Consider the following 57,671-nt stretch of genomic DNA (forward strand, 5'->3'; position numbering starts at 1 on the left):
ATCTCATGCGTAACTCTCTGGGGTACAACAGATGAGAGAAGCTGGAGAAAGAGCGAGAACGGCGGAGATCCTCTCCCATTCAGCAACTACCAGCCAAAGAGCTTCTACAACGACATCATCGGTCTTACAAAGACAATTGCAGCTCCTTCATATGAGGAGGAGGTAGTTACAACAACTCAGCCTACAACAACAAAGCCAATAGTTGTAACAACTACAACTGCTTCTCCCGAACCTGCTAAGGACCTTAAAGAAGTACTCAATGAAAAGGTTTCTTTATGGGGCGACTCTAACAAGGATTCAGGCGTAGACATGAGTGACGTTGTACTTATCATGCAGTCTCTTGCTAACCCGAATAAATATGAGCTCAAGGATACAGCTCTTTACAACGCAGACGTAGCCGAAGCAGGCAACGGCATCACAGCTCAGGACGCTCTTATTTTACAGCGCTATCTCTTAGGACTTGTAAAGTCACTTCCTGACAGCTACGCTGATAATATCAAGACTGTAACTACAGAGAAAGCTAACAGCGCTGAAGTTCAGACAACAAAGGAAACTACAACCACTAAGGCTACAACTACTACAACAAAGGCAACTACTACAACTACAACAACTCAGCCAAAGTCAAACTTCAATTACAACGGCAACGTACAGTACAAGGAAGCTCCCGGCAACTACTTCAACGGCTGCCAGCAGCAGGGCAAGGTTACAAAGGAGAGCTATAACGGTATAAACGGTTATAACAACTGCAATGTTTATACTCCTTATAACTATGATCCGAACAAGAAGTACAACATATTCTATCTCATGCACGGCGGCAGCGAGAACGAGAACACTTTGATCTCCCAGAACGATACAATGATCCAGAATATGCTGGACAACATGATCATGAACGGAGAGCTTGAACCTCTTATCGTTGTATTCCCGACATTCAACAAGACAGAAGCTGGCAAGTTCTACAGCGAGTTCCGTCAGAGCTTAGTTCCTTTCATTGAGGGTAAGTACTCAACATACGCAAATAAGGACACTTCTGCTGAGTCACTCAAGGCTTCAAGAATGCACAGAGCATACGGTGGCTTCTCAATGGGTTCAGTATCAACATGGGCTGTATTCGAGAACTGCCTCGACATCGTTGGCTACTTCATGCCTCTCAGCGGCGACCACTGGAACGGCAACTCCGCATATGACAAGGCTAAGAGTCTGGCAAACGCTGTTGACAAATCAGGCTACAAGACAAACGAGTACTTCATCTTCGCTTCAACAGGCTCAGATGATATCGCTTATCCTAACGTAAATCCTCAGGTCGAGGAAATGAAGAAGATGAGCCAGTTCGTATTCACATCAGACTTCTCCAAGGGTAACTTCTACTTCATGGTTGCTCCCGGAAAGACACACTGGTGGGGCTATGTAAGACACTATGTTTACGACTCTCTCCCATATTTCTTCCACGAAGGACAGTAAATAACACCGAATTTTTCATAATAAAAATTCTTTCTGCGGAAAACCGAGGCTTTGTCCTCGGTTTTTCTATAATATGCCCTCAATAATTGACCATTTGCGGTTATTACCCATAATAAAAAGGCTGTACAGATAACCGATCCGTACAGCCTTTGCATTTTATTTCTGGATTATAGCCTTTCTCATAAGAACAAGGTCAAATATGTCAAGAATTTCGTCCTTTGTGTAATCAGCCGCCTTCCAGTTTTTAAGCTCTGCGCTCTTATCGCCAAGAAGCCACTTCTGTACAAGCACAAGATCAGATACATTGAACTCGCCGTCCGAATTTAAGTCACCGGCAAGCTCCTCAACAGGATCAGCATGGCTCTCGTCGAAAACCATTTTTGCATTTTTAAGGAATGGATCGTCTTCGGGCTTTGTTACCTTGTCCCATTTTTCCTTGCTGCCATAGAAGGTTATGGTCGCCTGAGATGTTGTATCTGAAAATGCCATATCATCTATCTTAGTCAGCTTACCCGATAGTTTAAGGTCAGTGAGCTTGGTACAGCCGTCCATAGCCATGCTGCCAATTTCGGTTACGCCGTTAAGCTCGATAGATGTAAGGCTTGTGCAGTAGAAGAAAACATTATCACGAAGAACTGTAACACTCGACGGCACAACAACAGATGTAATATCCATATTACGCTGAAATGCTCCCGAAGCGATATATTTTATATCAGGACTGAGATTAACATCGCCCTTGCACTTGTCACCGTCCAGAAGTGCGCCGTTTACTACTACCAGCGGAGAAGCCTCGCGCTGTGCTGCTATCCACGGTGTTCCCTCAAATACCTTAGCGTTCCACTCGATGATATGGTCAGGAAATTCTATAGTTTTCAGTGATTTACAGTTCTCAAAAGCACGTATTCCCACCTTTTCAACGCTGTCGGGAATAGTTACAGAAGTAAGTCCGTCACAGTTTGCAAATGCCCAGTGTCCTATTTCCTTGACGGTATCGGGTATTGTAACGCTCTTGATACTGCTCATCTGAAAAGCATATATACCAATTTCAGTAACAGGAACTCCGTCTATACTCTCGGGTATCTCGGCTGATTCTGCTGACATATCGCAATGTTCAATAACTGCGTGGTCAGAATACTTTGTGTAGGAAAATACTCCTGTCTTGCCCTCTGTACCGGCTTCTTCCGCATATGCACTGAGCGGAGAAACTGAAATTGGTCCTCTTTGAGCCGGCAGAGAAATACCTGCTGTCAGTGTTACAGCGGCAATAAAAGCTGCTGCCTTTAAAGCTTTTTTACTGTTTTTCATAAATAACCCCTCCTGTTATTATGATCATTCTAATACATTTCCGAGCTGAGATGCTCTTTTTATATTTTACCATATAAAAATCAAAATAACAATACCAAAGTCATTAACGAATTATTAATTAATGGTATTTGCCCCTCACCGAAAATAAATATTCGGTATATAAATAAAGCCGTTCATAAGAACGGCTTTATCAATATCCCCCGAAAGGAACGAGTGATCATTGTTATGCTGACACAGCAGCTTTTTCAATTGTTTCCTTTTTCAGCTCCTTGCTGTTAAAGTCTTCGGGAGTTGTAAATGTGGGGACCATATCGTGAAGGGCATCTACTGCCACCTTCTCATTATTCTCAAGAGCGGCATTTCTCAGCGCATTTAATCTGAAAGCAAAATTTCTTTCATCTATCTCTATCTGCTTGCCTATAAATATGAGCTTATTTGACGTTTTCTGAAGGCCTTCCTCATTCATCAGAAGCTCTTCTTTTATCTTCTCGCCCGGACGAAGCCCTGTAAACCTGATCTCAACATCTTTATACGGCTCTTTTCCGTACATACGAATAAGATTCTCTGCAAGAGTAACTATCTTGACCGGCTTGCCCATATCAAGAACAAATATCTCTCCGCCGTTTGCTATGGCTGCTGCCTCCATTACAAGGTTTACAGCCTCAGGGATAGTCATAAAATAACGAATGATATCAGGGTGAGTGACCGTAACAGGCTTACCCTGTTCTATCTGTCTCTTGAACAGAGGAATTACAGAACCGTTTGAGCCAAGAACATTTCCGAAGCGTGTTGTCACAAACTCTGTTCTTCCCTCATGCTGCTGGGCAAGATACTGAACTATCATTTCACAGCAGCGCTTTGAAGCTCCCATAACATTAGTAGGATTAACAGCCTTATCAGTAGAGATCATAACAAACTTGCCGACATTATGATACTGAGCAAGAGTTGCAACATTAAATGTTCCGATAATATTATTTTTTATAGCCTCCATAGGTGAAACCTCCATAAGCGGAACGTGCTTATGGGCAGCTGCATGGAAAACAACGTCTGGCTTGTATGTATCGAATATCTGATTCATACGGAAATAATCCCTTACAGAAGCTATCAGGGTAACAAGTGACAATTCGTCACCATACTCCATTTTCAGCTCCTGCTCGATGTCATAAGCATTATTTTCGTAAATATCAACGATAATTACTCTCTCCGGAGAATACTTGGCTATCTGACGGACAAGCTCAGAACCAATACTTCCGCCGCCGCCTGTGACCATGCAGACCTTTCCGCTGATGAAATCCCGTATATCCTTATTATCAAACTTTATAGGCTCACGTCCGAGAAGGTCCTCGACCTTTATATCACGTATCTGATTGATGATCGTCTTGTTTTCGCTGTCAAATACAAGATTGCCTATGAACGGAACTATTTTTACAGGTATCTTTGTATCCGAGCATATATCAAGGATACGTTTTCTCTCATCTTCAAGACAGGACGGGATAGCGAAAAGTATCTGTTCGATCCGTTTTTCCTTTACAAACCTATGTATCTCGGCAGTAGTTCCGACAACCTGAACTCCGCCTATCTCAGTGCCGACCTTGTCTCTGTTATCATCTATAATGCAGACAGGATCAAAGAGAGTGACCTGCTTGTCCCCGGTATAAGGAGAATTCTTAGCATTATGTATCTCTTTAAGTATAGTCTTGCAGGCCTGTCCGCCGCCTATCACCATTGTACGCTTGCCTTTGAAGGGCTCTGCCTTTACAAGGTTTATAAATGCACATTTAAATATATATCTGAATAGACATATGCCCAAAGTAAGGATAACAAGGTGAACAAACGTATACAAAGGATAAATTGTTCTGCTGATTACATACACTATCGAAGCCGAAACAAAAATACCGACTATAGCACCATAAACGCAGGTAAGATAGTCCTTTTTATTGAAATATCGCCAAAGCCTGCTGTATGCCCCTGTTATCAGCAAACTGCCTATACAGCAAATGGAGCTGACGGTTATCGACACGATGATAGTTGATTCGTCAAGCGCCCTCCCTGCAAAGGAAAGAATAAAGTTTGCTATAAGTGCCGCAATTGAGATAATAAAAGCGTCGGCACAAGCAAGTATGACTTTTCGGCATTTAAAATTTCTGCACAGTTCTTTCATAACAATAATCCCTCCGATTCTGCCGCTATACGACAATTTTAACCTGATCAGATACAGCGGCAAAAGCTAAAAATAATACTTAAAGTTTAAAACAAACCTTAAAAATATTTATTAATATATGAAACCCTTCTATGTTTATATGATTTTATTATAATAACTGTTTTCTCAAAAATCAATACTAAATATGAAATCAATAAAAAAGTTTAGAAAAATTCGTCAATATCACCAAAGGAAGCATATGATTTAAGCTTCTCATGCAAAAGAATAACTTACCTTTGATTTATCACCTGTACCGCTCCTTTGTATAAAATAATTTGAATACACTGCTTACTGCCGATTTCCGGCAATAAACCCGTTAAGATCTGCAAGCTCACATATCACGCACAGGCTTCCGTGCAGACTGAGAAGCTTGCGTATATCTGTTTTTAAAGAGCCTTCAAACTTTTCTCCTGTCAATATAGCTGTCTTTATAAAGCTTATATCCTTTCCTTCAAAGCCTCCGCTTTCTGCCATAGCCCTGTACATTCTGCTGTTGCCTGCGATTACATTGGGACAATATCTGATTATAGCCTTGTCTATATCATTATTGTTGAAATCAGGCAGTATAACAGCAGTTCCGCCCACAGCAAATACCGAATGGATACAGGTACCGATCCCGGCCCCCTGAGACATAGGCAGCACCGCAAGAACTCTGTCTGCTTTATCAATATTTCCGCATTCTTCAAGGCAATACACTGCATAATCATTAAAATCCTTATTGCTTACGCTTATACTCTGCGAATCAGTTCCCTTGCTTAAATACGCCGCAGCAGCCTTTCCGGCGCTGTGTGCAGCTATGTACCTGTCAGTGGGTGAAGCCATTGAAATAAAGCTCTTCCAGTCAATGAATGAGCTTTTTTTCTTCTTTTTCCGGAAATTCCTGATAAAATAGCCCGTTTTCATAACAACAGGCATCTCATCACCGACTGATGCTGTCACTGCAAGCTTTATATCTGATCCGCTGAATATCCCTTCCAGCTTCTCTGAAACACTTTCCGGTGCAAAGACATATCTGCTCCCGCTTTTTACCAGCCTTTCTGCAATATCCTTTTCATCGCTGTATGCATCTATCATATCGGCAACAGCGCCAAGCTTGTTTATGGCATACAGCAGATATATCGCCTGAGGAACATTAGGCAGACAGACTGATACCGTATCTCCCCTGTTTACTCCTATAGCAACGAGGGCGCAGGCACATCTGTTTATTTCACGAACAAGCTCACGGTAGGATATTTCTCTGCCAAAATAATCAATAGCACAAAGACTTCCGTATTCCTTTGCACTTCGCTTTAAATTATCATAAACCGACCTATCGGGAATGATAAGCTGCTTCTTCATTTTTATTACTCCATTCTAAACATTCAGATCAGCTGTATAAAGCCAATTTTTTAGTTGTTGAACACACATTAATTATAACATCTTTGCAATGCTGTTTCAAGATGAAACAGGCATATACATATTTTACCACATTTATAATGCATTTTCATAGTGACATTTGTCACTAAAAAAGTGACAAATGTCATTCAAGAAGTGACAGATGACACCTTACATTTCACCGCAAATAGTGTTATTATATAGTTACAGCAAAGGTAACACAGACACAAAGAAAGGATGATGATTATGTTAAATAATTCTTTATTCACACTGATCATACTGATCACACCGATAATTATTCCGCTCATTATAATCGGGATAGTAAAAATGTGTGACAACAAGAAAAACGATCCGCACACACATTTTGATTTACCTCAGCGTAATGGATATTACGGCTATCCTCAGCCTCCTTATCCTAACTGTCCACCTCCGCCGCAGGCTTATCAGAACCGACCAATGCCTCAGCCGCCGAAGGCACCAAAGAAGCACGACATGACAGTATCAAATGTACTTTTTCTTATCGGTACAGCGTTTGTAGTTCTTTCAGGTCTTGCATTCGGCGTTGCAAAGTGGGTACACACCTCACATGAGGGAAGAGTCGGTATAATAATGGCTGCTTCCGCAGTATCATTTTTACTGAGCGCAGTTGTAGGTAAATTTCTCAAGCTTAACGGAACATCTACTTCATTTTATGTTCTCGGCTCAGGCTTTATAGCTACAGCATTCCTTACAGCAGGCTACTATAAGCTTATGGGAGAATGGCTGTCATTAGGCAGCGACGGCTCTTATGCACTTCTTGCCATTGCATCCGGTTTATCTGCAGCAATGATGTATATCGGCAGCAGGATATTCAAAAAGCTCCCTCTTATCTATACTGCACTTTCAGCTACGGCTCTTACAGCTCTTTTCGCAGTATTGCAGATAAGCAGTGATCTTATGATAACAGCTCCCGTATTCCTTGCACTTCAGATAATTATCACAGCAGCTGTCTACGGTACAGAAATATTCAAGGGTAAGAAAAATGAACTTGCTGTCAAGATAATCGGCACGTGCTCAGCATCTGTCTACGCTTGTTTCCCGGTTTCCTACGTTTTTCAGGCTCTCCGTCACCCGACTTTCGTGAGCTACTTTATCCTTGCAGCAATTATAGCTCAGCTTCTCATCTACGAAAAGAAAACAAAGGAAGGCATACTCAACTCTATAAGCTCAATGGTTTCCATTCTTCTTGCATACATGACATCACTCAACATAGCTGATGAAACCGAGTCAAGATACGGTATACTCTCCTTCTGTGTATTCGCATTACTTATTTACCTTGCACACTGCTTTGTACCATTCCTTAAAAACGCTTTTACAGAATCCATAACTCTCTTAACAGCTGTTATCAGTGCATTTGTATGCATATACTCTGCAAGATCGGCAGCATTTATTCCGGAAATGCTTTTTGCAGCAGCTGTTTCGGCTGTCATTGCTGCATATATATTCCACAAAAATGAAGTTGTCCAGTCAATTGCAGGCTTTGCAGCTCCGATCATTCCGGCATTTATCACAGGAATGACCGGATATTATGCCTCAAAAGCATATGATATTGATGAAAATATCACATATTCAGCAGCATGGAGCATATTTGCCGCAGTTCTTATCATGGCAGCTATCCTTATTGTTTATCTTCCGAAATACGCTTTCAGTTTCCACACAAAACACCAGCGCCGCAGCGATATAATCCTCTATGTAAACATGGTCGTATCAGGTCTTATTCTCGCGATAGTTCCGACAGCAAAGTCTCTTATGCTTGTTCCTGCTGTAATGTGCTTCATTCACTTCGCAGTATCAAACAAGCTTCGCTGCAACTTCACAGCTGTTTTGTCATCAGCTGCACTGCTTAGCTGTGTATACGCTATTCTTGATGAAGGCACACAGTCAAAGCTTTTCACAACAGCTGCATTTATAATAGTGTTCTGCATCTATATGGCAATTTCCAAGCTTATTTACAATAACGGCATAATCGTGAAGTCAAACGAAAGACTTATCTGTGATCCTATGCTTCTTTCAGGCTGGATAGCAGTATTGATGATGTATCAGGACAATTCAAGAAACTCTGCATTCTTTGCTCTTATCGCCATAGGCATCTACTGCGCTTCATTCATAAAAAAGAACTCATCAAAGGAAACAGCAGCTATACTCCTTACTTTAACCTCTGCCCTCACAGCTCTGGCACTTATGCTCAGACCGTTCCTCGTTCCCGATTCAAGAGAGATCTCATGTAAGATAACCATAGGTATCGCTGCACTGGTCGGACTTGCCTGCCGCTTTATATGGCGTCAGTTCCCGAATGTATCAAAGTACGCTTCAAACAGTATATATCTCACTGCATTCGCTGCACTTCTCGTTGATGCACTCTGCTTCGATACAGCAGTAAATACTATCTTCGTAATGTCAGTAATGCTCTTTGTGCTCATTATCTCAATAATGGCAAGATCAAAGACATGGTTCACTGCCTCAGCTGCTTCACTCTTTACTATCACAGTTTATGCAACAAGAGAATATCTCATGGCACTTAACTGGTGGATATACCTCTTTATAGCAGGTATTACCCTTATAGCTCTTGCAGCCGGCAACGAATACTGCAAAAAGAATAATCAGACTCTGAAGTCCTCTGTCGCTAAGAGATTCAGCGGCTGGACATGGTAAATTTTCAATGCTCCGCTTAAATGCGGAGCATTTTTTACAAAAAGGTTGCCGAAAAACAATTATTGTGGTATAATAAGTATATATCATCACTTTTAAGGGGGTGCATTACAACGCCGACCATAATTTCAGCTGCGCTTCTTGCACTCGGTCTTTGCGGAATGCTGGGCTCGATCACATGGATACTAAGACGCGGCAATAAAAACAGACTAACTCACCTATTTCTTTTCTGTCAGTCATCTATAGTACTGTGGCTGATATCAGAGCTGCTGATACTGTTCTCGTACACCAAACAGCAGTACTGGATAAGCTACACGATAGGAAATATCGGTATCAGCTGCTTCGGACCTCTCTGGCTGTGGCTGTCGCAGGAATACACCTACAATGGCAAGAAAAAAATACGGCTTCTCTGGATACTGCCGCTTATAACTATCTCATCTATATGCGTTGTATTCACGAATCCTATGCACCACCTGTATTACGCGGATTTTGTTGACCATAGATTTACATATGGACCTCTTTTCTATGTATTTCAGATAATCTACTACATCTGCATTATCACAGGAATAACCATAATATGCCTCAAACACACACGAAAATCCGTTCAGATAACCAAGCAGTCAATACTGCTTATACTGTCTGCGGCGATACCGCTGGGCATAAATACCCTTTCACTTACAGGCATATTCACCTCAAAGGCTACTCTTACTCCTCTGTTTTTTGGGTTATCCAGTCTTTTAATAATAATTGCCCTCGGACGGTACGGACTTCTCAATATCAACAATATCGCCATCCGTGATACTATCAATAACATAAACAGCGGCGTCGTTGTCTTTGACAACAGCGGCAGCATAACCTATAAAAACAAATATGCCGATACCATACCATTCCTAAAAGATGCATCAAGCATTGAAGGCTTTCTGAGTGCTGTTGCAGAAGTAAGCGGAAAGGCTGCTCCTGCCGATTTCAATTCTATAGAAATTAAATGCGGCAAAGAATATTACAATCTCAAGCAGGCATACTGCGATAATAAAAACGGCAACAGGGTAGCAAGCGTTATTACCATAAGCAATGTTACCGAGTATCATGAGCTTGCCGCGGCTGAGAAAAAGCTCAGTCTGGAACAGGAGCGAAACCGTATCGCACAGGAAATGCATGACTCGGCAGGTCATACATTCACTATGATAAGCTCTCTTGCGAGACTGCTTAAATTCGAGGCAGATAAGTCTGCTCCCGACACATCGAAAATGGTCGAAAATATTCAGGAAATAGACGGACTTTCCAGAAGCGGCGTAACTCAGCTTCGCTGTACTATCAATAATCTTCGCGATGACGAGTTCATGACATCGGTCACAAAAGCTGTACAGACAGTCATTACTGCCGTAAGAGGCATAGATGTAGAGCTCTGTGTTCAGGGCGAGGAAAATGAGCGCTACAGCTTCTGTATAAGGGAGATGTACGACAGCTGCCGTGAAACTGTTACTAATTCCCTGCGATATTCTGAGGCTTCGAGGATAGATATAATCCTGAAGTTTCTCGATGAACGCATTGAGATGTACATTCTCGACAACGGCAAAGGCTGTGAAACTATTTCCGAGCATAACGGACTCCGCGGTATCCGCGAAAGAACGGAAAAACTCGGCGGAACTGTCAAATTCAGCTCGATACCGGGCGAAGGCTTCAATACTATTATAAAAATACCATTACAAGAGGTGCAGATATGATAAACGTTATATTAGCAGACGATGTTAAAATACTCCGTGCAGGACTAAAAACAGTCCTCATAAGCGACGAGGATATTAACGTTGTAGCTGAGGCTTCTGACGGCAAGGAGGCATACGAAATGTGCGTCCGCTATAAGCCCGACGTAGTTCTCATGGACATGAGAATGCCCGATTATGACGGAGGATACGGCACAAGAAAGATCAAGGATACTCTTCCTGATATAAAGGTGCTGGTACTTACTACTTTTGATGACAAGGAAACTGTTGAAAAAGCGATCTCAAGCGGTGCAGACGGTTATATCCTGAAGGAAATGGACAATGACAAGATCATCAACTCTATAAAAGCTGTTGCAGGCGGGATAAACGTTTTTTGCGATAATATTTTCCGCTCAATCAAAAAGGACGTTCTTTTGCAGCAGGACGCTAAAAACTTTGACCTCAGTGACCGCGAAGTAAATATTCTCAGGCTTATCTGCGACGGCTTTGACAACAAGGAGATAGCCTCACAGCTTTTTCTCGCTGAGGGCACAGTAAGAAACAGCGTATCAAAGCTGCTTGAAAAGCTTAATGTAAAGGACCGCACTCAGCTGGCGGTATTTGCTATAAAAAATAACCTTATATAATATTTAAAACGGAAGTTTATACTTCCGTTTTGTTTTTTCTATTGCTTTATAGCCGCAAAAGTGGTATAATGTAGCTTGACACTCAGACTAAAGCATAAAATCAAAAGGAGCACTTTATGAGTAAACTAAGAAAACAGCATATGGCGATAGAATGGCATGACATCGTAAATACCGAAAGCGACATACCTGCGAAAAATGCTTCATTGCAGGAAAAAGCCTCTCTTGTTGGAAGAGTCGGACTTATGATGCTCTCTGTAGGCACAGCCGCATGGCGTGTAAGAGCTTCAATGAATAAGATCTCACGCGCTCTCGGGATAACCTGTAACGCTGATATAGGTCTGCTGTCTATTGAATATACCTGTATAAGCGGCGGTGAGACCTATACAAATGCTATTTCAATAAATACTACAGGCGTAAACACGGATAAGCTCAATGAGCTTGAGCATTTTGCGGACGGTTTTACGGAAAGAGCTGAGAAATACTCTGTTCAGCAGTTTCACATGATACTTGATAAATTTCAGGATATGAAGGGCAACTACAAAGCATGGAACCTCGGTCTTGCTTCTGCCTTTGCCTGCTGTGCATTTACTTTTCTTCTCGGCGGCGGTATAATTGAGATGATCTGCGCCTTTTTCGGAGCAGGTATCGGAAACTTTGTACGAAAAAAGCTCCTTGAACATCATATCACATTATTTGCAAATGTTGCCGCTGGAGTTGCATCAGCCTGCTGTACTTACGTGATATTTATAAAGCTGGCTGAGCTTCTGATGGGAGTTTCAGCAGTACATCAGGCAGGATATATATGCTCAATGCTCTTTGTTATTCCCGGTTTTCCGCTTATTACAGGTGGAATGGACCTTGCAAAGCTTGATCTGCGGTCAGGTATTGAACGAATATCCTATGCTCTGCTTATCATAATAGTTGCTACACTTACAGGCTGGTTTTGCGCAACGCTTTTCAGCTTTTATCCACAGGATTTTCAGGCATATGAGCTTTCTCCCCTTCTCCGTATGGCGTTTATTATGATAACAAGCTTCTGCGGAGTATATGGCTTCTCGTTAATGTTCAACAGCACACGCAAAATGGCTGCAACGGCAGGTCTGATAGGAATGTGTGCAAATACTCTCAGATTAGAGCTTATAGATATGGCAGGAGTTCATGTGGGACTTGCCGCATTTATAGGTGCTTTATCCGCAGGACTCCTTGCATCTGCTATACATCACTGGATAGGCTATCCGAGAATAACTCTTACAGTTCCTTCTATCGTTATAATGGTTCCCGGAATGTTTATGTACAAGGGTGTTTATTATATCGTTATAAATGACATAACATCAGGTGCAATGTGGCTGACAAAAGCGGTTATTATCGTTACGGCACTCCCCATGGGGCTGATATTTGCAAGGATACTTACAGACAAGAATTTCCGCAAAAGCAGCTGAACGAAAAGCTCTCCGAAAGGAGAGCTTTTTCTGTTACAGATTTTCGTTTTTCAGTGCGTCTATAGGATTATCCTTCTTTATTTTGCTCATTGAGTACATCATAGTTGCAAAAACCACAAGGAATACGCTGAGTACTGCGATACCTACAGCTCCCCACGGCATTGAGAAATAAGTATCGATTCCCCTGCTTATAGATATATATATAAGATATGTAACTATGGCTGACACGGGAAGTCCGTATAAAAGAGCCTTTGTACCGTAAAGAATACACTCAAAATTGAGCATTTTCCTCATTCCCTTTGCCGTCATGCCTACAGATTTCAGCATTGCAAACTCTCTTCTGCGGAGATTTATATTAGTAGTAATAGTATTGAATACATTTGCCGCTGCAATAAGTGATATAAGTACTATAAAGCCGTATGCAAAGACCTTGATTATAACGACCATATTTCTGCTTGTCTCAGCAGAAGCTGCATAGTTGATGAGGAAACCATTGTATATCTCTTTTTCATTTAAAACTTTTTCAAGTGCATCAAATCCTCCGTAAATATCGTCCGAATTTATTGAGAATTCAATGCCTGAGCTTTCATATCCCTGTTCACCGAAAATCGTTTTGCCGGCACTGTATGGATAAATTATACAGCTGCTGTAATAGTTGAAAAAGAACGGCTCTTCGTCAAGGACCTTGCCGACCTTGATAGTAACCTCATCTGAGCACTCAGATTCATCGACCTCAATGCTGTCAAATCCTTCCTCTGATCTGTATATCACTTTTCCGTCAATGTGTGTTTCCGACAAATAATAGCCATTTATATTGTCATAGGTATTAAATTCAGCCTCAAATCTATCTGACTTAAATACCTTATGACGTACCATTCTGCCTGTTTCAGTGTCAAGATCAAAGGAATTATCAAAAGCAATACCAACAGGATCTTCCGCATTCATAAACTCATTCTCGGAAAGTCCATGCTCCTTGACAAAATTATTATATGTCTCATCGTCTACAAAGCATATGTTTACCCCTACTGTTCTTTTTCCGTCCTTTGAACTCATTGTGTTATTATCATTCCGGTCAGTCTTTATAAAATCCTTCGTCAGATATTTTTCATCGATATATACATTATAAGGATTCTGATTATAATAGCTTGCTCCGGTGATATGCTCGGTATTCTTTATAATTCTGAGAAGCTCATCGGGCGAGACCTTTGTTTCTTCCTCCTCATTACCATTATTATAAAGACTATATATGTAATCTGTCTTGAAAGTGCTGTAGGCATCATTTACCGAGTTTACAAGATAAGATGTGAATGCATAAGACGAAATAAAGAGAACTATACTCATAAACAAACTGATTATAGTTGCACGGTACTTCTTTTTGCTTCTCTTGAAGTATTTGTGTGCAAGCATTCCCGAAAGTCCGAAAACCTTGAAAATGATCTTCGGAGTTTTCACGTGCTTTGGCTGCTTTATATCAGAATTCTGACGAATAGCCTCAACAGCTGTTATTTTTGTTGCCCTTACAGAGGGGATCCATGCAGATATTCTTATAGTCACAAAAGCGATAATGCTGGCAGCGATAAGTGCTGTGGGAGAAACGCATACACGCATAGGCTCTCTGTAATCATCTTCCGAAAAAAAGGTGAATCTGCTGCCGATAGCAAGAAAAGTAACCCACATACCGAGGATTCCCAAGCCGATACCAAGAGGTATACCGATAAAGCTGAGAGTTGTTGCTTCAAAGCGCACCATTTTGCGGAGCTGCTTCTTTGTAGCACCAATTGACGAAAGAAGTCCGAACTGCTTTGTTCTTTCTGAAACAGATATAGAAAAAGCATTGTAAATGAGCATTATTGAACCGAACATGATAAGTCCGATAACTACTGCCATAAGACCGTATATCATTCCATAGAAGCTTGCATATTTTGAAACGCCTCTGAACATGAGAAGATCACTGTGAGTTTTACTGCTCATGCCATTATCCTCAAAGCCGTTTTCTTTCATAAAGTCATAGATGTCACCCATGTGCTTCATGCGGTAAAACACTGTATAATATGTATCCTCGGTATATTTATCGGGAACTGTCAGTGCTGTATATCCGGGAGCAAATGTATCCTCAAATTCAGGGCGCATATAAAATCCGACAACGGTATACTCTCTCGTATCCTTTATATTGAGCTTTTCAGCATTGATAGTTTTTCCGTCCTTATCGTCAACAGCTACATAAGGCGTATCCTGCCTGAATATATAGCTGTTGATGAGGTCAAGATTCCCCTTTACAAGGCTGTCTAAATCCAGACTATCCTTCAGAGCATAGTCCATTTCATCTGTATCCATATTGATAAGCTCATCTGTATCGGCTACTCTGTCGCCTATCTCAAGCTTCAATACATCGCCTTCGCTGTAATATACCTCACCATTATCTGCCAGATGCTCAGGAAGCAATATTTCACTGCTGTTCTCGGGCATACGTCCGGATATAATGCGGATAGGAGCTATTCCCTGCTCGTCCTCCTGAAAGCCGGATATATAGAGATATGGCTTGTAGCTGTTTGTGCTGTCTATTTCAGCATAGCCTATGTAGCTTAATACAGCCTTATCCTTAACTTCATCGGACTCAACGATCTTTTTAAAGCTATCATTGTCGATGTTTTTCTCCATACCGTGCCATTTGCCTTCACTATGCTCAAAGTAAGAAATAGCATACTGTCTTACAGAAGCAAAAGAGGTAGTAACTGCACAGATAAGCGCAGTTGAGAGCATTATGCCGATTATGGTAACAAATGTCCTTGTTCGGTTCTTTTTCAGTGATTGCAGAGTAACTTTATTGAAAATATTCATTTGCGTATCACCTCATCACGGATTATGATACCGTCCTCGATAGCGAGTATACGGTCAGCCTGCAATGCTATATTTTCATCGTGAGTAATGATAATGAGCGTCTGATTGTACTTCTTATTTGAAAGTTTAAGGAGGTCTACGATCTCCTGACTGTTCTTACTGTCAAGATTTCCGGTAGGCTCGTCTGCAAGAACGACCGCAGGAGCGTTCATCAGCGCTCTGCCTATAGATACTCTCTGCTGCTGACCGCCTGAAAGCTGGTTAGGGAGGTGATTCTCTCTGCCTTTGAGCTTCAGTGTGGCAATAAGCTCATTGAGTCTGTCATCATTTATCTGCTGACCGTCCATAAGTACAGGAAGTGTGATATTCTCGGTAACATTGAGTACCGGGATAAGATTATAGAACTGGTAGATAAGTCCGACCTGTCTGCGGCGGAATATTGCAAGCTGCTCGTCATTCTGTGAGTAGACGTCCTTGCCGTCCATAAAGACCTTTCCCGATGTAGGCTTGTCAACTCCGCCGAGAATATGCAGAAGTGTGGACTTTCCTGAGCCTGAGGGACCTATTATTGCAATAAACTCTCCCTTATTAACTGAAAAACTTACATTGTCGAGTGCGTGGACTTCATTTTCACCGCTGCCGTATACCTTGCATAAATTTTCAACTCTGAGTATCTCCATAGTAACTGCTCCTTTTCTTGGTTTATGTACATATTCTATCATGTCAATATGACTGTACGGTGACTTTAAAATAACAAAAATGTCACAAAAGAAAAAAGCGAGAAGATCTCGCTTTAAACTGTAGTTTCATAGAATCTCATGGTAAACATTGCACCGCCGTTTGGTGCATTTTCAGCCTTTAACGTACCGTTCTGCTCAGTGACTATCATTCTTGCAAGTGCAAGTCCGATACCGAAACCGCCCTTGTCCTCTGATGTCCTGCCCTTATAGAATCGCTCAAATATATGCGGCAGGTCCTCTGATGAGATACCGCTGCCGCTGTCGGTAATGACTATCTCGGAGAAAAGTGTATTTTTCTTGCCGCATACCCTTATTGTGCCGCTGTCAGGTGTATGCTCCATGCAGTTTTTCACGATATTTCCTATAGCCTCACAGGTCCATGCCACATCACAGCTGATTTCGCCTTCGGCTTCTATCATAAGCTCCTGACCGCGGAGCTCTATAGGCACACGGACAGGAATACAGGCTTTATCAAGAAGCTCCTGCATACTTATATCCTCGCTGTGGAATTTTATTGTACCTGCGTCCAGCTTTGACATCTTCAGCAGCGCAGTAATAAGCCAGTCGATACGTGAGAGAAGTCCGTAGAGCTTATGAACGAGCTGCTCTCGCTTTTCATATGTAAGGTCAGGCTCTGACAGCATTGAAACAAGAATATTTATAGACGTAAGAGGCGTTCTTATCTGGTGGGAAATATCAGCAAGCAGGTCAGCAAGATAAACCTTGTCATCGGTAAGGCGGCTCTGCTGTTCACGAAGTCTGACAGTCATCTTGTAGACCTCACTTTGAAGCAGCCCTATATCTCCCTCGGAATAATTTTCAAAATTTATATCCTCTTCTCCGTGAAGTATCCTGTCAATATCCGCCGAAAGCTTTGAAATGCGCTTATATCGGAAATACATACAGCAAATATGGATAGCTGTAAATACTGCGCATATGCACATCGCCGACAGAAAAAGCTTCTTATCATATGAGCGTACAGCCAAAAGAACAATGACCGATAAAACAATATATATTGATAAAGAGAGCTTTATCTCCGAATTCCTTAGCAGATTTCTCATATATCCACCCTGTAGCCCAGACCTCTGACAGTCTTTATTATAGTCGGATTTGCAGGATCGTCCTCGATTTTTTCACGCAGGCGCTTGATGTAAACAGTAAGAGTATTATCATTGACAAATTCTCCTGCAATGTCCCATATAGACTCAAGAAGCTTAGTCCTCGTCATAACAGCTCCCCTGTTATTGATGAAAACAAGCAGGAGTCTGTATTCAAGTGCAGACAGGAACAGATCCCTGCCGTTTTTGCTCGCCGTCCCCTTTACGGTATCAACAAGAACATCGCCCAGCTGAGTTACAGAGCCTGTGCTGCCTGTAAGCCGAAGCACATTCTTGATGCGCGAAACCAGCTCACGGGGGCGGAACGGCTTGGCTATATAGTCATCAGCACCAAGATCAAAGCCTGTTACTGTGCTGAATTCATCTCCCGAAGCGGTCAGAAAAATAACAGGGATACAGGTATTAGCCTTTATAGCCGAGCAGACTGCAAAGCCATTGCCCTCTGCAAGGGACACGTCAAGTAGCACAAGATCAAAGCTCTCATTCTCGACCATTTCAAGAGCCTTTGCCTGTCCATTGGCGTTTTTTACGCTGAATCCCTCTCCTGTCAGGAATTCTGTAAGATTAGCGATTATTTCTTTGTCATCTTCTACAAGTAATATTCTGTTCAAGGTGATATAGCTCCGTTCTGAATAATTGTCCATTATATAATAACACATCTGCACGAAAAATGCAACGAAAAAAATAAAAGCAGCTAAAAAAGCTGCTTTTATCTGAATGATCCCTTTGTATTCACGCCTCAGCTGTATTCCCTACTGGTGAAGCATTTGCCTGTGTTGTACCATCGGCAGGAGACACATAAATTACCGAATCGTTTACTGCTTCGCCCTCTTTATCAGTTACAGTCTCTGTACCGCAGCTGAACAATGAAACAAGGCTTACGCATAGTGTAAGAATAAGAAATAGCTTTTTCATTACCGATTCCCCCTCTCCTAACTGGCTTCATTGTAAAATATGAACCTTAAATCAATCTTAAAATTAAGTTGACTTTTTGTGAACAGAAGTATTGACGATCACTATTCCTGCCGCTACAAGCAGCAGTGAAGCACATACCGCCAAAGGACCTGCGGCACTTTTTTCAGAAAGCAGCAAAAATGAAAGTATAACTCCGAAAACAGGGTTCATAAAGCCAAAAACCGATATAGTCGAAACAGGATTGTGTTTAAGAAGGGTTCCCCATATTGAAAAAGCCGCTGCTGATACAAAGGCAAGATACAGCAGCATAAGAATTCCCTCGGCATTTATTGAGGTTATCCTGCCTCCGAATATAAAGCCGATAGCTGTCATAACGGCTCCGCCGAATACAAACTGCCAGCCGCTGAGCATAACAGGATCATGTTTTGCAGAGTACCGCTTAATCAGAGCTGCCGAGAAAGCATACGACAGCGCCGACAAAAATACAAAGCCCTCGCCTGTCAGTCTGAATCCGCCGCTCATTCCGCTCAGATTAATAAGAACAACTCCCGAAAAGCCAACGATACAGCCTGCAACTTTTCGGAAAGTAAGCTTTTCCGTTCTGAATATCAGTGCTGCCACAAGTATTGAAAGAAAGACATTTGAAGCCGTTATTACCGAGCTCTTCATGCCTGTGCTTCGGGCAAGTCCGATATAGAAAAACGTGTATTGCAGTATAGTCTGAAACAGCGACAGCTTCATTACCTTTGGTACCTCATCAGCATGAGGGATAAGCGGTCTGCCAGCGATAATACTTCCTATTAGCAATGCAAGAACGCCTGCTCCTGTAAACCTCAAACCTGCGTACAGCATCTGAGAGTATGTATCATCAGCGGTTATCTGCGAAAAGCCGTAGCCTATCTTTATACACGGAAATGCGCTTCCCCAAAGCAGGCAACACAGAAGCGTAAGCGGCAGGACCACTGTTTTCTTTGTAAGCACAGAACTGTCTTTCATATAAAGCTCCTTAAAACATAATACGAGTAATATTATAGCACAGTTTGACGCTGTTTCCAATAGTAATATCCAAAATCAGTGCTTTTTACAAAGAAGATAATATTTATGAGAATAAATATGTAAAACAGGCTCTCTCACTTGTTACAGCATTATTATGGATATTGAGAGCACTTTTGTACACCGCATATTTATTGACAAATCTGCCAAAAAAGTCTATAATATTATCAACAAATTTCTATCGGAGGATATTGAAATGAAAATCAAAAGAATTATGGCGGCTGCCCTCTCTGCCTGCCTTATGCTTCCTGCAATGACCGGACTTTCCGCAATTGCAGGCGGTACCCGTGTTTCTGTCCACGATCCCTCTATTATCAAGGACAAAAGCACCTACTATGTTTTCGGCTCTCATATCGAAGCTGCAAAATCAAGCGACCTTCAGAACTGGAGGCGCTTCTCAAACGGCTATGCCACTTCTAATAATGTTGAGTTCGGCAATCTTTCACAGAATCTGAAAAAAGCCTTTGATTGGGCTGGTGAAAACTTAGAGGACTGTGAGGGCGGCTTTGCTGTGTGGGCTCCTGATGTAGTATGGGACGCAGATTATATAAATACTGACGGAAGCAGGGGCGCATACCTCATGTACTTCTGCACGTCGTCAACTTATATGCGTTCGGTTATCGCATATGCCGCGTCCAAAAATATAGAGGGACCTTATACCTTTGTTGATACCCTTATATATTCAGGCTTTACGGGCAATGACAGCTATGCTGTCAGCAGCACAAAGAATGTGAACCGCAAGTACACCTCAACAAATGTGGACGAGCTTATCGCACAGGGAAAGGTGACCTTCAATAACAGCTGGTTCAACAAGAATAACTATAATAATCAGCTTTTTCCGAATGCGATAGATCCGAATATCTACTACGATACAAACGGAAAGATGTATATGAGCTACGGCTCATGGTCAGGCGGTATTTTTACTCTGGAGATCGATCCTGAAACAGGTCAGTGTATCCACCCGAAAACAGGTCAGACCTCTGACGGCAGAATGGTCGACAGCTACTTTGGCACCAAGATATCAGGCGGCTACGGCAAATCAGGCGAAGGTCCGTTTATCGAATACAATCCCGAAACAGGCTATTATTACCTCTGGGTAACATATGGCGGACTTACCTCCACAGGCGGCTATAATATGAGAGTTTTCCGCTCTGTATCTCCTATGGGACCGTTCACGGATCCAGCAGGCAGACAGGCTGTGCTTCCAACGAACCCCAATCTTGACTCTACAGGTCTCAAGGTAATGGGCAATTATAAATTCAGCTCTCTCAGCAAAGCATATATGGCTTGCGGACATAACTCGGTACTGAAAGACGACGACGGAAAATGGTATCTGATATATCATACCCGATTTGATGACGGTGCTGAGTTCCATGAGGTCAGAGTTCACTCCATGTACTTCAATGAGCAGGGCTGGCCTGTTGCTGCGCCATATGAGTACGCAGGAGACACTATCTCAGAAACAGGCTATAACGATGAGGATATAATCGGTGATTATGAATTCATAAACCACGGTACATCAACTGACGGAAAAATAATAAATTACAGCAGCATAAAGCTGAATTCTGACGGAACTATCAGCGGTTCCGTTACAGGTAAATGGTCACAGGCACAGGATAATTCAGCAGCTGTGATAACTATCGGGAATCAGGTATATTCAGGCTATTTCCTTGCTGCAAAGGACGAAAACGGTAAGAAAGTAATGTCATTTACGGCTGTAGGAAATAATAATCAGACCATTTGGGGCGTTCAGACAAAGCAGTTCACAGGCAAGGAACGCTCAGGTATTGCAGATTTTACAGATAAAAACTCACAGCTCATTAATAAAGCCGATACTGTGAGCGGAAGCGGTGCTGCGGTAAAGCTCAGCGGAACAGAACTGCTCAGCGGTGTTTCCTACTATATCATAAACCAGAACAGCGGCATGGCTGCAGACCTGCCAAACGGAAAGCTTGACGAGGGCACTAATATCCAGCAGTGGGAACGCAACGGCAGCTGGGCTCAGCAGTGGCGCATCGTTGCTGTTGACAAGGACTACTGTAAGATAGTTTCAGTAGGCGACGAGTCTATGTGTATCGCTGTGGCTCAGTCATCTTCCGACGACGGGGTAAATATAGAGCTCCAGAAATACACCGGCAAGGACAACCAGCTGTTCAAAATAAAGAAATGCGGCTCCGACTATGGAATAGTCTCCAAATGCTCCAATGATACAGGCGGACTTGATGTTTACGAATGGTCAAAAGAAAACGGCGGCAACATAAATCAGTGGAACTACTGGGAGGGCGGCTGTCAGCTTTGGAGCCTGTCCCCTGTTCATCCGCAAATTACCGACGGAAACTACATGATACGCAGTATAGACAGCCAGCTATTCATGTTTGATATGCAGGGAAAACCTGTCCAGTTCGACGCTAAAGGAGTATCTGCTCAGCCTGATATGTACGGTAATATGCCTTTCACTCTGAATGATCAGATATGGAGCTTCACAAGACTCAGTGACGGCAGCTATACTATCAAAAACCAGAAAGGTCAGGCTCTTGCATTGAACAGCTCCGGCAAGCTGACGGTTGAAACTGCCTCAGATACGGATAATCAAAAATTCAAGGTCATCTGCAACAAGGACGGCAGCTATTCACTGCTCCAGAACGACGTATGCATTGAAATAGACAAGAATAAGACTTCTGACGAAGCAGGCTTCTCTGCAAACAGCTTCACAGGCACAAATACTCAGAAATTCGTTCTTGAACCTGCTGTCCCTGAGGAAATCATCCTTCCGGTGAAAGGTGATGTAAACGATGATGGTATGCTGAATACTGCCGATCTGGTAATGCTCCAGAAGTATATCCTCGGTGCAGGAAAGCTCATAAACAGCGTCAATGCCGACATTAATGAGGACGGAAATATCGATATTTTCGATAATGTCGCTCTCAGGAAGCTGCTTATAATGAAATAATACGCAAAAAGAGCAGTCCATCCGGACTGCTCTTTATTTTTAGTCTATAACAATAGGCTCTGACCAGTAGTTCTGATTGTAGATGTCAGAGAAGCGATAGAGAATGTGGCATGAGCCGTCTCCAACGTTTGTGTTGCTAAGAGTCATGTTATCCGTAACAGTTACCTGATCGCCGATAAAGTAGCTGTCCTGATAATTCATATCATAATCATAATAGTCGCAGATAAAGTCAAGCTTGTCTCCTGCCTTTATCTCAGTGAGATTCTTTGCAGCTGCCTCAGTCTCGCCGTCAACATAATCTGTTGAGGCACCAACGATAGTACCGTTATCATCATTTACAAACTGAATAATAAGATTAACTCTTTCACCGTTGAGAAGTGCAGGGACATATCCTGAGATTATAAGGTCGCTGCCGCTCTGGACTGTATCTGTGTGGTAATAAGCAACTACATTGCCATTTATTGAGAGCCAGTTCTTTTCTGTATCAGCAACAAGCTTTCCTTCGTCATCAAAGGTAAAGATATTGTCAAGTCCCAGGTCTATGTAGCCTGTACCGTCATCGTAGAACATATTGAGGTCAAGGCCATGTACAAGCTCCCACTGTGAATCAGCCAGATCCATAGTGTACTTGCCGTTCTTTTCTTCCCATGTGAGCTTAGAAGCATCAAAATAATGAGTTGAAAGATACTCTGCTGTATCGCTTACATTAGTATCCTTCATAAACTCGGTATTGCTTTCATCAAGACCTGTAATGCTTCTTCCGCCGCCGAGAAAGCTTGAAAGAAGTGATCCTATCATATCGGAGCTGCCTGATGAGCCCGAAGAACCGCCCATACCAAAGAGAGCGTCAAGAGGCGAGCCTGTGCCGCCTGCTGCTATCTGTCCGCCTGTTTCGACTTTAGCGAACTGCTTTATGCAGCGAGCATACTCAGAATCCATACCGATCTTGTCATACGTTCTGCAAGCCTTATCAACGTTTGAAGCACTCTGATATGGGAAATAAATTGATACTCCGAAAGCATTTGTCATATTTGAAGATGTCTTATTGTACTTTACAGCATTTTTAAGCGAAGAAGCAAGTGCCTTACCCTCGGCAGTTCCTACGTTCTCTGCAAGATTTACAAGATCCACCTGATCTATGCGAGTACCCTGAGCAAACTCACGTGTAGAGTATCTTGCATTTGAAATATCCTTGTAATCATTCTTTTCGATCTTGCTGCTTATTGACTTAGCAAAAGCAGAAAGATCCTTAGGTACTGTATTTGAGAACTCTGCAAGGTCTATTACTGAAAGAGTAGTCTTCTGACCTCTGCACTTTTTGCCGCACTCAGCTACAAAGTCATCAACAATATTCTTTCCGATGTCAAGTGTGGGCATTGAAGTATTGCTGCCAAGCTTTGTGAGCCAGTTTGTATAATACCAGCCGATACCCGGCTCTGTTTCCTCAGAAGCTATAAGGTAATCGGCATGATCATTGAGCATAAGTGCTGTCTCAGCAGTAGCCATAAGACAAGCATCAAAGCCTATGAAATCAAACTTGACTCCGCCGCTTCTGAGTGCCTGATCTACGCCTTCAAGAGTCATAGAACCGCTGCTCTTGTTCTTCTCGTCGTATCCATAGCCTGTGACCGATCCGCCGCCGTGATCCCAGAGGATAAGCTCGTTTCTGTTAGCTGGGAAATTCTTCGCACAGAACTGTATAAACGAAGCAAGATTTCCCGGATCGGTCATAGCCTTGCTGCCTGCGTCCTCAACAAGTCTGCCTATCTGACCATTCTTGATCTGGTATATCTGATTGACCTTATTGCTGATACCGTTTATCTTCCATCTTGCACAGCCTCCTGTAAACACGATAACATTGACATTATCTCCGTAGGAAGCAGCTCTCATTTCCTCCATATCGGAAGAAGCCATTCCGTGCTTTGATTCAAGGTCAGTACCGCACATATAGACCATTATGGTAACAACGTCCTGATTATTGCCCTTGATAACAGTTCTCTTTTCACGAGAGCCTGCTGCAACAGATGTATCAACAGTGCTGTCGCTTGCAGCGCTTCCGGAAGCTGTATCCTCAGTGCTGAAGCCAAAGCCTGAAGGCACTGAACCTATATCAAGTCCTCCGCCTCCGTTTCCGCCGCCTGTAAGTGAACCGATAAGGTCACCTGCACCGCCGCCGCTGCCGCTGAACATCTTGAATATTATAACCCCGATGATCAAAAGTGTAATAAGACCGCCGCCTCCGGCCGCAGCCCGTTTAGCTCCGCCGCCGCCACCGGTACTGCCGCCTGAATAGCTGCCCGAACCTACAGGGCCTGTGCCGAGACCGTCGCCTCGTCTATGTGCTCCGCTGCCGCCAGAGGTGACGTTTTTACGCCTGCCCTGCGGTCTGTTCTGATTAGGATCCATAATAACCTCCGAAAAAACTCATTATGTGGCTAAATACGCCTACATTACTATATTTTACACTCTTTCTCAAGGATTGTCAAGTTAAAAGCGGTTACAAATCAATTTTCTCTTAAAAATATCCATGCTGCAATAATATAAATTGTAAAAAAATAAAAATAATTATGCTGTTTTTATTTATACTTGACATTGCTCCCCGTTTGTAGTATAATATTTATGCTGTCGAGGTGTGGCTCAGTTTGGTAGAGTACTACGTTCGGGACGTAGGGGCCGCAGGTTCAAATCCTGTCACCTCGACCATTAAACGCGGTATATCACATTATGTGATATACCGTTTATATGCCGCTGTGGTGGAATTGGCAGACACAAGGGACTTAAAATCCCTCGGTAGCAATATCGTACCGGTTCAAGTCCGGTCAGCGGCACTTGCGCCTCGCTTTGAACGAGGCGCTATTTTTTTGCTATGAGGAAAGTGAGACTATGATAAAAGCATACAAAATGCAGCTTGACGGAAATATTGATATTCCCTGCAATATTTCATGTGTTTCATTTGACATTAAGTATTACAGCCGGTATCAGAGAATATACAACGACTGTTTCCGTGAAATGCGTACTGCACTTGATATAAAACCCTATGACTTCCTAAATGATATATCTCAGATATACAATAAAACAAATGACATCTTTCTGTTTATAAAAGACGGTAATATTATCGGTTCGGTTGCCTGTTACGGAAATGAAATAGATGACCTTATCGTTGCTCCTGAGTATCAGCACAAAGGATACGGCAAACAGCTTATACTATGGGCGATCCATTACATAAGAAGCAAAAATGCGGAACCAATTACGCTTCATGCTGCTGACTGGAACAAAAGAGCCGTTTCGCTGTATAAAAGCTTAGGATTCAAGATCATTGAAACTGAAATAATCAACTAAGCCGCGATAAAGCTAAAATTTTAATTTTATTTATATTTTTAAAATTACTATTGACATTATAAATATAATATAGTATAATTAAACACGGTCAATCACTTTATTCATTTAAAGCTTTACAAGGTTATGACATAAAATCTGTAAAGCGATACGAAAGGACGCGATATTAATGGGCTCACAAGCCGCAACATTCGTCATTCTCGCTATTTACGTAGCAATTATGGTCAGTATCGGACTATATATGTCAAGACGTACAAAGTCCTCTGAGGACTTTATGCTTGGCGGAAGAAGCGTCGGTTCATGGCTGACCGCCTTCTCATACGGTACTACATATTTCTCGGCAGTTGTATTCATCGGATATGCAGGTCAGTTCGGCTGGATGTACGGTGCTTCTGCAACATGGGTAGGTATAGGCAATGCGATCATAGGAAGCCTTATCCCCTTTTTCCTCATTGGTAAGAGAACACGTCTTATGACAAATCATCTGGGTGCTAAGACTATGCCCGAATACTTTGAGCACAGATTTGATTCCAAAGGACTCAAAACAGCCTCTGCACTTATAGTATTCATATTCCTTATCCCATATACAGCTTCTGTATACAATGGTCTTTCACGTCTTTTCGGTATGGTATTCGACCTCGGCGAAAACGGCGGAACTATCATAATCATCGCTATGGCTGTTCTTTCGGCTATATATGTAACTCTCGGCGGCTACAAGGCTACAGCTCTCAACGATTTCTTCCAGGGCATTATTATGCTTATCGGAATCGGAACTGTTGTTGCTCTTACCGTTCAGAAGAAGGACGGTCTCTCAGCAGCACTTGACGCTCTGAATACTATTTCCGACAGCAAGACTGAGGCAGGAACTCTCGGCTCGCTCTTCGGACCTGATCCTATCAACCTTCTCGGTGTTGTTATCCTTACTTCTCTCGGTACATGGGGACTTCCTCAGATGGTACAGAAATTCTACGCTATCAAGGACGAACAGGCTATCAAGAAGGGCGCCATAATCTCAACATTTTTTGCGATCGTTGTTGCAGGCGGTTCATACTTCATGGGCGGATTTGTAAGGCTCTACTGCACACTTGACGGAACTGACGGCTCAGGCAGAACATTCATAGAAACTGTAAACGGCAAGCCTGTTTACGATACAATGGTACCTGCTCTGATCCATCAGGCACTTCCTAACCTTCTTATCGGTCTGGTAGTTGTTCTGGTTCTTTCAGCTTCACTTTCAACTCTTTCTTCACTGGTCCTCACATCAAGCTCTACACTCACTAATGACCTTATCAAGCCGCGTATCAAGAACTTCGACGACAAGCATCAGGTAATGTTCATGCGAATATTCATCGCAGTATTCCTCGTTATTTCAGTGTTGATCGCCTGTCATAAAAACGCTTCCATATCAACTCTCATGTCTTATTCATGGGGCGCACTTTCGGGAGCATTCCTCGGACCATTCCTCTATGGCTTATTCATGAAGAAGGCTTCAAAGGCTGCTGTAGCAGCAAGCATGATAACAGGTGTTGGTATCAGCGTAACACATATGCTTTTATTCAGCCTTAACATCGAAGCATTCAGCGGTATCAAGCAGGCGGTCATCGACCTCAACTGTCCGCTTCAGCTTCTGTCACCTATAAACGCAGGCGCATTTGCAATGATTGTCTCACTTCTTATCGTTCCGATAGTAAGCTCATTTACCAAGTCTCCTGACCAAAAGGTAGTAGACAATGCATTCAGCAGTTTATCTGCAAAATAAAAATTTAAAGGAGCGCTTCAAGCGCTCCTTATTCTTTATATTTCAAGTATAAAAAAGCAGCTGAAAACAGCTACTTTTTTAATATTACTTGTTCTGGATAAAGTCATTAAGTGACTTATTCTTATCAGCGTTCGATGTGCTCTGATAAGCATAGAAGCTGAGAACATTGGAAGCGTCAACAGCATTTACAGCGGAATTGCCATCAACATCAGCAGCTGCCATAGCCTCATCAGAAAGTCCGCTTGGCTTGCTTGTAGATGTATTTGCATAAGCTGTAAGAATAGTTGAAGCATCAACAGCATTTATCTTACCGTCGTTATTTACATCGCCGAGAAGTCTGTCGGAAACGTTTACGCGGAGGTCCTTGCAGATAAGCTTGTACTTTTCGTTGTCAGGAGCATACTCAGGATTATCACCTGTACGATATGTTACATAAGTAAAGTTCTGATTCTTATTATAAAATGCTATATCATAGCTGCCTGCAGCAGACTTGTCTACAACAGCGTCAAATGTAGCAAGCGGATATGAATCGCTCTTTTCTCCGGTTAAAGCCAGAGGCTTTATTTCAGCATTTCCTGCCGGAGAATAAAAAACTGATAAAACCTTATAATTTTCTACATCTTTTTCACGAATAACTTTTTCATTGTCCTTATCAAGATTAATAAAAGGTGTCTCATCATAATTTGAATACGGCTTTGTTTTAGGTTCGTCGAGATTCTTGAGAGAAAGTCCTTCCTTTTCGCAAGCCCATCTTACGCATACCCAGCCAGCACCTGCATTCGGATCACTCAGGTAAACCTCGGAGGCGATAACTGCACCGTTAGCGTCAGCAGCCTTCTTGTTTACATATAAATTACCGCTTGAAAGAACCTCTACGCCCTTTGTCTCTTTTGCCTTGAAGTAGACTGACGGAGCTGCACTGTCAGCAGCGTTTGCGCTGAGCGAAGCAGCCATACCCACAGTAAGACCTAATGCAGAAATAATTGATACAATCTTTTTCATATAAAATACTCCTTTCACAGCAACTCAGCCATGCGCAGAACTATTTCAGCAACACGCTTAGCAGCTATTTTTTCAAATTCGTCAAATGACATTGCTCCCTCGTCGTCTGCATTATCAGAAATACAGCGCACACTTACAAACGGGAGCTCATTGAGATAACAGCAGTGACCAACTGCGGCACTCTCCATATCAACGGCATAGGGATCGAACTTTTCCTGAATAGCATTCTTTACCTCATTACTTGAGATAAATGCCTCTCCTGATACGATACGTCCTCTGAATGACTTAACCTCAAATTCTCCGCAAACCTTTTCTGCAATATCCATAAGCCCGCCATCAGCCTTGAATATACCGCAGTAGGGCGGATAATCCTTTAAGAAATGCAGATCAAGATCATGAGGAAGCACCTCTGTGGATATTACGATATCACAGACCTTTACTGCACTGTTCATTCCGCCTGCAATACCTGTATTTATCACACATTCAGGGTGAAAATTATCGATCAAAACCTGTGTACAAAGTGCTGCATTAACCTTTGCGATTCCGCAGCAGGCATTGATAACAGTTTTGCCGTTTCTATTATTGATATAAAAATCGAAGCCTGAGATATGCTTTATCTCACCTTTTCCAAGAATAGCTCTTATGTCAGCAAGTTCAGAAGGCATTGCTCCGATTATTGCGATAGTATTCATTAAATCACTCCATTAAAAATATTACATAGACATTATATCATATAAATGTTAATAAATCAAGTATAAATAATATATCCCCAATAACTGCCATAAGGCGGTTATTGCCCTGAACTTTGTTCAGGGGGCAAAAATTCTTTTATGTCAGGCTCATTTTGCGCTGTCGGGCAAAACAGCTGACATTAAATAAAAACCATTTTATACATAAAAAAACAGACCATACCATAATCAGAAAATGGCGTGGTCTATCTTTTTTTGCGGAATCGGGGCATTATCCTCTTTTTATAGATATTATGCATGAAATCAAGGTCAATATCATACACAAAAAAGATAAGATTCGTAATACCGAGCAGTATGTAAGCACCGTACCTTCCAAAATCATCAAATTCCTCCAGCATATCGTCAAGCCCGAGTATATATACGGTTACATAGAAATATCCGATAATACATACATTGAATATAAACAGCTTAATCAGCAGTCTTAAAAGCCGCAGAGGGATTTTCTGGATATAAAACCTCAATATGGGGTAATGTCCGAAGAGCATTATAAATATAAGTGCTGCTTCCTTGTCAAAGGTTATAAACAATGACAAAAGGCTTACCGCGATATACGTCAGAAAAGCCCATGCTGTGTTTACCTCCACAGCAATTATCATAAGCAGTATGCCAGCTATTCCCGGAAGCAGCAGATACAGCGCAGGGAGAACTCCCGCAAGGAACATAGTCACAAGACAAAGTGCGGAAACTATGCCTCCCAGCGCTACTCTGTAGCTGATATCTCTCATTATTTAAGAGCCTTTTCCTTTCCGTCAGATGTCTTTTTTGCACTCTGTATATTATATACTATAGCAGAAAGCATTTTCTGCGGAACAAATCTCGGAGCAAAAGTTCCAAGCTTTACAAAAAGTCCTGGAATCGCGAACAGCTTGCCGCTGAACGCCTTTTTCAGCGCATATTCTGCTGCAAAATCAGCAGAAATCGGCTTGACCGAGAAGCTTACGCCTGCACGGTTATTGAAGTTTGTATCCACAGGTCCAGGACACAGCACTGTTATCTTTACATTAGAGCGGTCTCTGCGGAGCTCCTCCCAGATGGCTACAGACAGCTTCAAAACGTAATTCTTAGAGCCGTAATAGGCTGCCATAAGAGGACCTGCCATAAAGCCGGCAGCAGAAGCAACATTAAGAATGATCCCGTGGTCTTTTTTCTTGAAATCACGCAGAAAAAGCTTAGTCAGGATATGCAGTGCCGTAATATTTACGTTTATCATGTTGATCTCATCGTCAAGGTCAGTATCCTCAAACTTGCCGAAAAGACCATATCCAGCATTATTTATAAGCATATCCACGTCTTTTCCTTTACAGAACTCATAAACTCTGAAAACATCTTCTTTTTTTGCAAGGTCAGCTGCTATTATTTCGATATTTCCGCCGAGAGACTCCTGCAATTCTTTAAGCCTTTTCTCGTTTCTGCCCGTCAGGATAAGCGACCAGCCCTTTTTGGACAGCTTAGCCGCAAAGCTCTGTCCGATACCCGATGTAGCGCCTGTGATCAATGCTTTCATAACAATCATTTCCTTTCTATGATCTTTTCAAGATTATTCCTGTCGCCCAAGTTCTCAACGCCGAATAAAAACAATGTCTGTCCGTAATCGTTGATGTCGATATGATCTGAAATACAGCCCTCCATATCCTCGGGAGAAATAACAGCTATTTCGCTGTAATGCTGAACAAGGAACGGTATGAAGCAGTCTGCATAGCTGTCCTTGATAACAAGAAGCTTCTTATCTGTGTTTGCAGAGGTATAGATCTTCATACAAGGCACCGACTCGCCCAGATATATCGAGTACATATCACCTGAATCAAGTCTGCTTCTGTCATAGAGGCTGCCCTCAGACTTGCTGCCGTCAGCACGGGTACAAACGCAGGCAAGGACCTCTGCACCCTCGGGATATTCATATATGTCGATAATATCCGCTTCAGGCTTTTTTGAAAGTGTTCTGTTATAAAAATTGCCTCTGAATTCATCAGTAACGTGCTCTATTGCATACTTATCATAGGATATTGGCTGAAAGCCAAGCTTCTTAACAACCGTTTTATATACACAGTATGCCCCATAGCTTGTCCATTTAGTATCGTTTCTATAATAAATATAGTTATCCTTGAACATTTTAAGGATATTGTATGCATCAATTTTTCTTATATCACTGTCAAGAAAATCGTAAAATGCCGAAATCTGCTGACTGTCTGAGCGGTTGTCGATGTAAGCAGGCAGGGTATCGCCGTAAACTCCCGAGGAAGCAGGTATAGCCGCAAAATAGACTGTGCCGTCATAGTTTTCTGCATATCTGCTGAAAATATCAGCATTTACGGATATGGGGGCTCTATGCGAAGCCTCAGCATCAAGAAGCCTTTCCTTTCCGACGTAAACGCCGTTGACTATGCTTTCTGAAAGCTCGGTCTGAATTGCTGTTTTTGTAGACAGCCACTTGCTTCGTCCTGCAAAATGGTCAGTCATATACGTGCCGAGCTCCTTAGCGGTATCGCCTTTATAAAGCTTTTCAGCAGTTATCCTCGGAAGCTTTGCAAGCGCCCTGTTTTCGGTCTCCGACGACACAGACTTATTGCCCAGAACCGTAGCCGCGCCGAAAAATGTAATGAATGCAAGAGTAACGGCTGCTGTTATCTTATTTGCTGTCTTAGCCATATTCTCCTCCCATTACAGTTTCATAATAAGCATTTCAGAGCTGCCGTTATATGACATAAGTGCTGTGCAAAAGATCAATGCGGCAAGCACGACCAGAGTCGAAGCAGCAGTTATTACGTTTTTTACCTTCTTTTTACCCGTGCGTATCATGAGGTTACGGAACAGATCCGAAGCAGCATATATTGCCGCAAGAATCAGGACAATATATGATTTCAGCAGGTAAAACGCCTGTGAATCTGCTATAACTCCGTTTCCGCAAATCATTGCGAGCAGGTATCTTCCCGAATATGACGGACTGCTGCCTGCAAGAAAAACAGAACAGATAATGATCAGAAATGCAGTATAGATCATACCTGTGATATCCATGCCCTTTCTCTTGGCGATACGGCTCTCGATAACGACGGCTGTTCCGATAAGCAAGCCCCATAATGCACCGTTCACGCTGAAAGTATACCATATTCCGAACAGTATCCAGCCGAATATAAAGATAAGCTCCTTTATCCAGCGGTGACTGCAAACACCGTATAACGGCTTGGTAACATATCTCCTGATCCACTGTATCACCTGAGACTGCCGCCTTGCCGCAAAATACTTTATCTTTGTGCTGACAAGAGGGTAATTAAAGCTCTGCGGCATACGATAACCGAAGCAGTACGCTATACCGGTACCCATATCTGCAAATCCCGAAAGATTAAAGTAAAGGCACAGCACAAAGCCTATTATTCCCAGCCACGCAGTAACCGCAGAAAGCTCCGTTACATTCTGACTGCGAACCGCAGTATACAGCATATACAGATCATCAGCAACAATTACCTTTTTAGCCAGTCCCTTTACAAAAAGAGTCATTCCGATGCCGATATTTTCGGCAGTTTCCCTGCGGTTGTCGAGTATTCTTCTGAAAACTCCGTACCTCAGAAGCGGTCCCATTATAAGTCTCGGAAAGAACATAAAGTAAAGCGAAAACCTTATGATATTTTTTTCAGCTGCCAACCTACCCTTGTATACATCAATGAGAGTTCCAACAGCTGCAAGGCTGAAAAATGATATTCCTACAGGAAAAAAGCCTTTTGGTGCCCTTAAAAATTCCTGAAGCTGTGAGAAATATTCCGTTCTGAATATTATAAGCGCAGCAATGTCTATTATTATGCCTGATGCAAGAGGGACCGCCGCTATCTTTTCATTCTTTCTCAAGCGGCAGATAATATGTGAGAAACCGTAATTTACCGCGGTATACGCAAGAATGAATATCAGAAAATACAAGCTTATCATTCCGCAGAAAACCAGGCTGAGAATAAGCAGCGTCAGCTCACGCAGCTTTTTCGGTGTTAAATAGAAAAGCAGTATAGAAACGGGCAGAAACCCGTATATGAACAGCAAGCTGCTATATACCATTATTTTCTCCCTTCAATCCTCTCATTATCTCTGCAAGCCCGGCGCTGTCCATCATAGTTGAAAGCACCTCTATCAGCGCACCTGCGGAAAGCTGCCTCGGCAGCCCCAGGTGAAGCTGCAGTCTCTCGCGGAGCTCACGACTGTTTTCACCGCCGCTGAGTCCCAGCTCATAAAGAGTAAGCTTTGTGATATCAGAACGTTTGCCCACCCTCGAAGCGGTTATCCCCGACTTTTCAAACGCCGCAAGCAAGGTCTGTACGTCGATACCCTCGACACCCAGTTTACCCTCAGCAGAGGGCTTTACCTTACGCTTTTCCTTGCCGAACACATCGGGAATATAGACATTCGTTATTTTTCCGCTGCCCACAGCACCTTTTATATAGCCGCGTATACGCCTGCCGGCTGCATCAGAATCAGTAAGGATGATTATCCCTGTCTTTTTTGCGTAATAACGAATAAGCTCAAGCTTTTCAGAGTCTTTGAAAATACCGAATCCGTTAGTGATTATAATGACAGCGTCTACAATGGAGGACAGCTTTATCTTGTCATATTTACCTTCAACGATTATAGCTTCTTCTATTTTTATCATTATATCACCTGTTAATTCTTAGTCATCAGCATTTTTGTAACAGTTTGCTCCAATATGGTCTTTTCGTCTCCGCTGCCCGAATTCAGAATGATATTGGTATCACGGAGTATCTTTATACACTCTCTCAGCCTTCGGATACTCATATGCGAGCTGTCACGGAAAGCATTCTTTACTTTGAACTCCCATACATAGGCGAAATCCTCTTTTACATCGAGTATCTGCTTGCCTTGTTGTCTTGCACAGGCGGCACGGTACATATCAATAAACGAACCCGTAATATTGGCGAGGACTGCTCCCCTGTTTTCCCTGTTCTGCATAAGCTCGTCAAGAGCCTCGAATGCAGACCTTTTGTTGAACACCGCAACAGCATCGGCAAGCTTGAAGAAGGTAACATCACTCTGCCTGTGAACGAGATTTTTCAGTACCTCAGATGTTATTTCGCCGCTTCCGACATAAGCGCAAAGCTTATCTATCTCATTTTTGATAGTCAGCGTGTCGGATTGACACATTTCTGCAAGCTCACGGGCTCTGTCAAGAGAAATAAGAGCTCCCCTTGCAGAAACGCTCGCCGCTATCTCCTTAGCAAGCTCATTTTCAGACTTAATAGGACACTCGACAAGCTCACCCGCCTTAGCTGCAAGGTCGGCAAGCTTCTTATTTTTGTCCTTGATGATACTTTTTCCCGTCTTAAAGTCGGTTTTTACATTTATCTCAAAGCCGGTAACGTTGAATATGACGACTGTCTGCTCAGGAATATCTTTAAGTACATCGACCATTTTTTTGTTGAGGTCCTCGGCGCGGAATCCTGCCATATTTTCACGAGGCTTCTCGCAGTTATAGTCGTTTATAAGGATACAGTTATACTCCGACATCATAGGCATCATCTGTATCATGTCATAGAGCTCTGAAGTATCAAGATAACGCCCGTCAAGCTTATTGAGAGCAAAATCCTCATTATCGCCGACAGCTGCCTTTATTATCTGCTTTGTCAGCTTTTCAACCTCGGGTATATTCTTTCCGAAGATATAATACAGATTTTTCAGCTCGCCTTTTTTCAGCTCAGCTTTTACAGTTTTTGGGTCAGTCTGTGGCATTACAGCCTCCTTATATTACAGCTGCCGGAACCGGACAGCACGATCTCAAAATTATTTCCGTCAGCAAGATATATCGCCGGATCAATGCTTCTGTCAGCGTTTTCAGGAACATTTCCGTACATTACCGTAAGAGCATCTGCTGATATTTCACTTTCCTTAGCAGAAGCAATAACTGCCTTTACACCACCGCTTCTTACAGTAACTGTGCCGCTGCTGTACTCCGCAGAAAAGCTCTCATCATCTATAACAAGCCCATTATCGCCGAAATATGTGATGTCCAGACCTTCCGAAGCGATCTCTTCGCCCGAAGCAAGCCACCTGCCTGTATCAACGAACTCCAGCTCTTTAAGATAGCTCGCATATGAAGACTGAACTTTATTTGTCAGCACCATAGAATCCACAGAATCAATACAGTTTCTTGTGAGGTATTTCCGGACATATTCCGCAGATTTATAGTGTCCGCTGAGATCGATGATATAAGCCCTTTCGCAGCCGCAGACAACTATAGCCGCATTGCTGCCGCTTCCGAGGACTGCGATGGTCGTATGCTTGTCTCTTTGCATACGGACAACTCCGGCACCAACGAACATAAAAACTGCAGCCGCAGCAATAACTCCGCAGATGTATTTCCTGTTTTTGAAAAGCGCTGCTGTGATCGCAGCAGCAGCCATAAAAAGCAGAAGTCCAAGAATAAGCTCCCTGCTGTCACATGAAAAATGAGTGAACCTGCTCCTCGCTGCAATATCTGAGACTTTCAGCACAAATTCATTGATGTACCTTGAAATGAAAAGGAAATCCACAAATCCGCCTGTAAGAGCATATATAAGACCAATAATCATCGAAATTGAGCACAATGGGACAATAAATATATTAGTCAGAGGTGAGATGAGCGAAGTCTCATCAAAGAAAAGAAGCGAAAACGGGAATACACACAGAGTAGTGCAAAGCATTATCGAAAAGCTCTTGATAAAGCGCTGATAAAGTCTTTCACTCGGCATATTCTCAGTCATATACGGTGCAAAGACACCGATACCGAAAGTACCTGCAACAGAAAGGATAAAGCCTTCATCATAAACAGCATACGGCTGAACCAGACATATCAGCAGAACAGCCGCAGACAGAGAATTAAATGTGTCGTTCTGCCGTCTGAATAGCCTTGCTGAGTAGAAAAAGTTCATCATTATGGCTGCTCTTATAGCTGAAACAGGATAATCAGCCATAGCAATGATAAACAAGAGCAGAAGCTCCATTACAGCAAATGAGACATACTTATTTACACGAAGCCGTCTAAGCAGCCACATAAGCGTCAATATCGCCACAGATACATGAAGTCCCGAAACGGCAAGCATATGACCGATTCCGCAGCGATATACTGCCGTCCTGACGTTATCGTCAATATACCGCTTCTCGCCGAAAACCATTCCTGCCAGCAGATCACCGCTGTCTTTTCCAAGAGAAAGGCGGAAATCAGATGTGATTTTCTCTCTGTAGCGATCAATGGCTTTACCGAGCTTTCTCGCCTTCCTGTGCTCTATGCTTATATGCTCAGCGCTGCGCAGATTCAGAAATATCCCGTCAGACTTATAGTACTTCTCGCTGTCAAAAAGATAGTCCGACTTAGGTATCTGAAAAGAACAGCTGCCGATATCAATAATATCTCCCTTTTCAGCTCCCAGCGAAGCCGAATAATATGTAACTTTAGCCTTGATATTGCTGTTTATTCTGCCGCTCAGCGTATATGAAGCATTTTCGCCGCTGTAGTACCGAACATCGACTACCTCACCGCGAAAGCTCCCCTCGCTTCCGTTCAGAGCCGCAGCAGGCTTATATACTACAGCCGTATACGTACAAAAAGCTCCCGCAGAAGTTGCAAAGAATAATGCCATAAGAGCAATATCCTTCCATTTAAAGCCAAAACGTATACAAACTATGCAAGCCGAAGCAATAACCAGTGAAAAGATCAACAATATAGCAGGATCGGTAAAAAATGAAGCGAAAAACAATCCCGCCATATACGCTGCTGCAGCTCCAATCATTTTTCGCTTCATAATCTATTCCTTATTTAAAGAAAAGAGGCAGCTTCTCTAAGAAGCATATATCTTTTCTGTCCGCAGCATCGCCCTCTGCAAGTACCGCAGATCTGCCTGATATAATTCCGCCTGCCGCGTGTACCAGTTCTTCAAGAGCGCGCAGTGACTCACCTGTACTTATAACATCATCAACGATGAGCACCTTCTTGCCTTTAAGCATCGCAGCCTTTTCCTGCGAAAGATAAAGTGTCTGCTCAGCCGCAGTTGTTATAGACTTTACGCTGACTGAGATAGGCTCGGTCATATAGAGCTTTACAGACTTTCTCGCAACGACATAGGGTTTGCTGCTCTGTCTTGCCATTTCATAAGCAAGAGGGATACCCTTTGACTCAGCAGTAAGGATAATATCAAAATACGGAGACTTTCCAAGAAGCTGTTCAGCAGTCTTGACAGTAAGCTCTACATCAGAGAACATAACGAAAGCCGCAATATCTATCTTATCATTGAGCGGACAGATAGGAAGCTCCCTTTCAAGCCCTGCAATAGTCATTTTATATGTATTTGCCATAGCAGCCTCCTTATTCTGTCTTGCCCAGAGACTCAGGTCCCCAGCCCATTTTTACTCCTGCCAGCATATGGAAATGCAGGTGCTTAACGGTCTGACCTGCGTCATCGCCGCAGTTATTTATGATACGGTAGCTCTCAATGCCCTCGGCCTTTGCAATTTTTGCAGCAGCCTCGAATACCTTTGCAACAGCATTGGAGTTTTCCTCAGTTATCTCATTTGCACAGGAGATATGTACCTTTGGGATAATGAGATAGTGAACGGGAGCTATCGGAGCAATATCCTTGAATGCAAATACGAATTCGTCCTCGTATACCTTTGTGCTTGGTATCTCGCCGTCGATGATCTTACAGAATAAACAGTCCATATTGATTCTCCTTTATCATTTATTACGCGGGAGGCATAGCCGCCCATAGTATTACTTTATTGTATCAGCAACTACGTCTTCAAACTTAGCCATTGCTTCGTCTATCTTAGTGATATCGCCTGCACCTGCCATAGCACCGTCAGGCTTACCGCCGCCCTTGCCGCCTGTTACAGCAGCTATCTCACGGACTATCTTGCCTGCATTAGCACCCTTTGCAACAGCGTCCTTTGTACATACGCAGTAGAATGTACCCTTTTCGCCCATAGTGCCTGCAAAGAGAGCGATGATAGCCTCTTCCCTGTCCTTTACACTGTCGCCCAGCTTTCTGAGCGCATCAGGAGCAGAACCGTCCATTCTTGCTGAAACTATCTTTATTCCGCCAACTTCCTTTGCGTTATCAAAGAGAGCAGCGGTCTTGGAGTTAGCTATCTGCTGAGTAAGACTTTCGATCTTTTTATCCTTCTCCTTAGACTCAGCCGCCATAGTAGCACACTTCTCGGGAAGCTCACTCACGTTTGCAAGCTTGAGAGCCTTTGCAGAACGGAGAATAGTATCCTTAAAACCGTTCATAAGCTCAAGAACGCCTGCACCTGTAACTGCCTCGATACGTCTTACGCCTGCTGCAACAGAGCTCTCTGACACTATCTTGAACAAGCCTATCTGTGCTGTATTTGAAAGATGAGTACCGCCGCAGAACTCGACTGAAGGACCGGCTGTAACTACTCTTACTGTATCGCCGTACTTCTCGCCGAAGAGAGCCATAGCACCAAGCTTACGCGCCTCATCGATAGGCATTTCCTGCATTGTTACAGGCATATTGCTGAAGATATATCCGTTTACGATATCCTCAACTCTTGCTATCTCCTCATCGGTCATAGCACTGAAATGGTTAAAATCAAAACGGCAAGCCTTTTCGTTTACAAGCTGACCGGCCTGATGAACGTGGTCACCGAGGACCTGTCTCAGTGCATTCTGGAGAAGATGTGCAGTTGTATGATTGCGCATGACAGACATTCTTCTGTCCTTTTCAATCTGTGCAAGCACCTTGTCACCCTTTGAGATGCTTCCCTGCTCAACGGTAGCAATGTGGAGGAAGTGTCCCTCAGACTTTATGGTATCATCAACAGAAGCGATATTAGCACCGTTGAGAAGCATACCTGTATCGCCGACCTGTCCGCCGCTTTCAGCATAGAAAGGAGTAACATCAAGAACGATTACAACATCATCACCCTCGACAGCTGTCTCTATCTCATTGCCATTCTTGTAAATAGCAAGAACTTCTGCGTCCTCAGCCTCAAATGCTGAATAGCCTGTGAATACTGTTGCAGGAGCATCTACCTTTATACTGTTGTCAGCCCATGAAGAACCTGCCTTTGCAGCGTGGTCAGCCTTAGCTCTTGCTCTCTGCTCCTTAGCAAGCTCTGTAAAGCGCTCACGGTCTACAGTGTAGCCCTTTTCCTCACATATTTCCTCAGTAAGGTCTATCGGGAAACCATATGTATCTGAAAGCTTGAACGCATCGTCGCCTGAGAGGACCTTTCCGCCATCAGCAGCAAGCTTGTCTGTGAACTGATTGAGGAGCTCTGTACCCTTGTCGATAGTCTTTGCAAAGGCTTCCTCCTCAACGCCGATTATCTTCTTGATATAGTCGCGCTTTTCAGCAAGCTCAGGATATGCATTAGCGTTCTCATTGATAACTGTATCGCAGACCTCTGTAAGGAAAGGTCTTGTTACGCCTAAAAGTCTGCCGTGACGTGCAGCTCTTCTGAGCAGACGGCGGAGAACATAGCCGCGTCCTTCATTTGAAGGAAGGATACCGTCACCTACCATGAAGGTAGTGCTTCTGATATGGTCAGTGATAACACGGAGAGAAACGTCCTTCTTAGCGTCTTTCTTGTACTCAACGCCTGCTATCTTTGAGATATGCTTCATAATATTCTGAACAGTATCTACCTCGAAGATATTGTCAACGCCCTGCATAACGCAGGCAAGTCTCTCAAGTCCCATACCTGTATCTATGTTCTTGTTCTTCATCTCGGCATAATGGCCTTCGCCGTCGCTGTCGAACTGGCTGAATACAAGGTTCCATATCTCAATAACTCTGTCGCAGTCGCTTGCCTGCTCGAAGCTCTCAAAAGGACCATAAGCCTCGCCGCGGTCAAAGTGTATCTCAGAGCATGGACCGCAGGGACCTGAGCCGTGCTCCCAGAAGTTGTCTTTCTTGCCGAGACGGATGATTCTGTCATGAGGGATACCGATATGCTTCTCCCAGATCTGCTCAGCCTCGTCATCGCTCTCGAAAATAGTTATCCAGAGCTTTTCAGCAGGGATAGCAAGAGTCTTGGTAAGGAACTCCCAAGCCCACTCGATAGCCTCGGTCTTGAAGTAATCACCGAAAGAGAAGTTGCCGAGCATTTCAAAATATGTACCGTGACGTGCTGTCTTGCCAACGCTCTCAATATCAGGAGTTCTGATACACTTCTGACAGGTTGTCACTCTCTTGTTGGGAGGTGTAGCCTGTCCGAGAAAGAACTTTTTAAGAGGCGCCATACCAGAATTGATAAGGAGAAGGCTCTTGTCACCCTGAGGAACGAGAGATGCGCTTGCCATTCTTGTATGGTTCTTGCTCTCAAAGAACGAAAGATACTTTTCACGAAGATCATTAAGACCTATCCACTGCATAAATATATCTCCTTTAATAAAAATATAAAACTTAGCAATACAAAAAAAGCCCCGCCGCCAAATGGGACGAAGGCTCTCGTGGTACCACCCAAATTTGAAGGAGCACTGCTCCCTCCTCATACATCTTTAACGCAGAAATACGCTCTGATTTCTCAGAGTAGCTCAGGGGTAGCACCTGTATCATGCGTAAAAGCTCACACCTACCGCTTTCTCTCTGCAGCGCATAAATAACAGTCATTCCCGTCATTGCTATACTTTATTATTATAGCGCTGTTTCAATGAAAAGTCAATGGTTTTATAAATATTTCTTAAAAAATGCAAGATTTTCGTTTTTTGTCTCATTTGCCTGCTTCATACCATTTCCGACGGCAGCGGAATATCATCACCAGAATAATCATCAGATCATCCAATTGCAAGTGTATCAGCTTTTTTCGTTGAGCTCCTTGATCTTTTCAGCAATATTTCGGAATACAGGTGCTGCGGCGTCATTTCCGTAGCCACCGTCCTCGATCAGGACAGTAACTGCATATTTTGGCTGTCTTGCAGGAAAGAAGCCTGTTATCCATGCATGGCAGAGCTCCTCGCCGTTTTTGCCGAACTTTCCGGTCTGAGCCGTTGAGGTCTTTGCTCCTGCGCTTATTTTTCGGCTTTTTGCCTTTGAACGCTCGTTATCGCGCACTGCAAGTATCATCATCTGCCTAAGCTCCTTTGCAGTCTCCTCACTCATTACCTTTGAAAGCTGAGGATTTTTTTCGCCGCCTATCTCCGTCCCGTCGGCAGTAAGTCCTCTTATAAGTCTCAGTACAGGCATTTCTCCGTTATTTGCAATTGCGCAGGTAAGCTGAGTTATCTGTAACGGAGTTGCCGTAAGCTTTCCCTGTCCGAATGCGAAATTTGCCAGCTCCGCAGGAACATTCAGTTCCTTTTCCGTGGGCAGGACTCCTCCCGAGCCCGTTATGCCTGCACAGAGGTAATTTTCCTTGCCGAAGCCAAGATAGGTCGCCATTTGTCTGTATTTACCCATATCAAGACATCGGCTAAGGTCTATGAAGTAAGTGTTGCAGGAGTTTGTCATAGCCTCTGACATATTCTGCAAGCCGTGACCGTCCAGCTTATGGCAGTTGAAAAGCTTTCCGTCAACGTCAATATTTCCGCCGCAATCATACATATATCCGCCGAGCCCCTGCTCCAATGCAGATGCGGCAGTCACAAGCTTGAATACCGAGCCTACACTGTAGGAATACAGTGCCCTGTCAATAAGCGGACATCTCTCGTCATTTAAAGCTTCTGAAATATTATCGGGCTCATAGCTTGGAAAGCTTGCCATTGCCAGTATATCTCCATTTTTTATATCCGCGCAGACTATAGCTCCCTTTTTTAATTTTTCACCGCACTTCTCACAAATTTCCTGTATATCCTTGTCGATAGTAAGCACAACTCCGCTTTTGTACGCCTTTGTGCGGAATACCTCCTTTCCGTCGCCTATCATTATATTTCCGAAGCCGTCAACTGTATAAGTCACGCTGTTCTCCGGGAAGCTGTTTCGCAAAACCGAATCATAGGCATATTCAATTCCGTCGACTCCTTTATTGTCTGATAAATAGCCTATCACATGACGTGCAGTCTGAATATCTGAATAACGAACAGGCACTTCAAATACCGTTAGTCCCTCACTTTCAAGTGCGTTATCGGTACATTGAAAAATAAATGGTTCTCCCTTTTCAAAATCACTGTAAAACTGCTCCTTATCCACAGCATACTGTGCTGTCTCCTCACGATTCAGTGCCGCTGGAACTGCGGCTGCCATATGTTTCGTTTCGGCATTTGTGAGCGGTTTCATGTTTCGGTCATATATTGTTCCCTGACACTCCCCTGCCTCTAAGGTCATCTTGCTGTCGGATTCTGCCGCAGGTATTTCCCCTGAGTAAACAGCAAGCCTGTAAAAATTGGCGGAAATCAGCGTAAATGATATAAAAAATACCGCCGTAAGTATCAGTACCCCGTATTCTCCGCGTTTTCTGACCATAATATCACCTCATATACATTCTTGGATACTATACGGACAGATATACAAAAAAAGTCTGAGAAATTATCTCAGACTTTTTGTATCATTCAAGTATTAACGTAAACGGTCCGTCGTTAAGCAGCTCGACTTTCATGTCAGCCCCGAATTCACCCGTCTCAACGTGCTTTCCCTTGCTGCGGAGATACTCCACAAAGTATTCATAAAGTGCATTGGCTTTATCAGGCTTTGCCGCCTGTATGAAATTCGGTCTGTTCCCTTTACGGCAGTCCGCATACAGTGTGAACTGCGGAACTACAAGAAGCTGTCCGCCTACACTGTCAAGATCAAGATTTATCTTATCGTTTTCATCGGAGAATATGCGAAGCCCGGAAATTTTGTCCGCAAGTCTGCGGCAGTCCTCCTCGGTGTCATCATGCCCAACACCAAAAAGTATCAGAAACCCAACGCCGATCTTGCCGATGATCTCGCCGTCTACGGTCACACTTGCAGAGGTGACGCGCTGTAAAACTATTCTCATTTATGCCTACTTTCTGACAATATCCATACCGAAGGGCTCCAGAGTAAGCTCATTTCTTTCGCCGCCGTCGATAATGCTGTACATCGCCTTTGGAAGTGTGATATCTGCTTCTTCTTCTGAATTATTGAAGAAGAATATATAATCATCAAGTCCGTTTGTTCTTGTGGTGACCTCAACGCCTTTAGGCAGGTCTTTAAGACGCGGTATTCCTGTCTGCTTCATAATGTTGCCTGCAAGGCTCTCATAGAAATCCATATTGCAGACTGTACCTACATAGTACGTAACACCGCTGCAATAACGGTTCATTGTTACGGCAGGACTGCCTGCATAGAAGCTGTCCTTATACTCCGCATAAGCACGGGCTGTTGTAAGCTCAAGAATATCACACCATTGGCGGCATTTGAACTTATTTCCGGCAAAATCCGCAATGGTCTGCTCGGTATTGCCGACAGGATCGTACTCTCTCACCTCTGCGCCTATCATCTCGCGGTATACCGTCGGAAGAGGCTCCATGATACAGTTATTGCACTGATCCTTAACGCCGCTGCGGCAGGTCATCACAAGCGTACCGCCCTTTATTACATAACGATAGATATTTTCGGCAGAAGCCTTGTCGTAAACGTACATTGCAGGTGCAACTACTGCCTTATACTTTGAAAGATCGGCTGTTGGCGAAATTATATCCACATTTGTTCCATAGCGCGTAAAGGCTGAATGAAAATATCTGAGCTGTTCAAGGTAATTGAAGCCCTCAGTCTGCGGCTGTATCCTGAATGCCCAGTCATTTTCGGGTGAATAGAGTATAGCAACGTCAGAGACAAGCTCCGTAGTCTCAATAACGCTCAGCTTTGACGCCTCTCTGCACAGCTCTGCAAATTCCTTGAAGCGCCGCGAAGGAACATTACTGTGGTCAATAAGTCCATGCCAGAACATCTCTGCGCCCTTAGTCGCAGTTCTCCAGCGGAAATGCATGACGGTATCAGCACCATGAGCCATAGCCTGCATAGCATAGCCCTTTATCTGCCCCGGCTTTGGAGTCGGTCCCATAGGGGCCCAGCTGCCTGTAGCACCGCTGAGCTGCTCCATTACCCAGAAGTTACGCTGTTTTAGTCCGCGCATTAAGTCAAGCTCAAAGGCATTGGAATCCGGAGCATTTTCATCTTCTGATATGCGTACAGGCGGATAGTTGTCATATGATGTGAAGTCAAGCATACTGAAAAGCTTGTAATAATCGGGAGTATTCTCGCAGAAAAAGGTATTTGTAGTTACCTTTGCTCTCGGATTCGCTCGCTTTATTATCTGAGCCATATCATTGACGAACTTAACAGCAGTATCAGATGAAAAGCGGTTGAAATCAAGACAGAGAGCAGGATTCTGCCATGCTTTCGGATAAGCTGTGGGCGGCTTTATCTGAGAAATGTCGCTGTATTCGCCGCTCCATACACTGTTTCCGAAGGCATAATTGATATTTTCAATGGTGTCGTACTTATCTATTAGCCAGTCACGGAACAGTCCGCGGCAGGTCTCACAGGTACAGGGATAAGCCTCTATTTCATTATCTATCTGCCATGCGACAATAGCAGGATTATTTGCATAGCGCCTTGCAAGCTGCTCGGTGATACGCTTTGCATAATATATGAACATGGGGGCATTAAGACACCTGTGTCCTCTTATGCCTGTCTGTATCCTGCTGCCATCGGCGCCTGTCTGTACGATATCCGGATAGGTCTCATACATCCATAACGGCGGACAGCTTGTCGGAGTACACAGCACTATCCCTATGGCATGGCGTGAAAAGGTGCTTATGGCTTCATCAAGCCACTGAAAATCAAACTGACCGTCGCGCGGTTCAAGCCTTGACCACGCAAACTCTCCGATACGCACAAGCTTAACGCCTATCCTCGCCATAAGGTCCGAGTCAGCCTTCCATAACGCCCTGTCCCACTGCTCGGGATAATAGTCAACGCCTATTTTCATAATATCTCTCCTGTCAGTCTATGGAATACTCTATAAGTCCGCAGTTATCCATGAACCAGTTTGAAAACTGCTCTGTTGTCATGTCGCTGAAGTATGTCTCTATGACGCGGCAAACACCGCCGTGGCTCACTATAAGAACATTTCTGCCGCTGTGAACCCTTATTATATCGTCAAGAGCAGAGTATACCCTGTGTGCAAGCTGCAAAAGGGATTCACCGCTTTTGCCCATCCTCACACCGAACTCTGTTTTATTCTCGGCAAAGCCGTCGATAAATCTGCTCTTGCCCTCATAATAGCCGTAATCCCACTCACGCAGGCGCTCCTCGGTGAATATTTCCAGTCCGCATCGCTCTGCAACTGCACGTGCAGTCTGCTGTGCCCGCTTCATAGGTGATGCTATAATAATATCAATGCAGTTCATACCGGCTATCCTGTCTGCCAGTTCAAGAGCCTGTTTTTCGCCTGTTTCATCAAGCTCTATATCAGTAGTTCCGAGTATTATCTCCTGCTTGTTATACGAGGTCTGTCCATGCCTCGTTGAGAATATTTTCAATACGATCCACCCCGTTATATTTCAGAAGCTTTTTCTATCTCTGCGCGAGCATTGTCCAGCATAAGCTCACTCGGACTGTCGCCGCCCATAATACGTGCTATCTCAGCGACTCTGCCCTCCATATCAAGATGCATTACATGAGTCTCAGTGCGGTCGCTCACTATCTGCTTTTCTATCAGCAGGTGGTCATCTGCCATAACAGCTATCTGAGAAAGATGTGTAACACATATTACCTGACGAACCTTTCCTATCTCACGGAGCTTTATGCCTATTTTCTGAGCAGCCTTACCGCTTACGCCTGTGTCTATCTCGTCGAATATCATAGTCGGGATAGAATCCTTGTCAGCAATAACGCTTTTCAGCGCAAGCATTATACGTGAAAGCTCACCGCCGGAGGCTATCTTTGATATAGGCTTTGGTTCTTCGCCCTTGTTTGCAGATATAAGAAACTCCACACTATCCATACCATTCACTGTGAGCTTGCCCTTTGCGTGGCGCACTGCTATGATAACGCCCTCCATATTGAGAAACTCAAGCTCAGCTGTTACACGCTCAGTAAAGCGCTTTGCTGTACTCTCACGGTAATCGTAGAGCTTCTTAGCCTGCTCCGTTACTCTGTGAAGAAGCTTATCACGCTTCTCTGTAAGAGACTTTATCTCGCTGTCTGAGCTTTCAAGCTGCATAGACTCGCGGCAGGCGTCATCATACATCTTGATAAGCCCTTCGCAGTCAGCGGCGTACTTGCGCTTCAGCTTGTTTATACTGCTCAGCCTTGTGCCAAGATATTCCAGCCGCTGCCCGTCAAGCTCAACTCTTTCGGCAAGTGATTCAAGCTCTGAAGCAATATCCGCAAGCTCTATCTCTGCTGCCGAAAGGCGCTCATACAGCGTATTCAGCTTTTCGCTGCTGTCGGTATACTGAGCTATCTCAGTCTCAGCAGAGACCAGCATATCGTTGGCAGCTTCTTCGCCTGTTATAGCGTTTACAGCATTCTTTATGGCAATTATGGTCTTTTCGGAGTTTCTTGCTGTTTCATACTCCTTCTCAAGCTCCTCGTCCTCATTTTCACGAAGCTCAAGCTCGCCGATATCACTGATTATCTCCTCAAGATAGCGGCTGCGCTCCTGACGGGACTGCTCCAGCTTTTTAAGCTCTCCAAGCCGTCTTGCGGTCTGCTGCAATTCACGGAAGGTCTCCCTGTACTCATTCAGCAGGGTATCGTCGCCGCCGAAGCCGTCAAGTATCTGCATATGCTTCTCGCTGTCGAGAAGTATCTGATTATCGTGCTGACCGTGGATATTGATAAGCATTGAGCCTATCTCTTTTAAGAGGGCAGCTGCTGCGGTCCTGTTGTTGATACGCGAAACACTGCCGCCGTCAGCACTTATCTCTCTTGTGACCGTTATCTCACGGTCATCGTGAGCAATGCCGAGCTCATCAAGCTTTGCGCACACCTCATCGGAGAGCTCAGTAAACAGCGCTGTTATCACTGCTTTTTCGCAGCCTGTGCGGACTATGTCCTTAGTACAGCGCTGTCCTAAAACAGCATTGATGCCATTGATAAGTATAGACTTACCTGCACCTGTTTCGCCGGTAAAAATATTCAGCCTGCTGCCAAGAGGTATGACAGCCTCTTTTATGACAGCAAGATTCTGTATGTATATCTCTTTTAACATTCTGAGAGTTTACCTCCTGGGGAAAAGCTCGCTGCGAAACTTTTTGGAAAGCTTCTTTGCATCGGCTTCGCTCCGCACAAGTATAAATATGGTATCATCGCCTGCAATAGTTCCCACAATGCCCTGATGCTCAACGGAATCTATGGCTGCACAGGTACCCTGAGCCATACCTGCACGGCACTTGAGAACTATGGTATTCATGGCATAATCCACTGATATGACGGCTTCTTCAAAGAGAGATTTCTCCGTAATTGCCGCAGCAGGCATTGTATAGCGGTAAATGCCCTTGTCATCACGCTGCTTGACTAAAGACAGCTGTTGAATATCACGGGACAGGGTTGCCTGCGTGGTCTTTATTCCGCGCTCTGCAAGCAGCTCGATAAGCCCCTCCTGAGTGGCAACGGGCTGTTCATTAATTATTTCAAGAATTGCTTCGTGTCTGCGGTTTTTCATAATACCACCGTGCTCCTTATTTTATGGGCTTGCACATTTTCTTACAAAGGGATTCGTGGAAGGAATTTCCTATAAGGTCAATAAAGTTTATATTGTTCCTTCCGCGGCATATCTCTATTGATTCATCACGGGAAAGACTGACGAAGTGCTCACCGTCAACATTTATTACCATGCTGTCCTCACGGGTAGTCGTTACCTTCATACGGAGCTTTCGGCTGGGTGAGAACATGGTAGCCCTCGAAAACAGCGAATGCGGACATATCAGAGTCATCTCGATACATTCAAGATCAGGCTCAATAACAGGTCCTCCTGCGGAAAGCGCATAGGCTGTAGATCCCGAAGGAGTGCTGAAAAGCACTCCGTCTGCACGGTATTTACCCACGAGATAGCCCTCTGAATACACCTCGAAATCGCATATCCTGAAGCTTCCCGAACGTGCCGAGACCTCGTTGAGAACAGTTGCCGTAACATCGCCTTCCCTGCCGTGATACAGAACGTCAAGTGTCATTCGCTGGGATATATCGTATTCTCCCGTTGTAAGCAGACTCAGCTTGTCGAGCTGGTCAGCTTCAAGGCCTGCCATAAAGCCAAGAGTTCCCGTATTTATGCCGAGAAGCTTGGTATCGCTGCCCATGAGCAGCTTTGCACAGCGGAGTATAGTTCCGTCGCCGCCTATGGCAAGGACTACGTCTGCTGTCTTTACAGCCTCGTTTATATCTTCAAAGCATACGTGCGGTTTGTCTGAAAAATCGTTTCTGAATATCTCGCTGACCGAAACATCTATGCCGCAGTCCGCAAGCACATCACAGGCTTCACGGGCACAGCTGAGCGCATTGGTCTTCTGGAAATTTGGGTACAACGCTGCTTTCATAAACGCACTCCTTATAGTTTAGTAAATGAACTGTCTGTCAGCTCCCTGAAGTCATGTATCTTAGGCTCACCTGCGGATTTAACCAGCTTAACAAGGTACTCTATATTGCCGCTTCCGCCGCGGACGGGCGAATAGGTATACTGCTCTGCCGTAAAGCCGATAGACTGAGCAAAGCTGTTTATCTCAGATAATACACGAATATGCACCTTTCTGTCCTTGACTATGCCGCGCTTGCCTATATCGCCCCTGCCTGCTTCAAACTGAGGCTTTATGAGCACCGCAGCAGCAGCACCGTCCTTCAGAAGCTCGTATACTTTAGAAAGTATCTTTGTAAGAGATATGAATGAAACGTCTACGGAAATAATGTCCGCCTGTCCGCCTATATCATCAGCAGTAACATCACGAATATCTGTCCCCTCCATATTGACGACACGTTCATCATCTATCAGCCGCTGTGCAAGCTGACCATGTCCCGTGTCAACGGCGAATACCTTAGCTGCGCCGTTTTGCAGCATAAAGTCGGTAAATCCGCCTGTAGAGGCTCCGATATCAAGACATATCCTGTCTTTGAAGTCAAGTCCGAAGACCTCAGCTGCCTTTTCAAGCTTCAAGGCACCTCTGCCAACATAGCTCTCGTTTTCTGAGGACTCTATAACATCCCCTGCTGTTACCTCATCGGAAGCTTTTTTCGCTGTCTTTCCGTTCACAGTGACATTTCCTGCAATTATCATTTCCTTAGCACGCTGACGGCTTCGTGCAAGTCCCCTTGAGACCAGCTCGCTGTCAAGCCTTGCCATTGTTATTGATCCTGCTGCGGATATAATCCGCCATTCTGCACCTTGTAAGTCCAAGCTTGTCAAGACATGAGCGGACGGACGCCTGCTTTACGAAGCCCTCTGCGGTAACTCTGCTGTAATCTCCGCAGTAACCGAGCTCTGAGAGGATATCACCGACTTTTTCGGAAATACTGCCCTCGCCCATAGACTCCTCAAAAAATACTATCATCGGGTACTGCTTTATCTCATCGCCAAGCTTTCCGTCAAGCGGGAATATCTTTGTAAGCTTGAGTATATCACAGTTTATTCCGCTCTTTTCAAGCTCTTTCTGTGCTTTTACAGCTTCGTTATATAATCTTCCGTAAGTAATGATAAGCGTTTTGCTGCCGCTTAGCTGCTTGAACAGCCATTCTGTCGTGATATCCGACTGGTCGAACTCCATTTTTTCAGAGCCTCTCGGATAACGCACTGCTGCAAGCCCCTTATCCTCGTATATCGCCTTTCTCATGCACATTTTCATCTCCATGTAGCACGATGGAGAATAAATAACAGTATTGGGTATTGAGGTAAGCATAGGAACATCGAGAAGTCCCTGATGTGTTTCACCGTCCTCGCCGACAACTCCTGCACGGTCTACACCGAGGACTACATGAAGTCCGCCGATAGCCACATCGTGAACGAGCTGGTCATAGGCTCTCTGCAAAAATGTGGAATACACCGCAAATACGGGTGTCATTCCCATTGAAGCAAGTCCTCCTGCAAAGGTGACAGCGTGCTGCTCAGCAATACCGACATCAAAAAATCTGTCGGGGTACTTGAAGTGGAAAAACTGAAGTCCCGTACCGTACTTCATAGCCGCTGTTATTGCACAGAGCTTATCGTCCTTGTCTGCAAGCTTTACAAGCTCTCTGCCGAAAACTGTAGAATAGCTGTCTGCGGCTGCGACCTCGGGATTTCCCGTAGCTATGTCAAATTTTGAGATTCCGTGATACTCACCCGGATTTGCCTCGGCAGGGCTGTAGCCCTTGCCCTTTACTGTCTTGACGTGGACAAACACCGGCTGATGATAGGATTTAGCCATGTGGAAAACCTCTTCAAGCTCAGATAGATTATGTCCGTTGACAGGTCCGAGGTATATGAAGCCCATATCCTCGAACATTGTGCTCTGCTCAAGAATATTGGATTTTACAGAGTCCTTGACATTTTTGATACCCTTAGAAACGCTTTTGCCGACAAGCGGTATCTTTTCAAGTCCGCGCTCAACAGCTCTCTTTGTGTGAAGATACCTCTCGGTATTTCGCAGAGAGGTAAGATACTTTGACAGCGAACCAACGCTCTTTGATATGGACATATTATTGTCATTGAGAACAACTATGAGGTTGCGCTGGCGGTCTCTGCCGCAGTTGTTCATTGCCTCATAGAACATACCGCCCGACATAGCTCCGTCACCTATAACTGCTACGGCATAGTTGTCTCTGCCCTGAAGCTTCATGGCTTCGGATATACCGCAGGCTACAGATACAGATGTGGTGCTGTGTCCGCTGATAAAGGTATCGTGCTCAGACTCAGACGGCTTAGGAAAACCTGATATGCCGTTTTCCTGTCTCAGTGTGGAGAAGCTGTCAAGTCTTCCTGTAAGTATCTTATGAGTATAAGCCTGATGACCGACGTCCCAGACTATCTTATCCTCGGGAGAATTGAAGTTGCGGTGAAGAGCCATTGTAAGCTCTACAGCTCCCAGATTAGAAGCAAGATGTCCGCCTGTCTTGGAAACTGTGGATATAAGTATGGTTCTTATTTCCTTGCAAAGTCCATTGCACTGAGATATAGTCAGCTTTTTCAGGTCCTGTGGGAGCTGGAGCTCCTCCAGCGTCACCTTATCGTTTTTACTTATATTATCCTTCATTTTTCATGAAATGCGGATAAGCTCCGCAGCTCCTTTGCATTAATTCTTTCTTTTCAGAAGCATTTCTGTAAGTTCGGTGAGAAATACATCGTTTCCGAATTTTTCAAGGCAGCCGAGAGCCTCTTCGGTTATATTATTTGCTATTTCCTGAGCCTTTTCAACTCCGTACAGAGTAACGAAGGTAGTCTTATTTTCTTCTTCGTCACTGCCTACAGGCTTTCCAAGCTCCTCTGTGGTGCTTGTAACATCAAGAATATCGTCGATTATCTGGAAAGCAAGTCCGAGCTTGAAGCCATAATCGGCAGCAGCCTGTATCTTCTCCTCGTCAGCTCCTGCACAAATACAGCCCATCATACATGATACAGCTATGAGCTGACCTGTTTTGTGATGATACATATTGCGGAGATTAGCCTCATCAACGTCGCTGCGCTCCTCATTTTCCATGTCGATGACCTGTCCGCCGCCCATGCCCTCTCTGCCTGAGCCCTTAGCAAGACATGAGACAAGTCTTATCTTCTGCTCTGGAGTGAGCTGCTTATCGTCGGCAATGACCTCAAAAGGAAGCATACACAGTGCATCTCCTGCAAGAATAGCCATTGCCTCACCGAAAGCCTTATGACATGATGGCTTTCCACGGCGGAAATCGTCGTTGTCCATTGCAGGGAGGTCATCATGGATAAGAGAGAATGTGTGTATCATCTCGATAGCCGCAGCCGGTGCGGCTGCAATCCTGTAATCAGCTCCGAGAGCATTACAGAACGCATATACAAGCACAGGACGGATACGCTTTCCGCCTGCTTCGAGAGAATAATTCATGGCGTCAATGAGATTCTTCTGAGCTGCCATGCTCTCGGAAAAAGCATTGTACTTTTTGAGATTAACCTCGGTAAATTTGATATATTCATGCATTGTTTCCTTGAAATTACTCATTTATCGTTTCCTCCGTCATCCTCGGTTATTTTTATCTGAGCTTCGTCAAGCTGCTTTTTGCAGGCTGCTGAGAGCTTCACGCCCTCGCCGTAGAGCTCAACTGCCTTTTCAAGAGGTATATCGCCCTTTTCAAGCTCGGAAACTATCTTTCCGAGGCGAGTCATATTATCTTCAAATGTAAGTTTTTCTTCCATTATATCACCATTTATTGATTATCTCGGCTTCTGCACCGCCGTTTCCGAAGCCTATCTTTATTTTATCGCCCTTTGCCAGAGATTCAGAGCTGTTCAGCAGTCTTTCGCCCTTATAAACAAGCGAATAACCTCGTGAGAGCACTTTCAGCGGACTGAGACTGTCCAGCCTTGCAGCCTTCTCCTCAAGCTGTCTTTCAAGCCTGTCCATACAGCGCAGAAAGGCAGTTTCACGGCGCTTATCAAGAGCTTCGAGCCGTTCGGCTGTAAGCCTGAGACGGTTCTCGGGAGACTGTGCTACAAGCCGCGCATTCAGCGCGATAAACCTGTCTGTGAACTTGTCCAGTACAGCCAGTACCGAGCGCTCTGCTCTTCTCTCTAAAAGTGAAATTTTCTCGTAAAGAAGCGTAATATCAGGAGCCGCAAGCTCTGCCGCCGCTGATGGAGTTGGCGCGCGAAGGTCTGCGGCAAGGTCTGCGATGGTGAAATCAGTCTCATGTCCGACTGCCGATATAACGGGCACCTTGCAGTTATATATAGCATAGGCTACCTTTTCGGTATTGAAAGCGCTGAGGTCCTCGCTGGAGCCTCCGCCTCGTCCGACTATGATTACGTCACAGCCAGCCGCCTCTGCTTTGAGTATGCCTGCACATACGGACTCGGGAGCCCCCTCGCCCTGCACCTGCGCATTTACCGCATATACCTCGCCTATGGGATAACGCCTTGACAGAACATTTATTATATCGCGGACTGCCGCGCCGCTAAGTGATGTGACTGCACCTATCTTCTTTGGCATGGGCGGTATAGGACGCTTGTGCTCCTCAGCAAAAATACCCTCTTTTTGCAGCTTCTTTTTAAGCTGCTCCAATGCCACATTTGCCTTGCCTGCACCTTCGGGGATAATATCGTTGACATAGAGCTGATAAGCTCCGTCACGCTCAAAGACTCCGATACTGCCGGCAGCAATGACCGACATACCGTCCTCCGGCTCGAATCTCAAACGCGCCGCTGCACTTGCGAACATCACTGCTTTTATTGCGCTCTCTCTGTCTTTCAGCGTAAAATAAACGTGTCCGCTTCGGAAATGCTTCACGTAATCGGAAATCTCTCCGCGAACCATTATTCCCTGCAAATTTCTGTCGTTTTTCAGTATTGAGCCGATATATTTATTTATCTGTGTAACTGTGATTACAGGCATTATTTTTCTCCTGTGCTTTTTAAATAACCGTATATAGCCACTCCTGCTGCATTATCACAAGAAAACTGAGGCTGTGCAAAGCTTGCTGACGGGTATCGGGAAATTATCCTGTCGCGGATAATAGCGTCAGACATGACTCCGCCTGCGAAAACAAGCGGCAGCTCGCCGTATCTGCCGACAGCATGGTCAGTCATGGCAAGTATAGTCTCAGCAATAAAATCAAGACAATACTTTGCTATATTCTCGGGAGCTTCACCGCTGTCAAGCATATTTCCGCATTTGTTCTCAACTCCAGAAAGACAGCAGCTGCCGTCCTTCAGCACAGGCTTTACCTTGAAGTGTTTATTGGCATTCACGGCGAGCTTTTCAAGCTCTGCGCCGCACGGAAACCGAAGTCCGAGCATAACGCCAGTACGGTCAACAGCCTGTCCTGCCTTTAGGTCAAGAGAAGTACCTATCTCCGTTATCCTGAGTACGCAATCATCATCGGGCTCGCAAAGCAGGCAGTCAGTAGTTCCGCCGCTGACGTGAAATGCAATAAACCGCTCTTTCACAAAGCTGAGTCTGTCCGACGAATAAAGTGCCGCAAGGATATGCCCTATCTGATGAGATGTAGTATAGAGCTTAGCTCCCGTAACAGCCGCATAGGAACGGGCAAAGCCTTCTCCGCAGAGAAAGCAGGGCATATATGAGCCCTCGATGTTTCGCGGTCTGGCAGAAGCTGTTACAGTTTCGGGTATAGCTATGCTGTTTTCGCCGAAAAGCTGCTCTATCATTTCAGGAAGCTGCTTAGTGTGGTGGAAAACTGCATCACTCTGACGAAGCCCAAGCTCCCCATCCTTGACAGGAAGAAGCTTCTTGGACTGGTATATCCTGTTCTCCTCACTGATATACACCGCCGCAGAAGTCGTGTAATTGCTTGTATCGACTCCCAGATACTCAGGCATTTTCGCCCTCCGACTTCTGTGTATCACGTGAAAATGCGCCAAGTACGCCGTTGATAAAGGCTGTGTCCTCCTGATATGTATACATCATGGAAAGCTTGATAGCCTCACTGATAGCCGCATTCATTGGAGTATTGTCATCGTACAGCGACTCAAACATTGCAATTCGGAGAATAGCAAGATTCAGCTTTGAGATTCTCGAAATGCTTCTTGATTTGCTGTATTTTGAGATGATCTCATCAAGCTCAGAGGCGTGTGCAAGAGTTCCCTCGACGATCTTCTTTACCTCATCGTTTACAGTTATCTCGTCTATTTCCTCAGCTATCTCATACAGCTCGTTTATATCATCATCGCGCAGAAGCTGCTCGAAAACCAGCTTGAATGCGCTGTCTCTTATTTCACGTCTTGTCATTTGAACACTCCTTATTTTTAATGGGGCGATACATAAAGATCATTGTATCGCTGGCTGTAAAACCGTTTTTTATGTAAAACCTCTCACTTGGATAGCCCCGGGTAGTCAGAAGGACCATTGCAGCAGCGCCCTCACCTGTAAGCTCCTTGCTGACATGATCAAGTACAGCCGAACCTATTCCGCTGCGCTGAATATCGGGAGACACGCAAAACTCGTCTATAACATACTCAGCGCCGTGAAGGTATGTGAGCTTTCTGCCGCAAAGTATAGCCTGTACAGCTCCGTTATTCTCTGATACATATCCTATAGACTGCGGTGCTGACATAAGCTCATTTATCCTCGTTTCCGCAAGCTCAAGCGTCCAGTCCTCGTTCCACGGCTCAGCAGCAAAGGCTGCGCGGAATACCTCGGCAGCCTTTTTCAGATCAGACGGTCTATATCGCCTTATCATTCAAAAACTACTCCGCTGACGATAACGTTGACTCTTGCAACAGGAACACCTGTCATATTCTGGACATTTTCCTTGACTACAGTCTGTACCTCTTGTGCAACGTTTACAGCCTTCTCTCCGCTTTTGATGACTATCTTCATATCTATGGCAGCTACATCGCCCATCATGCTTATTTTTATAGGACCATTTCTTCTCAGCTTGCTCATCTTACCGATCTCTCCGCCAAGACCTGCCACTCCCTTGACATCAAGAGCTGCAAGCTTGGCGATAGCGATAATTACGTCGTCTGATATCTTAAGTCTGCTTGAAACCTCAGGCTTCATCTCTTCAACTTCCATAGTGGACCTCCGTCGGCACTTATTTGAGTGTATCTTTTAATCATAATCATATTTACACCCTGACTATTATATTATAGCATATAATTTAGAAAATAGCAACAATCGCGGAAAAAAAGTGGTGCGGATATTTATCTCAGCGCGAAAAAGGCGGCGCGGGCTCCGCGCTTATAGCATATAATTCAGAAAATAGCAACAATCGCGGAAAAAAAGTGGTACGGATATTTATCTCAGCGCGAAAAAGGCGGCGTGGGCTCCGCGCTTATAGCATATAATTCAGAAAATAGCAATAATCGTGGAAAAATGTAGTGCAGATATTTATCCGCTTATTACTTGACCTCAAATATCCTTATATTTTCCGCAGGTATCTCTGTTTCTCCAAGAATTATCTCTTTTATTGAGGCTGCCTGCGCCTTGTCGAGTCCCTCAGTCTTGACTACAACCTTTGCATTCTCACCGTCAAGATATGCCACACAGTCCTGAAATCCCTGCGCTTTTACCAGCGATTCGATAGTTCCCTCACTTTCGATAAGCTTTGAGACCTGCACTGCATCAAGAGCGTTTACAACCATTTCGTTATCGGTAACATCTCCACCGCCTATCATAGTCTGCAAGGTCTGGACAGCTTCATCTCTGTCCTTTAACTTGTCAAGTCGAGCCTGTGCAAAATAGTCCTCGGCGGCAGGCTCCGCAGGTGCATTCACAAACTCGGTCTCGCCGTATTTTATACTGTCTTTGTCCTTTCCGAAGGTCATTGAGGTGCTGTCGGCAGCAAGCTTCGGCGAGGCGGCATAGTTTATGTAGACCGCAACCGCAAGCATAAGCGTCAGGCAGGTCATGATTATCTGTTTCTTTCCGATTATTATTGATGGCTTTTTCATAATTATTCTCCTTTATCTGATTTTGGCAACATATATCCTTGCCGTTGGTATCCCAAGAGCAGCCGAAGCTGCTTTGTAGATCTGTTCACGTACAGCAGCATCTCCTCCTCCGCCGCATACTATCACCGCTCCCGTTATCTCGGGAGCCTGAACTGTTTCAATAAGTGCATTCTTCTCACTTCCGCCGCCGACTATAACATATTTCTCTTCCTCCTCCGTTTTATTGTCCGAACGGCTGTGCCGCCCCTCTGTAGCGTATACGTAGCGCTGCTCGCTGCCAACAGTCAGGTATACCCTGACCTCACCTGCGCCCTCGATCTCACTTAGAAAAGCTTCGAGCCGACTTTCTGTATCCTTACAGTAAGCTGTACTGTCACATACGCTCTTATGCTCCGCTTTTACAGCAGGCGAAGCCTTTTTTTCAGGCAAAAGCGACGATATCATTATCAGCAGCAGACCTGTAACTCCGCATACGGTCATAAATACAGCCCATTTCCTGTTTTTTAGAAGCTCTCTTATTCTTTCAGTCACTTCCATTTATGACCTCCGTTTCTTGTCCGATACTGCCGCGGATGATCTCGGCTGATGCCTCAAAGTCCGACGTGCTGATAATGACTCTATTAATATTTATGCTTCCATCCTCTGAAATATTAACCTCGGTATGGATTTTTTCGGTTGTTATCCCTGCCGAGCTGAGCTGCTCCCGAAGCACAGCTGAAATATTCTCGGAAAGCTGATTTCTGAGCTCATTTTCATAGATCTCTGATGTATAGCTGTAGTCCGTTCTGTCAAAGGCACTGAGGTCAGGCAGCTCAATGTTGAAAACTCCGCTGACTATGGGAGCTGTAACAGTCACGGTAAATACAAGCTTCATGATAAATCCTGCCTGTGAGCGCAGCCTTGTCCCGTCGGTAATGCTCTGAACTATGCATATTCCC

General features: G+C 44.1%; 49 protein-coding genes, 2 tRNA genes and 1 other annotated feature (1 of these 52 running past the window's edge). Of the genes, 10 read left to right on the forward strand and 41 right to left on the reverse strand.

The genetic code is table 11. The features are described from left to right. Positions 1-1,458, forward strand: a 1,458-nt coding sequence (locus K5677_RS12245) for a dockerin type I domain-containing protein (RefSeq protein WP_296728473.1), incomplete at its 5' end; no start/stop codon positions are given. A 156-nt stretch (positions 1,459-1,614) separates the two neighbouring features. On the opposite strand, the gene K5677_RS12250 is transcribed toward K5677_RS12245, so the two are convergent. From K5677_RS12250 to K5677_RS12260, 3 genes are all read right to left on the reverse strand, one after another. Continuing rightward, positions 1,615-2,763, reverse strand: coding sequence for a leucine-rich repeat protein (locus tag K5677_RS12250; RefSeq protein ID WP_296728475.1), 1,149 nt, complete (start codon positions 2,761-2,763; stop codon positions 1,615-1,617). Between the two features lie 223 nt (positions 2,764-2,986). Further along, on the reverse strand, positions 2,987-4,924 hold the full coding sequence (locus tag K5677_RS12255; protein ID WP_296728476.1) for a nucleoside-diphosphate sugar epimerase/dehydratase: 1,938 nt from the start codon (positions 4,922-4,924) through the stop codon (positions 2,987-2,989). A gap of 327 nt (positions 4,925-5,251) precedes the next feature. Then, positions 5,252-6,301: a class I adenylate-forming enzyme family protein gene (locus K5677_RS12260; RefSeq protein WP_296728478.1), complete on the reverse strand. Its 1,050-nt coding sequence runs from the start codon at positions 6,299-6,301 to the stop codon at positions 5,252-5,254. A gap of 282 nt (positions 6,302-6,583) precedes the next feature. Between K5677_RS12260 and K5677_RS12265 the strand changes: the two genes are divergently transcribed. From K5677_RS12265 to K5677_RS12280, 4 genes are all read left to right on the forward strand, one after another. Continuing rightward, positions 6,584-9,028, forward strand: a complete 2,445-nt coding sequence (locus K5677_RS12265; protein WP_296728480.1) for a hypothetical protein — start codon at positions 6,584-6,586, stop codon at positions 9,026-9,028. 62 nt (positions 9,029-9,090) lie between these two features. Further along, the gene (locus K5677_RS12270) at positions 9,091-10,749 is read left to right on the forward strand and encodes a histidine kinase N-terminal 7TM domain-containing protein (protein WP_296728481.1); all 1,659 of its coding nucleotides are present in this window, start codon (positions 9,091-9,093) and stop codon (positions 10,747-10,749) included. Further along, the gene (locus tag K5677_RS12275; protein ID WP_296728483.1) at positions 10,746-11,372 is read left to right on the forward strand and encodes a response regulator transcription factor; all 627 of its coding nucleotides are present in this window, start codon (positions 10,746-10,748) and stop codon (positions 11,370-11,372) included. The genes K5677_RS12270 and K5677_RS12275 overlap by 4 nt, the downstream gene beginning before the upstream one ends. 116 nt (positions 11,373-11,488) lie before the next feature. After that, complete coding sequence (locus K5677_RS12280; RefSeq protein ID WP_296728485.1) at positions 11,489-12,811, forward strand: threonine/serine exporter family protein; 1,323 nt, start codon at positions 11,489-11,491, stop codon at positions 12,809-12,811. A gap of 33 nt (positions 12,812-12,844) precedes the next feature. Here the strand turns inward: K5677_RS12280 and K5677_RS12285 are convergent, their stop codons facing one another. The 6 genes from K5677_RS12285 to K5677_RS12310 form a co-directional block, all read right to left on the reverse strand. After that, a complete protein-coding gene (locus K5677_RS12285; RefSeq protein WP_296728488.1) occupies positions 12,845-15,649 on the reverse strand; it encodes an ABC transporter permease in 2,805 nt (934 codons plus the stop codon). Next, positions 15,646-16,329, reverse strand: a complete 684-nt coding sequence (locus K5677_RS12290; RefSeq protein ID WP_296728491.1) for an ABC transporter ATP-binding protein — start codon at positions 16,327-16,329, stop codon at positions 15,646-15,648. Before K5677_RS12290 ends, K5677_RS12285 begins: the two co-directional genes overlap by 4 nt. A gap of 113 nt (positions 16,330-16,442) precedes the next feature. After that, a complete protein-coding gene (locus K5677_RS12295) occupies positions 16,443-17,450 on the reverse strand; it encodes a HAMP domain-containing sensor histidine kinase (RefSeq protein ID WP_296728492.1) in 1,008 nt (335 codons plus the stop codon). Then, on the reverse strand, positions 17,447-18,118 hold the full coding sequence (locus tag K5677_RS12300; protein WP_296728495.1) for a response regulator transcription factor: 672 nt from the start codon (positions 18,116-18,118) through the stop codon (positions 17,447-17,449). Before K5677_RS12300 ends, K5677_RS12295 begins: the two co-directional genes overlap by 4 nt. 121 nt (positions 18,119-18,239) lie before the next feature. Beyond that, positions 18,240-18,422 (reverse strand): hypothetical protein, encoded by a 183-nt coding sequence (locus K5677_RS12305; protein ID WP_296728498.1) that lies wholly within the window; start codon positions 18,420-18,422, stop codon positions 18,240-18,242. 63 nt (positions 18,423-18,485) lie between these two features. Beyond that, entirely contained in the window at positions 18,486-19,418 is a 933-nt protein-coding gene (locus K5677_RS12310; protein ID WP_296728500.1) for a DMT family transporter, read from the reverse strand. A 253-nt stretch (positions 19,419-19,671) separates the two neighbouring features. On the opposite strand from K5677_RS12310, the gene K5677_RS12315 reads away from it, so the two are divergent. Beyond that, the gene (locus K5677_RS12315) at positions 19,672-22,425 is read left to right on the forward strand and encodes an RICIN domain-containing protein (protein ID WP_296728502.1); all 2,754 of its coding nucleotides are present in this window, start codon (positions 19,672-19,674) and stop codon (positions 22,423-22,425) included. A gap of 39 nt (positions 22,426-22,464) precedes the next feature. Here K5677_RS12315 and K5677_RS12320 read toward each other — a convergent pair whose 3' ends face one another. Beyond that, on the reverse strand, positions 22,465-24,831 hold the full coding sequence (locus tag K5677_RS12320; RefSeq protein WP_296728504.1) for a clostripain-related cysteine peptidase: 2,367 nt from the start codon (positions 24,829-24,831) through the stop codon (positions 22,465-22,467). 220 nt (positions 24,832-25,051) lie between these two features. Between K5677_RS12320 and K5677_RS12325 the strand changes: the two genes are divergently transcribed. From K5677_RS12325 to K5677_RS12340, 4 genes are all read left to right on the forward strand, one after another. Next, a tRNA-Pro gene (locus K5677_RS12325) sits at positions 25,052-25,128 on the forward strand. 41 nt (positions 25,129-25,169) lie between these two features. Further along, positions 25,170-25,253: transfer RNA gene (locus K5677_RS12330), tRNA-Leu, on the forward strand. Positions 25,254-25,308: 55 nt separating this feature from the next. Then, on the forward strand, positions 25,309-25,764 hold the full coding sequence (locus K5677_RS12335; protein ID WP_296728505.1) for a GNAT family N-acetyltransferase: 456 nt from the start codon (positions 25,309-25,311) through the stop codon (positions 25,762-25,764). 166 nt (positions 25,765-25,930) lie between these two features. After that, the gene (locus K5677_RS12340) at positions 25,931-27,520 is read left to right on the forward strand and encodes a sodium/solute symporter (RefSeq protein ID WP_296728507.1); all 1,590 of its coding nucleotides are present in this window, start codon (positions 25,931-25,933) and stop codon (positions 27,518-27,520) included. Positions 27,521-27,604: 84 nt separating this feature from the next. Here K5677_RS12340 and K5677_RS12345 read toward each other — a convergent pair whose 3' ends face one another. The 31 genes from K5677_RS12345 to K5677_RS12495 form a co-directional block, all read right to left on the reverse strand. After that, positions 27,605-28,522 (reverse strand): dockerin type I domain-containing protein, encoded by a 918-nt coding sequence (locus K5677_RS12345; protein WP_296728509.1) that lies wholly within the window; start codon positions 28,520-28,522, stop codon positions 27,605-27,607. Positions 28,523-28,536: 14 nt separating this feature from the next. Beyond that, positions 28,537-29,214, reverse strand: a complete 678-nt coding sequence (locus K5677_RS12350; protein ID WP_296728511.1) for a 5'-methylthioadenosine/adenosylhomocysteine nucleosidase — start codon at positions 29,212-29,214, stop codon at positions 28,537-28,539. Positions 29,215-29,456: 242 nt separating this feature from the next. After that, positions 29,457-29,996, reverse strand: a complete 540-nt coding sequence (locus K5677_RS12355; protein ID WP_296728512.1) for a hypothetical protein — start codon at positions 29,994-29,996, stop codon at positions 29,457-29,459. Further along, positions 29,996-30,775, reverse strand: coding sequence for an SDR family oxidoreductase (locus K5677_RS12360; protein ID WP_296728515.1), 780 nt, complete (start codon positions 30,773-30,775; stop codon positions 29,996-29,998). The genes K5677_RS12355 and K5677_RS12360 overlap by 1 nt, the downstream gene beginning before the upstream one ends. Positions 30,776-30,780: 5 nt before the next feature. Beyond that, positions 30,781-31,917: a DHHW family protein gene (locus K5677_RS12365; protein WP_296728516.1), complete on the reverse strand. Its 1,137-nt coding sequence runs from the start codon at positions 31,915-31,917 to the stop codon at positions 30,781-30,783. A 12-nt stretch (positions 31,918-31,929) separates the two neighbouring features. After that, positions 31,930-33,309 carry a hypothetical protein gene (locus K5677_RS12370; RefSeq protein WP_296728519.1) on the reverse strand — a complete coding sequence of 460 codons (1,380 nt, stop codon included), beginning with the start codon at positions 33,307-33,309 and terminating at the stop codon, positions 31,930-31,932. Beyond that, entirely contained in the window at positions 33,299-33,898 is a 600-nt protein-coding gene (locus tag K5677_RS12375) for a DUF4093 domain-containing protein (RefSeq protein ID WP_296728521.1), read from the reverse strand. Before K5677_RS12375 ends, K5677_RS12370 begins: the two co-directional genes overlap by 11 nt. Positions 33,899-33,909: 11 nt before the next feature. Then, on the reverse strand, positions 33,910-34,992 hold the full coding sequence (holA, locus tag K5677_RS12380) for a DNA polymerase III subunit delta (RefSeq protein ID WP_296728522.1): 1,083 nt from the start codon (positions 34,990-34,992) through the stop codon (positions 33,910-33,912). Next, positions 34,992-36,878 (reverse strand): ComEC/Rec2 family competence protein, encoded by a 1,887-nt coding sequence (locus tag K5677_RS12385; protein WP_296728524.1) that lies wholly within the window; start codon positions 36,876-36,878, stop codon positions 34,992-34,994. Before K5677_RS12385 ends, holA begins: the two co-directional genes overlap by 1 nt. A 172-nt stretch (positions 36,879-37,050) precedes the next feature. Then, entirely contained in the window at positions 37,051-37,590 is a 540-nt protein-coding gene (locus K5677_RS12390) for a phosphoribosyltransferase family protein (protein ID WP_164172509.1), read from the reverse strand. Positions 37,591-37,600: 10 nt separating this feature from the next. Then, complete coding sequence (locus K5677_RS12395; RefSeq protein ID WP_028514903.1) at positions 37,601-37,954, reverse strand: histidine triad nucleotide-binding protein; 354 nt, start codon at positions 37,952-37,954, stop codon at positions 37,601-37,603. A gap of 51 nt (positions 37,955-38,005) precedes the next feature. Further along, positions 38,006-40,636 (reverse strand): alanine--tRNA ligase, encoded by a 2,631-nt coding sequence (gene alaS / locus K5677_RS12400; protein WP_296728530.1) that lies wholly within the window; start codon positions 40,634-40,636, stop codon positions 38,006-38,008. A 59-nt stretch (positions 40,637-40,695) separates the two neighbouring features. Further along, positions 40,696-40,892: a binding site (T-box leader), on the reverse strand. A gap of 165 nt (positions 40,893-41,057) precedes the next feature. Continuing rightward, positions 41,058-42,662, reverse strand: a complete 1,605-nt coding sequence (locus K5677_RS12405; protein WP_296728532.1) for a penicillin-binding protein 2 — start codon at positions 42,660-42,662, stop codon at positions 41,058-41,060. 82 nt (positions 42,663-42,744) lie between these two features. After that, complete coding sequence (dtd, locus tag K5677_RS12410) at positions 42,745-43,179, reverse strand: D-aminoacyl-tRNA deacylase (protein ID WP_296728534.1); 435 nt, start codon at positions 43,177-43,179, stop codon at positions 42,745-42,747. Between the two features lie 6 nt (positions 43,180-43,185). After that, positions 43,186-45,156 (reverse strand): beta-galactosidase, encoded by a 1,971-nt coding sequence (locus tag K5677_RS12415; RefSeq protein WP_296728536.1) that lies wholly within the window; start codon positions 45,154-45,156, stop codon positions 43,186-43,188. 13 nt (positions 45,157-45,169) lie between these two features. Continuing rightward, positions 45,170-45,709: a histidine phosphatase family protein gene (locus K5677_RS12420; RefSeq protein ID WP_296728539.1), complete on the reverse strand. Its 540-nt coding sequence runs from the start codon at positions 45,707-45,709 to the stop codon at positions 45,170-45,172. Between the two features lie 14 nt (positions 45,710-45,723). Then, positions 45,724-47,385: a DNA repair protein RecN gene (gene recN, locus K5677_RS12425; RefSeq protein WP_296728541.1), complete on the reverse strand. Its 1,662-nt coding sequence runs from the start codon at positions 47,383-47,385 to the stop codon at positions 45,724-45,726. 9 nt (positions 47,386-47,394) lie between these two features. Then, complete coding sequence (gene argR / locus K5677_RS12430; protein WP_296728543.1) at positions 47,395-47,838, reverse strand: arginine repressor; 444 nt, start codon at positions 47,836-47,838, stop codon at positions 47,395-47,397. A 16-nt stretch (positions 47,839-47,854) separates the two neighbouring features. After that, on the reverse strand, positions 47,855-48,709 hold the full coding sequence (locus K5677_RS12435) for an NAD(+)/NADH kinase (RefSeq protein ID WP_296728544.1): 855 nt from the start codon (positions 48,707-48,709) through the stop codon (positions 47,855-47,857). A gap of 11 nt (positions 48,710-48,720) precedes the next feature. Then, the gene (locus K5677_RS12440) at positions 48,721-49,506 is read right to left on the reverse strand and encodes a TlyA family RNA methyltransferase (RefSeq protein ID WP_296728547.1); all 786 of its coding nucleotides are present in this window, start codon (positions 49,504-49,506) and stop codon (positions 48,721-48,723) included. Beyond that, positions 49,493-51,391, reverse strand: a complete 1,899-nt coding sequence (gene dxs, locus K5677_RS12445) for a 1-deoxy-D-xylulose-5-phosphate synthase (RefSeq protein WP_296728549.1) — start codon at positions 51,389-51,391, stop codon at positions 49,493-49,495. Before dxs ends, K5677_RS12440 begins: the two co-directional genes overlap by 14 nt. A gap of 39 nt (positions 51,392-51,430) precedes the next feature. Continuing rightward, positions 51,431-52,321, reverse strand: a complete 891-nt coding sequence (locus K5677_RS12450) for a farnesyl diphosphate synthase (protein WP_296728552.1) — start codon at positions 52,319-52,321, stop codon at positions 51,431-51,433. Then, positions 52,318-52,515 carry an exodeoxyribonuclease VII small subunit gene (gene xseB / locus K5677_RS12455; protein ID WP_296728556.1) on the reverse strand — a complete coding sequence of 66 codons (198 nt, stop codon included), beginning with the start codon at positions 52,513-52,515 and terminating at the stop codon, positions 52,318-52,320. The genes K5677_RS12450 and xseB overlap by 4 nt, the downstream gene beginning before the upstream one ends. A 4-nt stretch (positions 52,516-52,519) precedes the next feature. After that, on the reverse strand, positions 52,520-53,710 hold the full coding sequence (xseA, locus tag K5677_RS12460) for an exodeoxyribonuclease VII large subunit (protein WP_296728559.1): 1,191 nt from the start codon (positions 53,708-53,710) through the stop codon (positions 52,520-52,522). Next, complete coding sequence (locus K5677_RS12465; protein ID WP_296728561.1) at positions 53,710-54,657, reverse strand: peptidase M22; 948 nt, start codon at positions 54,655-54,657, stop codon at positions 53,710-53,712. Before K5677_RS12465 ends, xseA begins: the two co-directional genes overlap by 1 nt. Further along, on the reverse strand, positions 54,650-55,066 hold the full coding sequence (nusB, locus tag K5677_RS12470; RefSeq protein ID WP_296728564.1) for a transcription antitermination factor NusB: 417 nt from the start codon (positions 55,064-55,066) through the stop codon (positions 54,650-54,652). Before nusB ends, K5677_RS12465 begins: the two co-directional genes overlap by 8 nt. Next, a complete protein-coding gene (locus K5677_RS12475; RefSeq protein ID WP_296728567.1) occupies positions 55,053-55,517 on the reverse strand; it encodes a GNAT family N-acetyltransferase in 465 nt (154 codons plus the stop codon). The genes nusB and K5677_RS12475 overlap by 14 nt, the downstream gene beginning before the upstream one ends. Then, positions 55,514-55,855 (reverse strand): Asp23/Gls24 family envelope stress response protein, encoded by a 342-nt coding sequence (locus tag K5677_RS12480; protein ID WP_296728569.1) that lies wholly within the window; start codon positions 55,853-55,855, stop codon positions 55,514-55,516. Before K5677_RS12480 ends, K5677_RS12475 begins: the two co-directional genes overlap by 4 nt. Positions 55,856-56,181: 326 nt before the next feature. Continuing rightward, entirely contained in the window at positions 56,182-56,733 is a 552-nt protein-coding gene (locus K5677_RS12485; RefSeq protein WP_296728572.1) for a SpoIIIAH-like family protein, read from the reverse strand. Between the two features lie 12 nt (positions 56,734-56,745). Beyond that, the gene (locus K5677_RS12490; protein ID WP_296728574.1) at positions 56,746-57,270 is read right to left on the reverse strand and encodes a hypothetical protein; all 525 of its coding nucleotides are present in this window, start codon (positions 57,268-57,270) and stop codon (positions 56,746-56,748) included. Continuing rightward, a protein-coding gene (locus K5677_RS12495; RefSeq protein WP_296728577.1) for a hypothetical protein crosses the window boundary here: on the reverse strand, positions 57,257-57,671 show its 3' portion. 47 nt of this gene lie beyond the right edge of the window; the window shows 415 of its 462 coding nt (coding positions 48-462); the start codon falls outside the window, past its right edge — the gene reads right to left on this strand; it ends in the stop codon at positions 57,257-57,259. Before K5677_RS12495 ends, K5677_RS12490 begins: the two co-directional genes overlap by 14 nt.

The sequence above is a fragment of the Ruminococcus sp. genome (genome assembly GCF_024684275.1).

Coding starts and splice junctions, on each gene's coding strand:
- K5677_RS12340 (WP_296728507.1), top strand. CDS start 25,931: ATGGGCTCACAAGCCGCAACATTCGTCATTCTCGCTATTTACGTAGCA.
- dtd (WP_296728534.1), bottom strand. CDS start 43,179: ATGAGAATAGTTTTACAGCGCGTCACCTCTGCAAGTGTGACCGTAGAC.
- K5677_RS12355 (WP_296728512.1), bottom strand. CDS start 29,996: ATGAGAGATATCAGCTACAGAGTAGCGCTGGGAGGCATAGTTTCCGCA.
- K5677_RS12490 (WP_296728574.1), bottom strand. CDS start 57,270: ATGGAAGTGACTGAAAGAATAAGAGAGCTTCTAAAAAACAGGAAATGG.
- K5677_RS12255 (WP_296728476.1), bottom strand. CDS start 4,924: ATGAAAGAACTGTGCAGAAATTTTAAATGCCGAAAAGTCATACTTGCT.
- K5677_RS12480 (WP_296728569.1), bottom strand. CDS start 55,855: ATGGAAGTTGAAGAGATGAAGCCTGAGGTTTCAAGCAGACTTAAGATA.
- K5677_RS12450 (WP_296728552.1), bottom strand. CDS start 52,321: ATGAGTAATTTCAAGGAAACAATGCATGAATATATCAAATTTACCGAG.
- K5677_RS12370 (WP_296728519.1), bottom strand. CDS start 33,309: ATGGTATATAGCAGCTTGCTGTTCATATACGGGTTTCTGCCCGTTTCT.
- nusB (WP_296728564.1), bottom strand. CDS start 55,066: ATGACAAGACGTGAAATAAGAGACAGCGCATTCAAGCTGGTTTTCGAG.
- K5677_RS12290 (WP_296728491.1), bottom strand. CDS start 16,329: ATGGAGATACTCAGAGTTGAAAATTTATGCAAGGTATACGGCAGCGGT.
- K5677_RS12285 (WP_296728488.1), bottom strand. CDS start 15,649: ATGAATATTTTCAATAAAGTTACTCTGCAATCACTGAAAAAGAACCGA.
- xseA (WP_296728559.1), bottom strand. CDS start 53,710: ATGCCTGTAATCACAGTTACACAGATAAATAAATATATCGGCTCAATA.
- K5677_RS12375 (WP_296728521.1), bottom strand. CDS start 33,898: ATGATAAAAATAGAAGAAGCTATAATCGTTGAAGGTAAATATGACAAG.
- K5677_RS12395 (WP_028514903.1), bottom strand. CDS start 37,954: ATGGACTGTTTATTCTGTAAGATCATCGACGGCGAGATACCAAGCACA.
- K5677_RS12335 (WP_296728505.1), top strand. CDS start 25,309: ATGATAAAAGCATACAAAATGCAGCTTGACGGAAATATTGATATTCCC.
- K5677_RS12280 (WP_296728485.1), top strand. CDS start 11,489: ATGAGTAAACTAAGAAAACAGCATATGGCGATAGAATGGCATGACATC.
- alaS (WP_296728530.1), bottom strand. CDS start 40,636: ATGCAGTGGATAGGTCTTAATGATCTTCGTGAAAAGTATCTTTCGTTC.
- K5677_RS12405 (WP_296728532.1), bottom strand. CDS start 42,662: ATGGTCAGAAAACGCGGAGAATACGGGGTACTGATACTTACGGCGGTA.
- K5677_RS12485 (WP_296728572.1), bottom strand. CDS start 56,733: ATGAAAAAGCCATCAATAATAATCGGAAAGAAACAGATAATCATGACC.
- K5677_RS12295 (WP_296728492.1), bottom strand. CDS start 17,450: ATGAGAAATCTGCTAAGGAATTCGGAGATAAAGCTCTCTTTATCAATA.
- K5677_RS12435 (WP_296728544.1), bottom strand. CDS start 48,709: ATGAAAGCAGCGTTGTACCCAAATTTCCAGAAGACCAATGCGCTCAGC.
- K5677_RS12465 (WP_296728561.1), bottom strand. CDS start 54,657: ATGCCTGAGTATCTGGGAGTCGATACAAGCAATTACACGACTTCTGCG.
- K5677_RS12415 (WP_296728536.1), bottom strand. CDS start 45,156: ATGAAAATAGGCGTTGACTATTATCCCGAGCAGTGGGACAGGGCGTTA.
- K5677_RS12310 (WP_296728500.1), bottom strand. CDS start 19,418: ATGAAAGACAGTTCTGTGCTTACAAAGAAAACAGTGGTCCTGCCGCTT.
- K5677_RS12320 (WP_296728504.1), bottom strand. CDS start 24,831: ATGGATCCTAATCAGAACAGACCGCAGGGCAGGCGTAAAAACGTCACC.
- K5677_RS12265 (WP_296728480.1), top strand. CDS start 6,584: ATGTTAAATAATTCTTTATTCACACTGATCATACTGATCACACCGATA.
- K5677_RS12250 (WP_296728475.1), bottom strand. CDS start 2,763: ATGAAAAACAGTAAAAAAGCTTTAAAGGCAGCAGCTTTTATTGCCGCT.
- K5677_RS12475 (WP_296728567.1), bottom strand. CDS start 55,517: ATGATAAGGCGATATAGACCGTCTGATCTGAAAAAGGCTGCCGAGGTA.
- xseB (WP_296728556.1), bottom strand. CDS start 52,515: ATGGAAGAAAAACTTACATTTGAAGATAATATGACTCGCCTCGGAAAG.
- K5677_RS12275 (WP_296728483.1), top strand. CDS start 10,746: ATGATAAACGTTATATTAGCAGACGATGTTAAAATACTCCGTGCAGGA.
- dxs (WP_296728549.1), bottom strand. CDS start 51,391: ATGAAGGATAATATAAGTAAAAACGATAAGGTGACGCTGGAGGAGCTC.
- recN (WP_296728541.1), bottom strand. CDS start 47,385: ATGTTAAAAGAGATATACATACAGAATCTTGCTGTCATAAAAGAGGCT.
- K5677_RS12390 (WP_164172509.1), bottom strand. CDS start 37,590: ATGGCAAATACATATAAAATGACTATTGCAGGGCTTGAAAGGGAGCTT.
- K5677_RS12260 (WP_296728478.1), bottom strand. CDS start 6,301: ATGAAGAAGCAGCTTATCATTCCCGATAGGTCGGTTTATGATAATTTA.
- K5677_RS12385 (WP_296728524.1), bottom strand. CDS start 36,878: ATGGCATTATTCTTTGCAACTTCTGCGGGAGCTTTTTGTACGTATACG.
- K5677_RS12365 (WP_296728516.1), bottom strand. CDS start 31,917: ATGGCTAAGACAGCAAATAAGATAACAGCAGCCGTTACTCTTGCATTC.
- holA (WP_296728522.1), bottom strand. CDS start 34,992: ATGCCACAGACTGACCCAAAAACTGTAAAAGCTGAGCTGAAAAAAGGC.
- K5677_RS12440 (WP_296728547.1), bottom strand. CDS start 49,506: ATGGCAAGGCTTGACAGCGAGCTGGTCTCAAGGGGACTTGCACGAAGC.
- argR (WP_296728543.1), bottom strand. CDS start 47,838: ATGAAAAACCGCAGACACGAAGCAATTCTTGAAATAATTAATGAACAG.
- K5677_RS12315 (WP_296728502.1), top strand. CDS start 19,672: ATGAAAATCAAAAGAATTATGGCGGCTGCCCTCTCTGCCTGCCTTATG.
- K5677_RS12305 (WP_296728498.1), bottom strand. CDS start 18,422: ATGAAAAAGCTATTTCTTATTCTTACACTATGCGTAAGCCTTGTTTCA.
- K5677_RS12360 (WP_296728515.1), bottom strand. CDS start 30,775: ATGAAAGCATTGATCACAGGCGCTACATCGGGTATCGGACAGAGCTTT.
- K5677_RS12350 (WP_296728511.1), bottom strand. CDS start 29,214: ATGAATACTATCGCAATAATCGGAGCAATGCCTTCTGAACTTGCTGAC.
- K5677_RS12345 (WP_296728509.1), bottom strand. CDS start 28,522: ATGAAAAAGATTGTATCAATTATTTCTGCATTAGGTCTTACTGTGGGT.